General features: G+C 34.7%; 60 protein-coding genes and 1 tRNA gene (1 of these 61 running past the window's edge). 15 read left to right on the forward strand and 46 right to left on the reverse strand.

Annotated elements, in window-relative coordinates:
• Positions 1 to 72 precede the first annotated feature (72 nt).
• The 4 genes from BVF91_RS08145 to ptb are packed head-to-tail and all read right to left on the reverse strand — an operon-like array spanning position 73 to position 3,407.
• The gene (locus tag BVF91_RS08145) at positions 73 to 285 is read right to left on the reverse strand and encodes a 4Fe-4S binding protein (protein ID WP_038070181.1); all 213 of its coding nucleotides are present in this window, start codon (positions 283 to 285) and stop codon (positions 73 to 75) included.
• A gap of 30 nt (positions 286 to 315) precedes the next feature.
• Positions 316 to 1,383 (reverse strand): butyrate kinase, encoded by a 1,068-nt coding sequence (gene buk, locus BVF91_RS08150; RefSeq protein WP_085112932.1) that lies wholly within the window; start codon positions 1,381 to 1,383, stop codon positions 316 to 318.
• 19 nt (positions 1,384 to 1,402) lie between these two features.
• Positions 1,403 to 2,473 (reverse strand): Glu/Leu/Phe/Val family dehydrogenase, encoded by a 1,071-nt coding sequence (locus BVF91_RS08155; RefSeq protein ID WP_085112933.1) that lies wholly within the window; start codon positions 2,471 to 2,473, stop codon positions 1,403 to 1,405.
• Positions 2,474 to 2,501: 28 nt separating this feature from the next.
• Positions 2,502 to 3,407 carry a phosphate butyryltransferase gene (ptb, locus tag BVF91_RS08160; protein ID WP_085112934.1) on the reverse strand — a complete coding sequence of 302 codons (906 nt, stop codon included), beginning with the start codon at positions 3,405 to 3,407 and terminating at the stop codon, positions 2,502 to 2,504.
• A gap of 626 nt (positions 3,408 to 4,033) precedes the next feature.
• Here ptb and BVF91_RS08165 point away from each other — a divergent pair.
• Positions 4,034 to 4,441, forward strand: a complete 408-nt coding sequence (locus BVF91_RS08165) for a putative zinc-binding protein (RefSeq protein WP_085112935.1) — start codon at positions 4,034 to 4,036, stop codon at positions 4,439 to 4,441.
• A 150-nt stretch (positions 4,442 to 4,591) separates the two neighbouring features.
• A complete protein-coding gene (locus BVF91_RS08170; protein ID WP_274892585.1) occupies positions 4,592 to 5,737 on the forward strand; it encodes an amidase domain-containing protein in 1,146 nt (381 codons plus the stop codon).
• 28 nt (positions 5,738 to 5,765) lie between these two features.
• Here the strand turns inward: BVF91_RS08170 and BVF91_RS08175 are convergent, their stop codons facing one another.
• The 4 genes from BVF91_RS08175 to BVF91_RS08190 all read right to left on the reverse strand — a co-directional run bounded on the left by BVF91_RS08175 (position 5,766) and on the right by BVF91_RS08190 (position 7,741).
• On the reverse strand, positions 5,766 to 5,969 hold the full coding sequence (locus BVF91_RS08175; RefSeq protein ID WP_085112937.1) for a hypothetical protein: 204 nt from the start codon (positions 5,967 to 5,969) through the stop codon (positions 5,766 to 5,768).
• Complete coding sequence (locus BVF91_RS08180) at positions 5,962 to 6,237, reverse strand: YkuS family protein (RefSeq protein ID WP_085112938.1); 276 nt, start codon at positions 6,235 to 6,237, stop codon at positions 5,962 to 5,964. The genes BVF91_RS08175 and BVF91_RS08180 overlap by 8 nt, the downstream gene beginning before the upstream one ends.
• Positions 6,238 to 6,290: 53 nt before the next feature.
• Positions 6,291 to 6,611 (reverse strand): hypothetical protein, encoded by a 321-nt coding sequence (locus BVF91_RS08185; RefSeq protein WP_085112939.1) that lies wholly within the window; start codon positions 6,609 to 6,611, stop codon positions 6,291 to 6,293.
• Positions 6,612 to 6,730: 119 nt separating this feature from the next.
• Positions 6,731 to 7,741: a glycosyltransferase gene (locus BVF91_RS08190; protein ID WP_085112940.1), complete on the reverse strand. Its 1,011-nt coding sequence runs from the start codon at positions 7,739 to 7,741 to the stop codon at positions 6,731 to 6,733.
• A gap of 175 nt (positions 7,742 to 7,916) precedes the next feature.
• Between BVF91_RS08190 and BVF91_RS08195 the strand changes: the two genes are divergently transcribed.
• On the forward strand, positions 7,917 to 8,831 hold the full coding sequence (locus tag BVF91_RS08195; protein WP_085112941.1) for a M23 family metallopeptidase: 915 nt from the start codon (positions 7,917 to 7,919) through the stop codon (positions 8,829 to 8,831).
• Between the two features lie 36 nt (positions 8,832 to 8,867).
• Positions 8,868 to 9,275 carry a bactofilin family protein gene (locus BVF91_RS08200; RefSeq protein ID WP_085112942.1) on the forward strand — a complete coding sequence of 136 codons (408 nt, stop codon included), beginning with the start codon at positions 8,868 to 8,870 and terminating at the stop codon, positions 9,273 to 9,275.
• 14 nt (positions 9,276 to 9,289) lie between these two features.
• Here BVF91_RS08200 and BVF91_RS08205 read toward each other — a convergent pair whose 3' ends face one another.
• The 4 genes from BVF91_RS08205 to pdxR form a co-directional block, all read right to left on the reverse strand.
• On the reverse strand, positions 9,290 to 10,834 hold the full coding sequence (locus BVF91_RS08205) for an S-layer homology domain-containing protein (RefSeq protein ID WP_085112943.1): 1,545 nt from the start codon (positions 10,832 to 10,834) through the stop codon (positions 9,290 to 9,292).
• A 109-nt stretch (positions 10,835 to 10,943) separates the two neighbouring features.
• Positions 10,944 to 11,477 (reverse strand): spore coat protein, encoded by a 534-nt coding sequence (locus BVF91_RS08210; protein WP_085112944.1) that lies wholly within the window; start codon positions 11,475 to 11,477, stop codon positions 10,944 to 10,946.
• An 11-nt stretch (positions 11,478 to 11,488) separates the two neighbouring features.
• Positions 11,489 to 11,671 carry a spore coat protein gene (locus BVF91_RS08215; protein WP_013788410.1) on the reverse strand — a complete coding sequence of 61 codons (183 nt, stop codon included), beginning with the start codon at positions 11,669 to 11,671 and terminating at the stop codon, positions 11,489 to 11,491.
• 87 nt (positions 11,672 to 11,758) lie between these two features.
• The gene (gene pdxR / locus BVF91_RS08220; RefSeq protein ID WP_085112945.1) at positions 11,759 to 13,192 is read right to left on the reverse strand and encodes a MocR-like pyridoxine biosynthesis transcription factor PdxR; all 1,434 of its coding nucleotides are present in this window, start codon (positions 13,190 to 13,192) and stop codon (positions 11,759 to 11,761) included.
• A gap of 107 nt (positions 13,193 to 13,299) precedes the next feature.
• Here pdxR and iadA point away from each other — a divergent pair, with 107 nt between their 5' ends.
• On the forward strand, positions 13,300 to 14,469 hold the full coding sequence (gene iadA, locus BVF91_RS08225; protein ID WP_085112946.1) for a beta-aspartyl-peptidase: 1,170 nt from the start codon (positions 13,300 to 13,302) through the stop codon (positions 14,467 to 14,469).
• 45 nt (positions 14,470 to 14,514) lie between these two features.
• Here iadA and BVF91_RS08230 read toward each other — a convergent pair whose 3' ends face one another.
• The gene (locus BVF91_RS08230) at positions 14,515 to 15,474 is read right to left on the reverse strand and encodes a polyprenyl synthetase family protein (protein ID WP_085113032.1); all 960 of its coding nucleotides are present in this window, start codon (positions 15,472 to 15,474) and stop codon (positions 14,515 to 14,517) included.
• A 9-nt stretch (positions 15,475 to 15,483) separates the two neighbouring features.
• On the reverse strand, positions 15,484 to 16,011 hold the full coding sequence (locus tag BVF91_RS08235) for a Gx transporter family protein (protein ID WP_240495853.1): 528 nt from the start codon (positions 16,009 to 16,011) through the stop codon (positions 15,484 to 15,486).
• Positions 16,012 to 16,147: 136 nt separating this feature from the next.
• Between BVF91_RS08235 and BVF91_RS08240 the strand changes: the two genes are divergently transcribed.
• Positions 16,148 to 17,881: an FAD-dependent oxidoreductase gene (locus BVF91_RS08240; protein ID WP_085112948.1), complete on the forward strand. Its 1,734-nt coding sequence runs from the start codon at positions 16,148 to 16,150 to the stop codon at positions 17,879 to 17,881.
• 66 nt (positions 17,882 to 17,947) lie between these two features.
• Here BVF91_RS08240 and BVF91_RS08245 read toward each other — a convergent pair whose 3' ends face one another.
• The 3 genes from BVF91_RS08245 to BVF91_RS08255 all read right to left on the reverse strand — a co-directional run bounded on the left by BVF91_RS08245 (position 17,948) and on the right by BVF91_RS08255 (position 20,277).
• Positions 17,948 to 18,517, reverse strand: a complete 570-nt coding sequence (locus BVF91_RS08245; protein ID WP_085112949.1) for an ANTAR domain-containing response regulator — start codon at positions 18,515 to 18,517, stop codon at positions 17,948 to 17,950.
• A 13-nt stretch (positions 18,518 to 18,530) separates the two neighbouring features.
• The gene (gene glnA / locus BVF91_RS08250; RefSeq protein ID WP_085112950.1) at positions 18,531 to 19,865 is read right to left on the reverse strand and encodes a type I glutamate--ammonia ligase; all 1,335 of its coding nucleotides are present in this window, start codon (positions 19,863 to 19,865) and stop codon (positions 18,531 to 18,533) included.
• A gap of 130 nt (positions 19,866 to 19,995) precedes the next feature.
• The gene (locus BVF91_RS08255) at positions 19,996 to 20,277 is read right to left on the reverse strand and encodes a hypothetical protein (RefSeq protein ID WP_013788418.1); all 282 of its coding nucleotides are present in this window, start codon (positions 20,275 to 20,277) and stop codon (positions 19,996 to 19,998) included.
• Between the two features lie 162 nt (positions 20,278 to 20,439).
• Between BVF91_RS08255 and BVF91_RS08260 the strand changes: the two genes are divergently transcribed.
• From BVF91_RS08260 to dapD, 5 genes are all read left to right on the forward strand, one after another.
• Entirely contained in the window at positions 20,440 to 21,309 is an 870-nt protein-coding gene (locus BVF91_RS08260; protein WP_085112951.1) for a hypothetical protein, read from the forward strand.
• Between the two features lie 129 nt (positions 21,310 to 21,438).
• Complete coding sequence (locus BVF91_RS08265) at positions 21,439 to 22,422, forward strand: aspartate-semialdehyde dehydrogenase (protein ID WP_085112952.1); 984 nt, start codon at positions 21,439 to 21,441, stop codon at positions 22,420 to 22,422.
• A 32-nt stretch (positions 22,423 to 22,454) separates the two neighbouring features.
• The gene (dapA, locus tag BVF91_RS08270) at positions 22,455 to 23,336 is read left to right on the forward strand and encodes a 4-hydroxy-tetrahydrodipicolinate synthase (RefSeq protein WP_013788421.1); all 882 of its coding nucleotides are present in this window, start codon (positions 22,455 to 22,457) and stop codon (positions 23,334 to 23,336) included.
• 13 nt (positions 23,337 to 23,349) lie between these two features.
• Positions 23,350 to 24,105, forward strand: coding sequence for a 4-hydroxy-tetrahydrodipicolinate reductase (dapB, locus tag BVF91_RS08275; protein ID WP_085112953.1), 756 nt, complete (start codon positions 23,350 to 23,352; stop codon positions 24,103 to 24,105).
• A 6-nt stretch (positions 24,106 to 24,111) separates the two neighbouring features.
• Positions 24,112 to 24,825, forward strand: a complete 714-nt coding sequence (dapD, locus tag BVF91_RS08280; protein ID WP_085112954.1) for a 2,3,4,5-tetrahydropyridine-2,6-dicarboxylate N-acetyltransferase — start codon at positions 24,112 to 24,114, stop codon at positions 24,823 to 24,825.
• A 22-nt stretch (positions 24,826 to 24,847) separates the two neighbouring features.
• Here the strand turns inward: dapD and BVF91_RS08285 are convergent, their stop codons facing one another.
• From BVF91_RS08285 to BVF91_RS08360, 16 genes are all read right to left on the reverse strand, one after another.
• Positions 24,848 to 25,375 (reverse strand): cob(I)yrinic acid a,c-diamide adenosyltransferase, encoded by a 528-nt coding sequence (locus BVF91_RS08285; protein ID WP_013788424.1) that lies wholly within the window; start codon positions 25,373 to 25,375, stop codon positions 24,848 to 24,850.
• A 30-nt stretch (positions 25,376 to 25,405) separates the two neighbouring features.
• A complete protein-coding gene (locus BVF91_RS08290; RefSeq protein WP_085112955.1) occupies positions 25,406 to 26,065 on the reverse strand; it encodes a single-stranded DNA-binding protein in 660 nt (219 codons plus the stop codon).
• Positions 26,066 to 26,302: 237 nt separating this feature from the next.
• Positions 26,303 to 27,073: a polysaccharide deacetylase family protein gene (locus BVF91_RS08295; RefSeq protein ID WP_085112956.1), complete on the reverse strand. Its 771-nt coding sequence runs from the start codon at positions 27,071 to 27,073 to the stop codon at positions 26,303 to 26,305.
• 66 nt (positions 27,074 to 27,139) lie between these two features.
• The gene (pgmB, locus tag BVF91_RS08300) at positions 27,140 to 27,799 is read right to left on the reverse strand and encodes a beta-phosphoglucomutase (RefSeq protein WP_085112957.1); all 660 of its coding nucleotides are present in this window, start codon (positions 27,797 to 27,799) and stop codon (positions 27,140 to 27,142) included.
• The gene (locus tag BVF91_RS08305) at positions 27,780 to 30,125 is read right to left on the reverse strand and encodes a glycoside hydrolase family 65 protein (RefSeq protein WP_085112958.1); all 2,346 of its coding nucleotides are present in this window, start codon (positions 30,123 to 30,125) and stop codon (positions 27,780 to 27,782) included. Before BVF91_RS08305 ends, pgmB begins: the two co-directional genes overlap by 20 nt.
• A 36-nt stretch (positions 30,126 to 30,161) precedes the next feature.
• Entirely contained in the window at positions 30,162 to 31,007 is an 846-nt protein-coding gene (locus BVF91_RS08310) for a carbohydrate ABC transporter permease (RefSeq protein WP_085112959.1), read from the reverse strand.
• The gene (locus BVF91_RS08315; RefSeq protein ID WP_085112960.1) at positions 31,007 to 31,882 is read right to left on the reverse strand and encodes a carbohydrate ABC transporter permease; all 876 of its coding nucleotides are present in this window, start codon (positions 31,880 to 31,882) and stop codon (positions 31,007 to 31,009) included. The genes BVF91_RS08310 and BVF91_RS08315 overlap by 1 nt, the downstream gene beginning before the upstream one ends.
• An 85-nt stretch (positions 31,883 to 31,967) precedes the next feature.
• Positions 31,968 to 33,251 (reverse strand): ABC transporter substrate-binding protein, encoded by a 1,284-nt coding sequence (locus tag BVF91_RS08320; protein WP_085112961.1) that lies wholly within the window; start codon positions 33,249 to 33,251, stop codon positions 31,968 to 31,970.
• Between the two features lie 410 nt (positions 33,252 to 33,661).
• Entirely contained in the window at positions 33,662 to 34,663 is a 1,002-nt protein-coding gene (locus tag BVF91_RS08325) for a LacI family DNA-binding transcriptional regulator (protein ID WP_085112962.1), read from the reverse strand.
• A 102-nt stretch (positions 34,664 to 34,765) separates the two neighbouring features.
• Entirely contained in the window at positions 34,766 to 35,575 is an 810-nt protein-coding gene (locus BVF91_RS08330; RefSeq protein ID WP_085112963.1) for a carbohydrate ABC transporter permease, read from the reverse strand.
• A 14-nt stretch (positions 35,576 to 35,589) separates the two neighbouring features.
• Positions 35,590 to 36,489, reverse strand: coding sequence for a carbohydrate ABC transporter permease (locus BVF91_RS08335; protein ID WP_085112964.1), 900 nt, complete (start codon positions 36,487 to 36,489; stop codon positions 35,590 to 35,592).
• 85 nt (positions 36,490 to 36,574) lie between these two features.
• Complete coding sequence (locus BVF91_RS08340; RefSeq protein WP_085112965.1) at positions 36,575 to 37,846, reverse strand: ABC transporter substrate-binding protein; 1,272 nt, start codon at positions 37,844 to 37,846, stop codon at positions 36,575 to 36,577.
• A gap of 142 nt (positions 37,847 to 37,988) precedes the next feature.
• Positions 37,989 to 40,313 (reverse strand): kojibiose phosphorylase, encoded by a 2,325-nt coding sequence (locus tag BVF91_RS08345; protein WP_085112966.1) that lies wholly within the window; start codon positions 40,311 to 40,313, stop codon positions 37,989 to 37,991.
• Positions 40,314 to 40,370: 57 nt separating this feature from the next.
• Positions 40,371 to 41,381 carry a LacI family DNA-binding transcriptional regulator gene (locus tag BVF91_RS08350; protein WP_085112967.1) on the reverse strand — a complete coding sequence of 337 codons (1,011 nt, stop codon included), beginning with the start codon at positions 41,379 to 41,381 and terminating at the stop codon, positions 40,371 to 40,373.
• A 151-nt stretch (positions 41,382 to 41,532) separates the two neighbouring features.
• Positions 41,533 to 43,350, reverse strand: a complete 1,818-nt coding sequence (locus tag BVF91_RS08355) for a beta propeller repeat protein (protein ID WP_085112968.1) — start codon at positions 43,348 to 43,350, stop codon at positions 41,533 to 41,535.
• A 72-nt stretch (positions 43,351 to 43,422) separates the two neighbouring features.
• A complete protein-coding gene (locus tag BVF91_RS08360) occupies positions 43,423 to 44,100 on the reverse strand; it encodes a 4Fe-4S double cluster binding domain-containing protein (protein WP_085112969.1) in 678 nt (225 codons plus the stop codon).
• Between the two features lie 123 nt (positions 44,101 to 44,223).
• Here BVF91_RS08360 and BVF91_RS08365 point away from each other — a divergent pair, with 123 nt between their 5' ends.
• Together BVF91_RS08365 and BVF91_RS08370 are read left to right on the forward strand one after the other, a co-directional pair.
• Positions 44,224 to 44,520 carry an alpha/beta-type small acid-soluble spore protein gene (locus tag BVF91_RS08365; RefSeq protein WP_085112970.1) on the forward strand — a complete coding sequence of 99 codons (297 nt, stop codon included), beginning with the start codon at positions 44,224 to 44,226 and terminating at the stop codon, positions 44,518 to 44,520.
• A 94-nt stretch (positions 44,521 to 44,614) separates the two neighbouring features.
• Complete coding sequence (locus BVF91_RS08370) at positions 44,615 to 45,133, forward strand: DUF4364 family protein (RefSeq protein WP_085112971.1); 519 nt, start codon at positions 44,615 to 44,617, stop codon at positions 45,131 to 45,133.
• On the opposite strand, the gene BVF91_RS08375 is transcribed toward BVF91_RS08370, so the two are convergent.
• The 6 genes from BVF91_RS08375 to BVF91_RS08400 all read right to left on the reverse strand — a co-directional run bounded on the left by BVF91_RS08375 (position 45,117) and on the right by BVF91_RS08400 (position 51,058).
• On the reverse strand, positions 45,117 to 46,028 hold the full coding sequence (locus tag BVF91_RS08375) for a YncE family protein (protein ID WP_085112972.1): 912 nt from the start codon (positions 46,026 to 46,028) through the stop codon (positions 45,117 to 45,119). The two genes, BVF91_RS08370 and BVF91_RS08375, sit on opposite strands and share 17 nt — an antisense overlap.
• 63 nt (positions 46,029 to 46,091) lie before the next feature.
• Positions 46,092 to 46,166, reverse strand: a tRNA-Pro gene (locus BVF91_RS08380).
• A 71-nt stretch (positions 46,167 to 46,237) separates the two neighbouring features.
• On the reverse strand, positions 46,238 to 46,471 hold the full coding sequence (locus tag BVF91_RS08385; RefSeq protein WP_013788445.1) for a hypothetical protein: 234 nt from the start codon (positions 46,469 to 46,471) through the stop codon (positions 46,238 to 46,240).
• A gap of 50 nt (positions 46,472 to 46,521) precedes the next feature.
• Positions 46,522 to 47,799: a bifunctional folylpolyglutamate synthase/dihydrofolate synthase gene (locus tag BVF91_RS08390; protein ID WP_085112973.1), complete on the reverse strand. Its 1,278-nt coding sequence runs from the start codon at positions 47,797 to 47,799 to the stop codon at positions 46,522 to 46,524.
• Between the two features lie 57 nt (positions 47,800 to 47,856).
• Complete coding sequence (locus BVF91_RS08395) at positions 47,857 to 48,393, reverse strand: GNAT family N-acetyltransferase (protein ID WP_085112974.1); 537 nt, start codon at positions 48,391 to 48,393, stop codon at positions 47,857 to 47,859.
• A 28-nt stretch (positions 48,394 to 48,421) separates the two neighbouring features.
• Entirely contained in the window at positions 48,422 to 51,058 is a 2,637-nt protein-coding gene (locus BVF91_RS08400; RefSeq protein WP_085112975.1) for a valine--tRNA ligase, read from the reverse strand.
• Between the two features lie 376 nt (positions 51,059 to 51,434).
• On the opposite strand from BVF91_RS08400, the gene BVF91_RS08405 reads away from it, so the two are divergent.
• Positions 51,435 to 51,989, forward strand: coding sequence for a biotin transporter BioY (locus tag BVF91_RS08405; protein WP_240495859.1), 555 nt, complete (start codon positions 51,435 to 51,437; stop codon positions 51,987 to 51,989).
• A 19-nt stretch (positions 51,990 to 52,008) separates the two neighbouring features.
• Here BVF91_RS08405 and larC2 read toward each other — a convergent pair whose 3' ends face one another.
• The 6 genes from larC2 to BVF91_RS08435 all read right to left on the reverse strand — a co-directional run bounded on the left by larC2 (position 52,009) and on the right by BVF91_RS08435 (position 55,883).
• Complete coding sequence (gene larC2, locus BVF91_RS13580) at positions 52,009 to 52,404, reverse strand: nickel pincer cofactor biosynthesis protein LarC2 (RefSeq protein WP_276204901.1); 396 nt, start codon at positions 52,402 to 52,404, stop codon at positions 52,009 to 52,011.
• A 35-nt stretch (positions 52,405 to 52,439) separates the two neighbouring features.
• Positions 52,440 to 53,171: a nickel pincer cofactor biosynthesis protein LarC gene (larC, locus tag BVF91_RS13585; RefSeq protein ID WP_085112977.1), complete on the reverse strand. Its 732-nt coding sequence runs from the start codon at positions 53,169 to 53,171 to the stop codon at positions 52,440 to 52,442.
• A 5-nt stretch (positions 53,172 to 53,176) separates the two neighbouring features.
• A complete protein-coding gene (gene larB / locus BVF91_RS08420) occupies positions 53,177 to 53,932 on the reverse strand; it encodes a nickel pincer cofactor biosynthesis protein LarB (RefSeq protein WP_085112978.1) in 756 nt (251 codons plus the stop codon).
• Positions 53,919 to 54,746: an ATP-dependent sacrificial sulfur transferase LarE gene (gene larE / locus BVF91_RS08425; protein WP_085112979.1), complete on the reverse strand. Its 828-nt coding sequence runs from the start codon at positions 54,744 to 54,746 to the stop codon at positions 53,919 to 53,921. Before larE ends, larB begins: the two co-directional genes overlap by 14 nt.
• Positions 54,747 to 54,814: 68 nt before the next feature.
• Positions 54,815 to 55,330 carry a CDP-alcohol phosphatidyltransferase family protein gene (locus BVF91_RS08430; RefSeq protein ID WP_085112980.1) on the reverse strand — a complete coding sequence of 172 codons (516 nt, stop codon included), beginning with the start codon at positions 55,328 to 55,330 and terminating at the stop codon, positions 54,815 to 54,817.
• Between the two features lie 82 nt (positions 55,331 to 55,412).
• A complete protein-coding gene (locus BVF91_RS08435) occupies positions 55,413 to 55,883 on the reverse strand; it encodes a hypothetical protein (RefSeq protein WP_085112981.1) in 471 nt (156 codons plus the stop codon).
• A gap of 165 nt (positions 55,884 to 56,048) precedes the next feature.
• On the opposite strand from BVF91_RS08435, the gene BVF91_RS08440 reads away from it, so the two are divergent.
• The gene (locus tag BVF91_RS08440) at positions 56,049 to 56,912 is read left to right on the forward strand and encodes a phosphatase PAP2 family protein (RefSeq protein ID WP_085112982.1); all 864 of its coding nucleotides are present in this window, start codon (positions 56,049 to 56,051) and stop codon (positions 56,910 to 56,912) included.
• Positions 56,913 to 56,930: 18 nt separating this feature from the next.
• Here BVF91_RS08440 and BVF91_RS08445 read toward each other — a convergent pair whose 3' ends face one another.
• Positions 56,931 to 57,671 carry the 3' portion of an NAD(P)/FAD-dependent oxidoreductase gene (locus tag BVF91_RS08445; protein ID WP_240495855.1) on the reverse strand. 450 nt of this gene lie beyond the right edge of the window, so 741 of the gene's 1,191 nt are visible here — the last part of the coding sequence; its start codon lies off the right edge, out of view; it ends in the stop codon at positions 56,931 to 56,933.

Below are 57,671 nucleotides of genomic sequence, written 5' to 3' on the forward strand. Positions count from 1 at the left end.
CCAGCTTGTATTGCAGCTTCAGCCAGCGCTTCGTTCCCTTTCATGAGTACTTTTGCCATATATATCCCCCTCTTATTTTATAACTGTTATGACTGTGTCTGGGCACATTATTGCGCAGAATCCGCAGCTTATGCATTTTTCCATATTTTCTTCTTTTATCATGGCTGGGTGGTACCCTTTTACGTTTAATTTGTCTTTGTCCATTTCTATTATGTGTTTTGGACATGCTTCAACGCATAGTTCGCAGCTTTTGCACAAGTTTTCGTTAAATATGACTTGCTTCAATCTCATCATCTCCATCATATTTATATTACCTCATTCATAGACTTTTGCTTCTTCTTCACCGTTTAAGACACGGTATGCACCTTCAGCAAGTGCTTGCATCTCATCTTCTCCTGGATAGACATACACAGGAGCGATAAAATTAACTCGACTTGAAATGCGCTTTACAAAATCTTCATTGTATGCTATGCCGCCTGTTATACCTATAGCATCCACTTCTCCATTTAAAGCTACAGCCATCGCTCCAATCTCTTTTGCTGTCTTATACGCCATTGCATCAAGTATTAATTCCGCACTCTTATTGCCATTTTCTATCATTCTGTATACTTCTTTCACGTCATTTGTGTTAAGATGTGCTACTAAACCGCCGCCACCTAATATCTTCTTTTTCATTTCTTCAAAAGTATATCTGCCACTGTAGCACAATCTCACAAGTTCCAATGATGGAAGTCCTCCTGCTCTCTCTGGTGAAAATGGCCCTTCTCCATTTAAAGCATCATTTACATCTATTACATAACCATGTCTATGAGCTCCAACCGAAATTCCTCCGCCTAAATGTGCAATTATAAGGTTGACATCCTCGTATTTCTTTTTTAAATCAGAAGATAAACGCCTTCCAATGGCTTTTTGATTTAATGCATGAAATATGCTGGATTTTTGGATTTCAGGCATTCCCGTTATTCTGGCGACATCGTCTAATTCATTTACGACAACTGGATCAACAATAAATGCAGGTATACCGTGATTTTTAGCTAATTCGTATGCAATAATTCCTCCAAGGTTTGAGGCATGTTCACCTCTTTTAGCTTCTTTTAAATCTGATATCATCCTTTCGTTTACAATGTAAGTACCACTTTTTATCGGCTTTAATAGACCGCCTCTTCCGACAATTGCATTAAACTTTTCCATGGAAAAATTCTTTCTATGAAGCATTTCTAAAATAGTGTTTTTTCTAAATTCCAACTGTTCAAATATAGTTTTATATTGACTAAGCTCAGGAACGCTATGTCTCAATATTTCTGTAAACAAAACTTTTTTATCTTCAAAAACTGAAATCTTTGTTGATGTAGAACCAGGATTTATTGCAAGAATTAAAAACAAAAGAATTCCCTCCATAAGCTTAAACTTTTTTTATGAAATTATCTCTAATTCCCGCTATAGTTTTAATTCTTTCTTCAGCTACCATATCGGCAGCAATACAAGTTGGAATATTTTCTTCCTTTGATTTTTGTATGACTTTTTTTACATTGTCATATACCATAGAAACTTTTCTCATTGCCCGTTCTTTGTTATAACCAGATGGATGTAATTCCTCAGCTACATTTATGACACCACCTGCATTGATAATAAAATCAGGTACATAGAGTATTCCTTTTTCTTGTAGGATTTCTCCATGTTTTTCTTCCTTCAATTGATTGTTTGAAGACCCTGCGACAATTTTACATTTTAGGTGCGGTATTGTCTCATCATTTATTACAGCACCAAGTGCACATGGTGCAAATATATCACAATCAACACCGTATATATCATCAGGTTTTACATACTCAGCATTAAATTCACTGACGGCTCTTTTTACATTATCTTCAAAAATATCTGTGATTATTAATCTCGCTCCAGCTTCATGTAAATATTTTGCTAAATTATATCCAACATTCCCAACACCTTGAATAGCAACTGTTTTACCGCTTAATTCAGTTGTTCCAAACACTTCTTCACAAGCTGCTTGAATGCCTCTAAACACCCCGTATGCTGTAAAAGGAGACGGATCACCACTTTTCTCAGCAAGTCCCGCAACATAATTTGTCTCCATACTTATATAATCCATGTCTTTCATATTTGTCCCAACATCTTCGGCGGTTATATACCTTCCATTAAGCCCATCTATAAACCTGCCTAAGCTTCTAAATAATGCTTCACTTTTATCCTTTCTTGGATTTCCAATTACAACAGTTTTTGCGCCACCAAGATTTAGACCAGCAGCCGCATTCTTGTAAGTCATGCCTCTTGCAAGCCTTAATGCATCATTTATCGCGTCTTCTTCTGTATCATAAGTCCACATCCTGCATCCACCTAATGCAGGATCCAATGTTGTATCATGTATTGCTATCACAGCTTTTAGATCAGATGTTTTATCATAGCACAATACAACGTTTTCATAATCAAACTCTCTCATTGTTCTGAATAATTCCATAAAAATCACTCCTTTTTAATGTTTAGAATTATATGTTTTTATCTGATGCCACAATTGAAGCAAGCAATATTGAATTAAATTTAGACTCTTTAGAGTCAGATCTTGATGTTAAAATAACCGGTTTTTTTGCTCCAACAATTATTCCCGCTATTCTTTTATTCGCAATAAATGTGATAGCCTTGTAAAGCATATTGCCAGCTTCTATATCAGGTGCGATGAGAATATCGGCATTACCTGCAACAGTGCTATTTATACCTTTGTGGTAAGCCGACTCAATAGAAAGCGCATTATCTAATGCCAACGGTCCATCTACTATCACGCCTTTAAACTGACCTCTATCGCTCATCTTTGCTAAAATTGCAGCATCAATTGTCGCCTGCATAGCTGGATTTACCATCTCTACAGCAGCAAGTACAGCTACCTTTGGATCGCTTATTCCTATCTTTTTCGCCACGTAAGCTGCATTGTATATTATGTCGATCTTTGCTTTTAAATCAGGTGATATATTCATTGCTGCATCACTTAAAAGCATTAATCTATTAAATGGAGATTCAAAAACAGCTACATGACTTAATAACCTATCTGATCTTAGATCAAATTCCTTGTCTAAAACGGCTTTTAATATTACCGATGTTGGCACTAATCCCTTCATAATCATGTCTGCTTGCCCATCACTTACAAGCTTTACTGCCGCTTCACACGCTTTTACATCATCTTTTACATCTATAATCTCATGATCTTTTAAAGGCATCGATATAGAAAGTGCAAGTTTCTCTATCTCTGACTTATCCCCTACTAAAACAGATTTTATTATTCCTTTTTCGTAAGCATCTTTCACAGCTAGAAGCACATCGACATCAGCCGCTTGTGCAACAGCCACGATTTTAGGATTCAAATCTTTAACTAATTCATACATTTCTTTAAAACTTTTCACCGAAAGCACCTTCCATATTTTCTTATCTTATATTTTGAAATAGTGAGAAAAATTATTATTTTATAAAAGTTTATTGCTTAAAATTTTTTAATGATTACAATTTATATTTAATATATTCTCCATTTATTTTAAAATTCCTTCTTAGTTTCACAAAATTTTTTTGACCTTTATAATGCAAAAATGGGATTCCATCTCATGGTACGTCACCACCATTCAACGTATCAATGTCATCATTTAAAGTAATGTATCTCACACCGTGGAAAAACTTTTTCCAAATACCTTATATTTCAATATAATCTCTCTAAAGACAAGAAAGGTCTTTAGTGCCTATGCATAATTTGCTTTAATAAATCATTTAAGCTTTTCCCTTTTTCATTAAAAATCCTTTAAACAACAAAATTATCATCATACATCTTATCTGATTTTTTTCTTTCTATCCAATTGAACTGCTTTCTTTAAATTTATCTTATACGATATATTAATCAATAATTTTTTAATTTCGGAAAGAGCTTCCGTAATTCTGTCTCTTTCATAATGTTGAAAAAAATCGTCAATCGTGTTATCATAATAAGCGGTATATACCCACCCGGGTATATAGGGTTTATTAGCAATAAGGAGGATACGTCATGAAAAGCAAAGATAAAATAGCAATAATGCCATGTGCAGGTATCGGGCAAATTTTTGGGCAAATAACAAGGGAAGTTGGATACAATCTTGTTGATGATTTATACCCTGAAAACACAGTTTTAGTGTGTCCACCAGCTTTAGCAGTAGATATTCAGGAAGATATAGATTTTATAAACGAATATCCTGTATTGGTTTTAAATGGATGTAAAGATCGATGCGCGACAAAATTGATTTTGCAAAAAGGCGGCCAAGTCGAAGCAGAAGTTTATCTTCCTGACATACTGAAGAAAGAAAAGATCTCGCTGAAAGATGAGAAAAGAGGAAGATTAGGTGAAAAATCTAAATTGGCCATTCAAAAAATGACTGAAGATGCCAGTAAGTTGGTAAGAAATCTTTTAATTAGGTAGATAAATAGGCATAGCAAACTAAGTTTATTCATTAGTTTCTATGCTTATTTTTTTATTTTCAAATTTTAAATACATTGAATGTTACATAGAATTATTTATTTTATTTGTACATATTATTTACTATAAATGATAGGCAGGGAGGGATATTTTTTGCTATTTAAAGGGTATCATAAAATAGCAATTCCTATTTTGTTGTTAATAGCCACAAGCATCTGGGGAATATTGTTTTTCAATAAAACATTATCTACTGTAGCAGACAACAAAGAAGAAATAAAGCCCTTTTTAGATGCTTTCTTTGAGTCAAGAGGAAGCGTACTTTTAAGCGGAAATATTAAAGACATAGAAAAATATTACGATGTTGCTAACACAAATGGCAAATGGGCTCTTGAACATGAAAAAAGAAGAATTGATTACGTAAAAGGATGGTCTGAAAAAAGAAATCTTAAATTCGTAGAAGCACAATCAATTTACAGAATCAAAAGTTTGAAAGTTGGCGAACAGTCTATATGGCTCTATTTGGTAGAGACGATGAAGATGGGCTACGAGTACAATGTAAAGCCTGGCTTGATAAATTACATGGGGCTGGGGATTCGGCATTCCATTCAGTTGGTTAAAATCAACGGCAACTGGGTGATACGCCGCGATTGGTACTACGATCCATTAGATGAAGATTCAGCATTTATAGATATTAGCCCTGCTGACGGAATAGCCACAGAAATATCGCCAACCAATACCACTCCTGCAGGTGATAGTCAAAATCAGAAAAAAGGAAATTACGATAGAGAAGGCGCTGTAAGGTATGCTGATACATACGCTGGTGCTGCATGGGGTAGCGGAAATAACTATGAATACAACAAAAAATACAGAGATTATAATGGCGTTGGTGGCGACTGCACAAATTTCGCTTCACAAGTCTTGCATGAAGGTGGTGGACTAAAGATGGACTACATCTGGAACTTTAATGGCCGTGACTCTAGTACAGCATGGGCACAAGCTCCTGCACTCTTTAACTACCTTATATACAATGGAAAAGGAAGGCTTATTGCACAAGGTACATACATAGACATGGTAAAACCATCGGATTCACACCCTGCAGGAGCGATACGGGAACTAAAAAAAGGTGATCTCATTTGCTATGAAGAAAAAGGCACAATTGTTCATTTTGGCGTTGTAACAGGTTTTGATTCTTACGGAATTCCTGTTGTAAACACACATACATCTGACAGATACCATGTTCCATTTGATTTAGGATGGGATAAAAAGGTTATTTATAGATTCATTCACATAAATGATTAAAGAGAGGCGAAATCCTCTCTTTAATCATTTATGTCTGATCAAGGCTCGTAAGAACATCATCAAAAACGTCTATCCTGCATTTTTGATTTTTTACATCCCAATGTGTACATATTTCGCAGCTTCTTGATGATGAGTTTGCCATGGATATCATTGAAGCCTTGCCTAAAGAATCATCATAGCTAAAATCAGGACACGCTTCACCCACCGCTTTTAACTGATCTTTATTAGCCATCTGTATCACCGCCTGTACTTCTTTTTATTGCATTTTCTATGTCTTCTGGTGTCATTCCAGTTGCATCAATTATTGGCGATTTTGTATACGTATTTTCAAATCCAACCATGTCTTTGTGCTGTCCTGTTATTACTATTGCATCATAATCATTGACGTTAATACCGCTTAAATTGCTATCTTGCTCAAGATTTACTACATCATATCCTTTACCAGTAAGGTATCTTTTTACATTTGAAAGCTCTCTTTCAACGGCTATCTTTTTCCCCATTAAAAACACCTCCAATAGCGAATACATAATTATTATTAGTTTAATGTACCTTTTTATTCGCATAGGAGGACTATTAAAAGCGATAAAAACATTAAAAACGCGGCTGCCATCAATAGCACTTTTCCCCATTGTGTCATATAAATAAAATCATATCTTTTTTCAGGAAGTTCAAGGTTTCTAAATATTCTACTGATAGTCCTCATATCGTTAAACCAATATGATACATACAAAAAACCTCCAATAAGCCCCACAACACATCCGACAATAAAAAAATAATTGCTGTAACTTACATACGTAGAATGTATTCCATTTAAGGCAATATTTATAACAACAGTAATAAAAGATAAAATTATACCAAGTAAAATACCTTTCAAGCTAACAACTCCTAAATATCTTAGTATCTACCTTTTTCTCTTTTGAATAATTATATCATATTTTTCTCGAAGATTATTACCTCATTTAATCTTTAACAAATGTATAAGTCAAATCGAATTTATTTATATACCAAATAATATCTTATGATTCTATCAGCGTATTCTGCTCTTTTATCCCATGAATTTTCTCGCGCTATTTCCATAAGCTTTTCCTTTTTCACGACGCTAACATTTTCGATGGCTTTTTTTATCAAATATGCAAATTCTTCCTTATTATTGGCAGCATAAATGCCATCGCATTTTATGATAGATGGCAATTTGGAAGAAACAATTTGTTTTCCGGCGCTTAAATATTCATACATTTTTATTGGATCGGCACCTTCAGTCATTGTTGTAACTTTAAAAGGAATTATAGTCACATCAAAATACTGTAAATAATTTGGTAGGACGTCATATTTTTTCTCTCCCAAATAAAAAATATTCTTTCTAATAGGCACTTTTTTTGTATTCAAATTAGGACCAATGTACACGAAATTATACTCAGGACATTTTAAAGCAATATAATCCACTAAATCCCAATCTATCCACGTCGCCAATGCTCCTATATATCCAACTATAGGTTTATCACCAGGTAAATCAATAGGTCTTTCTGAAAAAATTTTGCTTGCTTTCTTAAAATGTTCAAAATCCGCACCGTTTGGCAGCAAAAATGTCCTTTTATTGACTTTAATATTTATATTAAATAGTTTTTCAGATGAAGCAAATACTATGTTGGCAGCTTTCTGCACTTCTTCAAAATTAAGCTTCCATTCTGTAAATTCTTCTGAAGGATAATCTATAGAATCAAATATCACATATTTTTTCTTGAACATTTTTAGAAAATTGTAATTTGGAGGATATGATATCCATACTATAGGAATTTCTCTAAATTTTACACTACCAATATCTACACCATTTACAATGTATAAATTTTTCCTTACCTCTATTATCCCTCTATTGTAGCTGTCATCAAAAGATTTATTAACGTAGTAAACTGTATAATTCCTTTCAGCCATACGACTCAATAGCTGCTGTGGCCTCTGATAAAGCCAGTTAAAATTAATAGTAGGTGGGTATATAATCGTCGCCATGCAAATACCTCCTGTGAAATTTTTATTTTGTACTCATAATATTCAAAAAAACTATATTTCGCTAATTTTAAAAACCCTCAAATTGATTGTTAATTTATTATCATAGCAGGAATTTTGAACTTTATGTAGAATATATTTAATTGGCTATTTTATGAAGGAGGTGTTACTGGATTAAATGCATATAAAAAATAAAGATGAGTACATAAACATAATGGTTGTACCAAATTCTAAAAAAGACATAAAAAGCTTTAAAATAAAAAGATCTGCTTTAAAAGCTTATATATTTGCAGCGGCAGTGCTTTTGATAGGCTTGTTTTCAACCTTTTTTTATTTTGCAGGGAGATATGCATATCTTTACGCCGCAGTTCATGAAAAAGACAAGATAATTGCAGAAAAAAATCAAAAAATAGCAGAAATGCAGGACTTAAACCAATCTCAAGACAAAAAGATCGCCATGCTTAATGATAATGCTAAGAAGTTAAGTGACAAGATGAAAAGTCTTGACGAGTTAGAGCAAAAAGTCAGGCGAATGGTAGGACTAAGTTCACCAGAAACGAGCCGTGGCGGCATAACACGTGATTCAAGGGATTTAACTTTAGATGAAAAAACCACAAATGAGCTTTCAAGCGAAATAGATAATAAAACATATGAATACAAAACTCTGATAGATGATATAAGCAAAAGATTGGATTATCTCGCATCGCTGCCATCATCATATCCTGTTGTAGGACCTATAACATCACCATTCGGAAGTCGCACATCCCCTTATGGCGAAAGCTCGGAGTTTCACCCTGGAATAGACATTGCCGTAGGATACGGTACACCTGTTAAAGCGGCGGGCAAAGGCATTGTAACTTATGCAGGATGGCTTTCCGGATATGGAAATGTAGTCATGATAAATCACGGTTATGGAATCACTTCTGTCTACGGTCATAATTCTCAACTGTTAGTAAGAGTAGGACAAACTGTAAACAGGGGTGATGTCATAGCAAAATCAGGTAGCACAGGTCGCAGCACGGGGCCACACGTGCATTTTGAAATAAGGCTAAATGGCAATCCAGTCGATCCTTTAAAATATCTTAGCAAGTGACGTATGATAGTTGCCAAACCCAAAAGGAGGTGTACTATGTTTCAAAGAAAAGATGCTAATACATTTGATGTAAATACTGATAAGATCGATACAATAATTGGCAAAAACACAAAAATAGAAGGAAACATTTCTTCTCAGGGCACTATGCGAATCGACGGATTAGTTACTGGAAAAGTTGAAGTAGAAGGCAATTTAATTGTCGGTGAAAATTCAAAAATAGAAGCTGATATAAAAGCTGATAATATTTCAGTTTCTGGAGAGATAGTTGGAAATCTTACAATAAAAAATCAAGTGCAGATAACATCCACTGGAAAAGTATACGGTGACATAGAGGTTCAAAATCTCATTATTGACGAAGGCGCAATATTTGATGGAAAATGCAAAATGAATAAAAAAGCAGAAAAGAATGCCGAAACTCAACAAAAGAAAAAAGATGTAAAATAAGGAGCTAAAGCTCCTTATTTTTTTAGAAGTCTATGAAGTATCGCTGTAGCTTCTGCCCGCGTCGCAAAATTTTTCGGCATAAAGTGATATGTATCGTATCCAGATATAATCCCCCTATTTGACAAAGCGATGATATCGTATTTGGCAAAACTGTTGTTTATGTCAATAAATGAACTATTGGAATACGGTTTGTAACCGTAAGCTTTAGCAATTATAGCGGCGATTTCTTCTCTTGTTATGTAGTTATTAGGCCTAAAGCTGCCATCGTCGTAACCACTTACTATTCCAAGTTTTTTCACTGTCGCTATGGCATCTCTTGCAAAACTCTGCTGCGTATCCCAAAATCCTTCACCAGGCTCTTCACTAATTCCCATTACTCTTAAAAGCAATGTAACAAATTCTGCTCTTGTTATGTAATTATTAGGTCTATATGTACCATCACCATACCCGGAGACATATTTAAGCATCGCCATATCGTTGATATCATCCCTCGCCCAGCTTGCAAATATGTCTCCAAAATAATCAACTGTATTGCCTTCAATAGCTGCCCAAAAATCCTGGCTTTCGTAACCAAGCCTCCAGAAAGATATGCTGTTTATCCCCACTGATGAAAGATAATCTAATTTTAGCTTAAAACTATAAGAATTTTCAAACCATACTGTGTGCTTTACTCCATTTTTGTAGTATATATAATATGGTTCTTTATATACATTATCCCATAAGGCATTGCCACCATACATGCCAATCAAAATTTTTACATCGTCTTCCGTAACGGAAGTCGTTCCAGTTGAAGACCAGTCATATCCATATGCCGGAAGTCCCATAACTATTTTATCCTTATCAATCGTCGATAAAGCATAGTTAGTTACATTTTGAAGCCAATCAAACGAGCAAATTGGGCCGCTGCTTCCACCTGACCAATGTTGATCATAAGCCATTATGATAATTTTATCAGCTATTTTAGATATTGCCGCATAATCAAAACCTCCCGCCCAAAAACTCGATGGACTATCCGCAGTCATGGCAGGTATAGCAACAGTAAGCATCAAATTATCAGCGGCCAATTTTGATTTCAAATCCGATAAAAATTGATTGTAGTTTTGTCTGTCGTTGTATCCAACATTTTCAAAATCAATATTAACTCCTTTGTACCCTCCGCTTTTTACTGCACCTACAATGTTATCAATCAAATTATTTCTTGCAGATACATTATTTAAAACGGAATGTATCAGGCTATTGTCGAATGTACCTCCCCTCATGTTGTGAATAAGTAAAAGAGGTGTCACGTTGTCTTTTACTGCTTCATCTTTTATAACATCATTTTCAGTACCGTTTAGATTTCCACTTTCATCGATTCCGTAAGTAAACGTTATTACATAATTGATATTTGATTCATTTTGTATAAAAGAATCGTAAGAACTATTATCTGCATCGTAATCATGTGTCGCATAAGCATACACAATCCTCTCTGATGCGCTGGTTTTAGCGAAATTAAATAAAAACAAAGATAGAACTATAAAAGCTGCTATAAGCATAAAAAAAGCTTTTTTTATACGCATGCCAAAATCCCCCTTGTGCATTTTCAATATATATGATAACATTGGCAAGCATATATCTTCAACCGTATAAATTTCCCACAAAAGTAAATGAGGCCCATAAAGGCCTCATTTATCCTTGAAACATATTTCTGGTATTAACGATATCCTGTTGATTTGCATTGCTTACAGGATACCACCCTTTTTGTTTCATCAAATTGAATATCTCATAGTGGACATCATGTTCTTCATTTAGTATATTCTTAATGCTGGAATATACATTTTGATTTGCACTTTCTATACAAGCACTGTTGTAAGATTGTAGTAAGAGTATTTCTGACTTTAAACAGTCTGCAGTTATATCTTTATCCGTAAGAGTTGATGTTTGAGATGTGCTTGCTGTATAAGTTTGATTCTTACCGCTTGCACTGTTTAGATTCTGCATCGTTGTATTGTCGATCGCCCTGCTTATGCTACCTGCCGGCGAATAATCATTAGGCATACCTGTAGCATTTATGCCGCCAGTTGCAGTAGCATTTGTCGACACATTTTTTAAATTGGAATTTGTATATGAATCTATCTGTTTGCTAATACTGCCACCTGACATATCCGGCATAGCTGCTGAATTCATGGCAGTAGTATTTACCTTTGCACTTTTTCTACCCATCTATATCACTCCTATTTCAATAAATTTAATAAAGAGTTGTAATGATTTTGATGCACGTTTATATTTTTTTGAAACACATTTTTAAGCTGTGGATCTGTCACTTGATTCACAGCCGTCTGATACTTCTTTATTATCAATTGCTCTGATGCAAGTTCATCCGAAATATATCCAAGTTCTTTTTGAGTTAATGCCATATTTTTACCTCCTCCTCAGTTATTTTTGCATATTTATTATTTGTAGTTGCTTTTTTTTAATTCAAAAAAAAGCGCATTAAAGCGCTTTTAAACGATTGGAATATATTCACTATTTCCCGCCTCATCAATATCTTTAATGACTTCTTCAATAGTTAGTATGCCTTTTCTTATTTTATCTACTTCACATGATGCATAACTCAATCTTATATGTGAGTCATCTACCTTGTTAGAAAAAAATATACTTCCTGGAACTATAGAAACATTTCTTTCAATACATTTTAAATATACCATTTTTGAAGAAATACTCTCTTTCAATTTTATCCAAAAATAAAACCCTCCATCCGGAATATTGACCTCAAAATAGTCGTTATCAATCAAAAGGCGTTTCATCTCATCAAACCTATTCTTCATGGTATTTTTAAATACTTCTACATGTTTTTCCCACATTCCTTCTTTCAAATAGATCTCAAATGCTCTTTGCATCAAACCGGATGTTGATAAATCTGTAACATATTTTGCTTCAGCAAAAGAATTTATAAGATTTTTAGGAGATAATATAAACCCTAATCTCAATCCTGGCATATATATCTTAGAAAAACTTTTTATATATATTACCCTATCGTATTTGTCATAGGCTTTTAATGGCAAATGCTTATTATTGCTGAAATTTAACTCATTTGAAAAATCGTCTTCCACAATATAAGTATCATACTTGTATGCAATCTCGATGAGTTTTTTCATCTTTTCCACGCTGTACGAAATTCCAGTTGGATTTTGAAAAACCGGCATTGTGTAAATCAATTTTGGTTTGAAAATCTTCAGTTTCTCCTCCAACATATCTACATTAATTCCATCTTTATTAAGTTCTATATCTACAATTTCGGCTCCTCTTGATTTAAAAGATGCTATAGCCCATGAATACGTAGGTGACTCAACAAAAACACAATCACCAAAATTTATCAACGCTTTTGATACAACATCTATCCCCTGTTGTCCGCCTGAGATAATTTGTACATCTTCGTAATCGATGATTACCTCATCTTTCTTTATGAACTCTGCAATGACTTTTCTAAGTGGCATGTATCCTTTTGTATCTTGATATTCAAATGCGTATCCACCATCTCTCTCCAAAACTTTGTTTATAATTACTTTAAAATCTTCAACCGGAAACAGCTCAGGGTTTGGAGACGATGAAGAAAAATTTATCATGTTTTTATTTACAAGTATCTGTCCATGTTCCAAAGCTTTTATATCTTCGATAGGCATTTCTGATTGTCTAACAGTCTCAGATACATACGTTCCACTACCGACTCTTTTTTCTATATACCCATTTGCCTCAAGTAGCCTATATGCATTTATGACAGTAACATTGTTTACACCCAACTCTTTAGCTAATGAACGTATGGTTGGCAATTTGTAACCTGGTGGGATACTGCCATTTTCAATGTATTTTTTAAATTGATTAAAAATCTGTATATAAAGTGGAGTAGACTTATTTTTATCTACTGAAAAATTCACCATCTTCAACACCTCTTAACTTGTTTCGATACAATTTAATGATAACATAAATAATAACGATTTTGTACAAACTAATTTGCAAGAAAAAAACTGTAAAGAAGGTGAAAAAAATGTTCTTATTATTAAAAGGTGCAGAAGTTTATGCACCAAAATACATCGGCAAAATGGACTTACTTACATGTAACGAAAGGATTGTCAAAATAGCGAAAGACATCGATATAAGAGATCTTCCCGAACTTTCAACCATCGACTTAAGCGGGCATATAATTGTGCCTGGTTTTATTGATCAACATGTGCATATTGCAGGCGGCGGTGGCGAAGGAGGTCCTGTAACAAGAACCCCTGAGATAAAGCTAACAGAACTCACAAAAGCTGGAATCACAACAGTTGTGGGGCTTTTAGGTGCAGATGGCATAACAAGAAGCATGACAGAATTGCTGGCAAAAGCAAGGGCATTGGAGGAAGAAGGCCTTACCACGTATATATACACAGGTGCTTATGAGCTTCCTACGAGAACACTTACTAATAGCGTCAGATCTGACGTAGCGATAATTGATAAAGTGTTAGGCACTGGCGAAATTGCCATTTCTGATCACAGATCAGCTCAGCCAACAGTAGAAGATCTAACAAAACTTGCAGCAGAAGCCAGAGTCGGTGGGCTCTTAGGAAATAAACCAGGAATTGTACATTTGCACGTCGGCGATGGCATAAGAGGTCTTACACCTATTATAGACATCGTCAAAAATACTGAAATACCAATCACACAGTTTATTCCAACTCATGTAAATAGAAATGGTCATCTTTTTTCACAAGCAATGGAATTTTTAGAGATGGGAGGCCGTATCGACTTAACATCAGATATAAAACCTGATGAAAACTCCAAAACTGCACTTAAGCCAATAGATGCAGTAAGAAAGATTGTAGAAAACAATCTACCGTTAGATAACGTGACCATGAGCTCTGACAGCAATGGAAGCATACCTGTATTTGATGAAAACAAAAAACTTATTAAAGTAATGGTTGGCAGTACAATGACACTTTACAGAGATTTAAAAGAAATAATTGCAAATGGTGTCTTGCCACTTGAAGCTGCCATAAAAATAATAACCGAAAATGTGGCCAAAGTGCTTCTTTTATACCCTAAAAAGGGCTGCATAAAAGAAAATTCTGATGCCGATTTTGTAGTTCTGGACAGAAATTTAAACATTTCATCAGTCATAGCAAAAGGCAAATTTATGATTAAATTCAATGAAATCGTAAAAAAAGGTACATTCGAGTAAAAGGACATTTTTTTGAAAATGTCCTTTTATCATGCTTATCAAAAATCAATGATTCCTCTTCAATACATCATCAGCAATATCCATCATTAAGCTTTTCTGTTCACAATCTGGTATCACTTCCAAATACTTGATAGCTTTTTTTACATATTTGAGAGCAAGTTCTTTTGCATAGTCTATGCCACCACTCAACTTTACTTCTTTTATTATGCGGTTTACATCTCTTCTACTTAAATCTCTCTTCCTCAAAATCCCCTCAATTACCTTCTTGCGATCCGTTTTAAGCGCATAGATAAGAGGCAACGTGTATATTCCGTTTAATAGATCACTGCCTAAAGGCTTTCCTACAACTCTTTCTACACCTTCGTAATCAAGAATATCATCGACAATCTGAAATGCCGTACCTATTTCTAAACCAAAATGCCTCATGGCTCTTATCATTTCTTTTGGAAGTCCTGCCTGCGATGCACCAGATTCACAGCTAATTGCAAATAATAAAGCAGTTTTTCTATAAATTCTTTTTAGATATTTTTTAATGCTCAAATCCAGATTATATCTATTATCAAATTGTTCAATCTCTCCCTCACAAATAGCCTTAACGCCCTTCGCAATTAATTTTAAATTTTCTTTTGAAATAATATCAGCTATCAAATTAAATGCTTGGCTAAATAAAAAATCGCCAGTAAAAACCGCTGTTTCTTTACCATATTTGCTTTGAACCGATTTTTGTCCACGCCTCATCTTTGAATCATCAATGATATCGTCATGTATAAGCGTGGCCATGTGCATTATCTCTATAGAAGCTGCTATTGGAATGATTTTCTCCTCACTGTATTCGCCCATTCTGGCAATAGCGATTACAAGAAGTGGCCTTATCCTTTTGCCCCCAGACAAAACCAAATCGTCAATCGCTTTTTTTATAGTTGGAGAGTTAGTCTTGACATTTGCCAAAATAAATTCATCTATCTTTTTCATATCTTCTTTTATAAACTCATATTTGTCAAACAAAACAAACACCTACCACTTAGAATCGTATTTAAAATTTTTGATGTATTTTTTAAAATAATTAGCCACAAGTCCTGTAAAGACGCCCATTATGATTCCAGCAATCATAAGCACAGGTAAATAGGAGAATATAAGAAAATTGTTTATAATTAATGCCGCAACAAATAGCTGACCTACATTGTGGGCAACAGAACCAAAAACACTTACACCAACTAAGCTAAAGTATTTACTGTATCTCTTGTAAACAAAAAACATAATACATGCACTCAAAATACCACCGGATACACTGTACAAAAATGACGTTAAATTTCCAACAAGCAATTGTGCCAACAATGTCCTCAGAATGACCACAATGAGGGATTCTTTAAATCCAAACATCAATATCGTTACTAAAGTAACTATATTAGCAAGCCCGATCTTTATCCCTGGAACAGGGATAGGGACGGGAATAAAGCTTTCAACTATATTCAGCACCAATGCCTGTGAAATCAATATAGAAACATATACAATTTTCTTAGCAGACAGTTTTATGCCCTCCAATCCTATAAAACACATCATAATTATTATATTTGTTTTTTAACATTTAATCAACTGATATCATTTACTAAAAATTTTTGTTTGTTAAATAATTATGCTATAATCAAGATGGAGATAAATTATAACAGGAGGTTTTTATATGGGTACTAAAGTAATAGTGTTAGGCGGAGGATTCGGAGGAGCTACTGCTGCACAAAAACTTGATAAATATTTGCTTAACAACGATGTGGAAATAATGCTTATCGAAAAAAATGATAGTCAGACATACCTTACAGAGCTACATGAAGTAGCTGGAAATAGGATAAAACCTGAAGGTGTAAAAGTTTCATTAAAAGAGGCGTTGGAGTACACACGCGTTAAGATTGTACAAGATGAAATAACCAAAGTTGACATAGAAAACAAGAAGTTGTACTCAGAAACATCTGAATACGATTATGATTACCTTATAATAGCTTGTGGAAGTGAACCAGCCTATTTTGGAATTCCTGGCATGAAAGAGCACGCTTTCACGTTGTGGTCTTTAAAAGACGCTGAAAAAATAAACAAGCACATTCGCGAAATGTTTAAAAAGGCACAATATGAAACTGACAAGCAAAAGAGAGCAAAAATGCTTACATTCATAGTCGGTGGCGGCGGTTTTACCGGAGTTGAAATGATAGGTGAACTCATGGAATGGGTAGATAGGCTGTGTAAAGAATACAAAATCCCAAGAAATGAAGTTAAACTATCTCTTGTGGAAGCATTGCCTAAAATATTACCTACAGTCAGCAGAGAAAATCTAGTTCAAAAAGTAGTAAATTTCCTCAACAAAAACGGAGTAGAAGTCAAGACAAATTCCATGATCACCAGCGTTACACCAGATGGCATCACATTAAAAACAGGAGAAGAAATTCCTACAAAAACGCTAATTTGGACAGGCGGCATTCAAGGAAATAGCTTCGTTGCAAATATTGGGCTTAATACAGATAAAAAAGGAAGAATCGTAGTAAATAAATACATGGAATCATCTAATCCGTACGTATATGCCATCGGCGACAGCGCCTCATATGTAGGAGAAGATGGAAAACCTATGCCTGCCTTGGTGGAATCTGCTTTGCAGTCTGCAGATGCCGCCGCATACAATATTGCCGCTTCCATTAAAAATACGCCAAAGAAAGAACTTAAACTAAATCTTCACGGAAATATGGTATCCGTAGGAAGAAGGTTTGCGATTGCCGAACTATCTGGCATAGGTGGACTCTCCGGATACCCAGCTACATTTATGAAGCACATTGTAAATATGCATTATCTATTTGGCTTAAGTGGTCTCGGCATGTGTGCTCAATATATAAGAGATCAGTTTATAGATGTGCCTGATAAAGGCAAATTAAGCATAATTGAAAACCATGTAGCTGTTACTACAAACATGTTTTGGCTATCACTTATGAGGGTTTTCTTAGGTTTAATGTGGATCATCAGTGGTATCCAACATATACAAGAAGGATGGCTGTCATCAGTTAAATTATCTGCTGGTGCGTCTTCAGCTCCGATGCAAAATGTACCTGCCTGGTATGGCTGGTTTATGGAAAAATTCATATTTCCTCATGCTATATTCTTCCAGTCACTAATAACATTGTCTGAAATAGGCATTGGTCTTTTGCTTGTTGCAGGACTATTTACGTTTATTGCTGCACTTGGAACCATATTCCTTCATATTAATTTCTACCTATCAGGTATGGCGACATTCAACAACTGGTGGTACGTCATAACTGCCATAGCCATAATGGGCGGCGCTGGAAGAGCATTTGGTCTCGACTACTATGTAATGCCTTGGCTTTCAAAAGTATTAAAGCACTGGGTTAGAAGGAAAAAACTAAAACTTAATGTATTTTAATAAAGGCTGTAGGATTTCTCCTATAGCCTTTTTGCTATTAAAAACATATTTGTGCTTAAGCTTTTTTTACGAGTATTTAGTTAATATCCTCTCTGCTATGACTTCCATAGGAAGAGTTGAGTCCATGCTCATCTTCCTCATCAGTGTGTAAGCTTCATCTTCATCTAATTTTTTTACTTTCATTAAAAGACCTTTAGCTTTCTCTATTTTCTTGCGGGCTTCTATTTGCTTTTTTAAGCTTTCTATCTCATTTTTTAAAGATAAATATTTTTTGTGATTTTCTATAACAAATTCAGTCAAACTTAATAACACTGCTTTATCGATTGGTTTTAGCAAATAAGCAAATACCGAATAGTTTTTTACTTCCTCGATAAAGCCCCTTTGAATGGTCTGCGTCATCAATATGACAGGTGCCACATTGTCGCTATCTATAATATGCGCTACTTCATAAGCATTCATTCCCACAATACCCATATCTACCAAAACAAGATCAGGCATCAAGGAGCGAGACAGCCTAATTGCGCTTCCACCATCTCTCGCTTCATAGACTAGATGTCCACTGGACAAAAGCATTCCTTTAAGTGTGCTTCTGCTGTAGTCATTGCTATCAGCTATTATGATGCGCCACTGACTCATGAAAACACCTACCTTAAAACTTAGTAAGGTATTGGTCTATCTCCCACCTTGTGACGTAAGTCCTGTAGGAATCCCACTCAGACCATTTTGCCTCAACATATTTATTGTATATATGCTCACCCAATGCATTTTTTATAACCTCATCTTCTTCTAAGATGACTAAGGCTTCTTCTAAAGATTCAGGTAATTTTTCTATATTCAATTCGCTTAATTCACTTTCACTCATTTCGTAAATATTTTTATCAACTGGCAACGGCGGCATTATCTTATTTTTTATGCCATCAAGTCCTGCAGCTAACGAACAAGCTAATGCTAAGTACGGATTATTGGAAGGATCAGGTGATCTAAGCTCTATCCTTGTTGAATTTCCTCTTTTAGCAGGTATCCGTATGAGGGGACTTCTATTTCTTCCAGACCACGCAATGTATACAGGAGCTTCAAAGCCTGATACAAGCCTTTTGTATGAATTTACTGTAGGATTTGTTATGGACGTTAGCGCTTTTGCATGTTTCAAAAGGCCTCCAATGTAGTAATAGCAATCTTTGCTAAGGCCCATCTGGTCGCTTGGATCGTAAAATGCATTTTCACCGTTTTTCATGAGTGACTGATTCAAATGCATACCAGAACCTGCAATGCCGTACACAGGTTTAGGCATGAACGTCGCATGAAGTCCGTGCTTTTGCGCTATTATCCTTACTACCATTTTAAATGTCATGACATTATCTGCCGTTGCAAGCGCATCATCATATTTAAAATCTATTTCATGCTGCCCCGGTCCTACTTCATGGTGTGATGCCTCTATTGCAAATCCCATTTCTTTTAGTGTAGAAACCATTTCCTTTCGAGCGCTTTCTCCTAAATCAACTGGTGCCATATCAAAATATCCTGCTGCATCCTGAGTGATTGTAGTAGGATTTCCTTTTTCATCTGTCAAAAACAGATAAAATTCACATTCTGGTCCCACATTCATAGTGTAGCCTAATTTTTTTGCTTCTTCTAAATTTTTCTTAAGAATATACCTTGGATCACCTTCAAAAGGCGTACCATCAGGATTGTATATATCACAAATAAGCCTTGCCTCCACACCACTTGTTGTCCTCCATGGAAATATTACAAATGTATCGGTATCTGGCCTTAAATACATATCAGATTCTTCGATTCTGACGAATCCGTCTATTGATGATCCGTCAAACATTATTTCGTTATTTAAAGCCTTATCAAGCTCTTCAATAGGAATCGAGACATTTTTCATGACGCCAAAGATGTCGCTAAACTGCAAATGAATGAACTCAACACCACGTTCTTTAGAAATCCTCAATACGTCTTCTGCACTGTATTTGTTTCCCATAGCAATCCTCCTTAAATTAAAAATAGGTGTACTCAATTAAGGACTCTATCTTCCTTCATTGAGGACACCATTGCCCATCTAAAAGTATGACTTTACAAAATTATAACACATGAAATTCAACATAACAATATCATTCGTCCTTTTTTTCAAGCTCAATATCTATTCCATCTATAACACCAGATATGAGATTGAAAATCCATGTCCCAAAAGCGCTAATTAGCGCCAGCATCACCCCATAAATTATGCCAAATATGAGTCCTCCAAATACACCTAAACCAAAGAATCTAGCATCTCCTATACTCCCGAATAGCCCCCCAATTAAACCTAAAACAGCTCCAATTATAACACCGTATAACAATGTGAACTTAAAGACAGAAAAAACAGACACTTTTTTGATTTTATAATTCCACATACGCACTCTCCTTTCATGTAGCCTTTAGCTACTACGTTATAATTATATTATACCATAATTTTCTTATGCAAGTACAAAAATTTATAACCTTACAAATTTTAAAAAAATTATCTGTTCATTAAATTAAAACATCCTGGCAATACTATCTATTGAGGTGATTCTATGAAAAAATATCGTAAAATTGTCTGTCTATTATTGATATTTATTTCAGTATTTCAGCTTTCTGCTTGCAAGAATAAGCAAAAAAAGCCCATTCCGCAGAAAAAACCCAGCACGACTCAAAAAATGTCTACACCGAAAGAGCTTACTAAAATCGAAAGCGACATCGACACAATAATAAAAGAGGCTAAGAAACTTAAAGAATCTCAAAGTGGCAAAAGCGCTCAACAATCAACTACAACATTAGCACCTCAGAATAAAAAGCAAAGTTCATCAAAAAGCCAAGGAGGCGGAAAATCTAATGAAAAAGGTGCTAATAAAAAACAGCAAAAACAGTCACCAGAGGAAAAATCGTGGAGCACGATAGATAAAACTGTAAAAGATATACATACAAATTGGAATGTTTTAAGCCCTATTGCTACAAAAGCTGGAGCCAGTACCGATTTGCTAAATAATGTAAGCACAGCGATAAATATTCTAACGACAAAGTCTTCCAGTAAATCATTAGATGATACAATGATCGCTGCAAATAATGTCTACAAATTTGTGCCTGAAATCGAAAATTACTTTAAGACGACATCACCACCAGATATTAAAAAGCTCAGATTTTACAGCAGAGACATCGAGTTTAATTCAACTTTAGGCAAGTGGGATATTGCACTAAAAGATATAAATGAGATAAAAGCGATTTGGAAAAACATAAGGATAAAATTGCCTAAAGACGCTAAAAACGCATCAGATAAATTTGATGCAGGTCTTAGTGAATTGGAAAAAGCTGTACAGTCAAAAGACAGCACCATCACCAAAATCAAAACAAGCGTTCTAGAGACAGATATTAAATCGCTTGAAAAAGCATCAAAGTCACAAAAATAACCTCTTTTAGGGGTTATTTTTGTATAACCTTATTTTATTGACTTCATATAATAATAATGATATATTTTAAATAACAAAATTACTTTATTGCACTATATCATTGAATTTTTATTTTTAAGGAGGATAATAATGGGAGTCAATGTAGCAATCGTAGGTGCAACAGGCCTCGTAGGAAGAACGTTCATTAAAGTTTTAGAAGAGAGAAATTTCCCGGTGGACAATTTATATTTGTTTGCCTCAAAAAGAACTGCCGGCCAAAAGCTTACATTTAAAGGAAATGAATACACTGTAGAAGAATTGACAGAAAAAAGCTTTGATAGAGATATAAAGATAGCATTATTTTCAGCAGGCGCTACAGTAAGTAAAATGTACGCTCCTATAGCAGCAGAAAAAGGAGTAACAGTCGTTGACAACTCCAGCGCATGGCGAATGGATGATAATGTACCACTGGTAGTTCCTGAAGTAAATCCACAAGATATTAAATGGAATAAAGGCATAATAGCAAATCCTAATTGTTCAACGATTCAAATGGTAGTCCCGCTAAAGCCCCTTCATGACAGATACAAAATAAAGAGAATTGTCGTCTCAACATATCAAGCAGTATCTGGTGCAGGCAAAAAAGGCGTTGATGACCTTGAAAGAACATTAAATGGCGAAAAAAATCAATGTTTCCCTTACCCTATAGCAAATAACTGTATTCCTCATATAGATGTATTTTTACCTGATGGATATACAAAAGAGGAGCTTAAAATGATCAATGAGACAAAAAAGATAATGGGTGACAATTCTATAAAGGTATCACCTACGACGGTTAGAGTGCCCGTTAAGAATTCCCACAGTGAAAGCGTCAATATTGAATTTGAAAAACCTTATCAAATGGAAGACTTAAAGAACATTTTAAAAAATGCTCCTGGAGTAGTTTTAATGGATGATCCAGAAAACAACATATACCCAGTTGCTACAATCGCAACAGGTCACGATGAAGTATTTGTGGGTAGATTAAGACGTGATGAAACAGTATACAGCGGATTAAATATGTGGATTGTTGCAGATAATATCAGAAAAGGCGCCGCATCTAATGCTGTGCAAATTGCTGAGCTTTTGATTAAATGATGTCTTTATGATCTGAGAAAGGATGGTTAATAATGCCAGTATTTAAGGGTTCAGGTGTTGCCCTCGTTACCCCATTCACTGAAGATGGAGTTAATTTTAATAAGTTAGAGGAACTTTTAGAATGGCATATAAAAGAAGGTACAGATGCCATAATAATATGTGGCACAACTGGTGAATCGTCAACGATGACAGATAAAGAAAGAATGGATACAATTAAATTTGCAGTTGATAAAGTAAATGGTCGCATCCCGGTCATAGCTGGGACTGGCAGCAATGATACGCGTCACAGCATTGAACTAAGTAAATATGCTTCATCTGTCGGTGCTGATGCTCTGCTTGTCATAACACCATACTACAATAAGACTACTCAAGCAGGACTTGTCAAACATTTTACGGAAATCGCCAAAAATGTCGATAAGCCAATAATAATATACAATGTTCCAAGTAGAACAGGAATGAACGTGAAACCAGAAACATACTTAGAAATATGCAAATACGTTGACAATGTTGTTGGTGTAAAAGAGGCCAGTAGCGATATAGTTCAGATAGCTGAGATAGCCAGGATAATGGGCGATAAATTTGAAATATATTCAGGAAACGACGATCAAGTCGTGCCGATACTTTCATTAGGAGGCATAGGTGTAATTTCTGTCACCGCAAATATCGTGCCTCAAAAAATACACGAAATGGTAATGCTATTTTTGAATGGAGATATAGAAGCCGCAAGAAAGTTGCAATTGGAATTAAATCCTTTAAATAGCGTCATGTTCATAGAAACTAATCCAATTCCAGTCAAGACGGCAATGAATTTAATGGGTTTCAATGTCGGACCATTGAGGCTTCCTTTAGTCGATATGTCCGAAAAGAATTTAAATGCACTGAAAACTACGTTAAAAGAATTTGGACTGATATGAGGAGGCTGTATTAATGATAAGAGTGATAATAAATGGCTGCTGTGGAAAAATGGGCAAAGTAATCGCAAGCAGGGCTTCACAAAACCCAGACTTTGAAGTTGTTGCTGGAATCGATCAAAATCAGTGTCAATGCGGATTTCCCGTCTACAAAAGCCTTGATGAAGTAGATGTGGATGCCGATGTGGTGATAGATTTTTCATATCACACTGCTGTGCCGCAATTGTTAAAAGCCGCTGTAAGCAAAAATTTACCTGTTGTCGTTGCAACAACAGGGCTTGACGAAGAAGAAATTAACTCTTTAAAAGAAGCATCTAACCATATTCCTGTGTTTAGGTCTGCTAACATGTCGTTAGGCATCAATGTACTTATAAGTTTAGTCAAAGAAGCCGCAAGAGTTTTAAGTGATAATTTTGACATAGAAATACTTGAAATGCACCACAATATGAAAAAAGATTCGCCAAGCGGAACAGCTTTGCTTATTGCGGATGCCATCAACAGCGTTTTAGGTGATAGAATGGAATATGTGTATGGAAGACACTCAAATGTAGATAAGCGAGATAAAAATGAAATAGGAATCCATGCTTTAAGGGGTGGCACCGTAGTAGGCGAACATGAAGTGATTTTCGCTGGTCACGACGAAATCATTAAAATCAGCCATTCTGCAAGATCAAGAGAAATATTTGGGAATGGCGCGCTTTTAGCAGCTAAGTTTTTAATAAATCAAAAACCTGGACTTTACGACATGGAATCACTTGTCAAGAAAGGATGATGACTTTTGAATTCAAAAGATGAATTGACAAATCCTTATGAAATAGCAAAATTCATAAAGGAATCTAAAAAATCAACACCAGTAAAAGCCTATATAAACGGAAACATAGATGTAGACGAAAAGATATTTAAAGTTTTTGGCACTGACAATTTTAAAATAATTTTTGGAGAATTAGAAGATGTTAAAAAACTTTTAGATGAAAACAAAGACAAGATTAAGGATTATCACCTTGAATACGATAGGCGAAATTCAGCGATACCATTACTAGATATAAAAGACTTAAATGCCCGTATCGAACCAGGCGCCATCATAAGAGATAGAGTAAAAATAGGAAAAAATGCAGTAATCATGATGGGTGCTATCATAAATATAGGTGCTGAAATTGGTGAAAATACAATGATAGACATGAATGCCGTTATCGGTGCAAGAGGAATAATCGGGAAAAATGTCCATGTTGGCGCTGGTGCAGTCATAGCAGGCGTGCTGGAGCCACCAAGCAGTATACCTGTTATAGTTGAAGATAATGTGCTTATAGGAGCTAATGCCGTCCTTCTAGAAGGTGTCAGAGTTGGTCACGATGCTGTTGTGGCAGCAGGGTCTGTCGTCACAGAAGACGTACCGCCAAACACTGTCGTAGCTGGCGTCCCTGCTAAAATTGTCAAAATCAAAGACGAAAAGACCAGAGAAAAAACTAAACTATTGGACGATTTAAGAGGTTAAAAAAACCCGGCTTAGCCGGGTTTTAAAATTCTATTCCATATCTAGCGGAAATACCTTTTTCAAAAGGATGTTTAACTAACTTCATCTCTGTCACAAGATCTGCATTATCAATAAGCTCTTTAGGAGCATTTCTTCCTGTTAAAATCATCTCCATTGTATCTGGCTTTTCCTTCATGAGTTTAAGCACATCTTCCACAGAAAAAATATTGTTCTGTATTACCCCCATTATTTCATCTAATATAAGCATATCGCACTCTTCATTTTTAATGACATTTTCTATAAATTTATAAGCCTCATGCATCTCATCTCTAAGTACATTTTTTTCGTTCTCATCCATCTGAAAGAAGAATTTTTCACTTGACTGAAATCTAAAAACCTTGAAATTATCTATGTTTTTTAAAACATAAAGCTCTCCCGTATCTCTCCCTTTTAAAAATTGAACCATATATACCTTAAAGTCTCTGCCTAAAGCTCTTATGCCAAGGCCTATAGCAGCAGTCGTCTTGCCTTTTCCATCGCCTGTGTATATTTGGATCAAACCGTTTTTCAACGACAATCTCTCCTTTTGTATGTAAAATATCTATTGCTGTGTCAAAATCAAATCCTCTTTATTGACTTTTTCCATTTTTGTTATGGATACTTCATAGGCTGTTCTCGTTATAATCTCGTTATTATCTCCTTTTTTTTGATATTCTCTGCTTTGTACCCTTCCCCACAATTTTATGCGATCGCCTACTTTCAGCTTTTCGCAAAATCTGGCATTTCTCCCCCATGCGATTACTGGAATATAGTCTGACTTGCTGTATGGTCTATTGACAGCCACAAGCAAATCTGATATTTCTCTCCCAAATGGTGTTGTTCTATAAACAGGCTCTTTACATATAAATCCGTCCAAAAAAATCTCATTAGGATTTTTAATGCTTTCATCATCACTTACGACTATAATATCCCTTGCAAAAATAGTCAATATCAGCCTATTTTTACCACCATTTGGCGATTGCCTATTATAAGATCTAAGCTGTCCTTCTATTTTCACTTTAGTGCCTGGAGTTAAGTTTATGCCTTCAAATAGTCTATTTGAAATAGTAATCGGAAGCATATCTTTTGCGTCACTTAGTCTTGGCACTTCAAGCGTAAAATTATAAAACTGCTCCCCATAAAGCTCGTGACTAAACTCCAATTCGCTTACAATTTTACCAGATACATTAACCATATTATTCCCCAATATATTACCTGCCATCTGTTTACTCTCCCTTCCATCATGTGTATCTTCTTAAAATATAGATATTAACAAAGAAGAGCATTTATGACAGGTTTATTAAAATATTTAATCGTTTTACATAAATAAACTTCATTGAACCACCCAACCTCAATACGAAGTATTGCAAAAAATTTGATATTATTTTTCTCAACATTATCAAAATAATATCATTAATTTTATTTTTTTGCAATTATTATTGCATAACTTAATAAAATTTTATTGTTCTTTATGTTGCCTGCCCTCATGATCAATATAGTAATTTTCTTTATATATCAACTGACTTATAGGAACTATTTGATATCCATTTTCTTTCAGTTTATCAATGATGTACGGTATCGCCTCAGGTGTAAATTGACCATTATTGTGAAATAGAATAATGGAACCTTTTTTAACGTTCGGCAATACCCTGTTTATTATCGCTTCCGTATCAAGACCTCTCCAGTCAAGCGAATCTACATCCCATTGTATAGTATAATATCCTAAACTCTTTGCTGTCTCAATGACTCTATCGTTGTAGTCACCGTATGGAGGTCTAAATAAATAAGGCTTTTGTCCAGTGATCTTTACAAGTTTCTCCTCACAAGCTTTTATCTCATTTGCCATTTCCGAATCGCTTAACTGCGTCATGTGTGGATGTGTATTGCTATGGTTTTCCACATCATGACCTTCTTCATAAATTTTTTTTACAAGTTCAGGATATTTATCAATCCAAAGCCCCGTCAAAAAAAATGTGGCCTTTACATTTTTATCTTTTAATATCTGCAGAAGTCTTTCTGTCTTATCACTGCCCCATGATGCGTCAAACGATATGGCAACCCTTTTATCAGGAATATCAACACTGTAAATCGGAAGCTGTCTGTTTATATTAAATAGCGTACTTATAACAGGTGGAACACCGTAATTTGTGTATAAAATAGATATAAATGCTAGTACGAAAACCGCTAACAAGTTTATGATGACGCTTTTTTTGATATAATATATCTTCACAAAAAATAACCTCCCAACTACGAATCTATAATAAATTTATTCCTTTGGGAGGTTATTATTACTATTTTATAGTAAGTTTAATATTGGCAATGGATCGCTTAAGTCCTTTAAGACAATATCTGCCCCTTTCACTGTTTCATAATTGCCAACTCCAATAGACACCATTCCTGCTCTATTTATGGCTTCAATACCAGCTTTAGAATCCTCTATTCCTATACATAATTTAGGTTCAACGTCAATTCCTGCGGCAGCGTTTAAGAAAATTTCCGGATCTGGTTTGCCATTTTTTATTTTTTCTGCATCCACAATGTAGTCAAATGTCTCAATGAGGCCAAGGTTTGAAAGAACGGTTTTTGCATTCTTGCTTACAGAAGCCACAGCTATTTTTATTCCTCTATCTTTTAATTCTCTTATTAAGTCTACTACACCAGGAAGTAAATCCTTAGATGTCATTCTCTTTATCATCTCTTTGTAGTATTCATTTTTTTTATCTGGCAGATAATACTTTTCTTCTTCACTAAAGAATTTATCGCTTTTCTTCAAAATTATCTCCAATGACTCAATTCTGCTAATACCTTTCAAATTTTCATTTATTTCTCTGTCAAAATATACATTTAATTCATCAGCCAACTTTTTCCATGCCAAATAGTGGTATTCAGCAGTATCCGTAATCACACCATCTAAATCAAATATCACGCCTTTATGTTTAACACTTTTGTTTATCAACTTTTTTCACCTCTTTTTCAACTTTATTGCCATTCAAAAGCGTTATTTCTTCATCGTAAACATGAATTTTCAACATCTCACCTTCAAGCAATAAAAATGACGCTTTTTCTTGGGTAATGCTCACATGTATTTTACAATTTTTATATCTAATGTTGTACGATAAAGACTTCCAACTTTTAGGTATATTAGGCATAAAATGAAGTCCATCAGGATATGTCATCATTCCACCAAATCCACTTATGATTGCGCTCCAAGCACCAGCCATGCAAGCAGTGTGTATCCCATCTTTCACATTCCCATTGTAATCATCAAGATCCATTCTCGCCGTCATCATAAAATATTCGTAGGCTTTATCATAATATCCGATCTCATTTGCAAGAATACTGAATATGGCTGGTGAAAGCGATGAATCATGAGTCGTTATTGGCTCATAGTAATCGTAATTTCGTTTAATTTCATCAATGCTAAATAATTCTCTTCTTAGGTACATAAGCAATAAGACATCAGGTTGTTTGCATATCTGATATCTGTATATATTTAGATAATGTCTGTGAAGCAACAAGGGTTTTTCGCTTTCTAAATCTTTGGCATTTAATCTCTCTTTATAAAGAAAGCTATCGTCCTGTGGAATAATTCCAAAATCATCTGAATAAGGCAAATACATGTTCTGTGCTGCGTAATTCCATTCATTTAGCTCTTCATCAGCAAGTCCAATCTTTTCTTTAATGTTAGCATAATATTCCGGAGCTTTTTTAGCCATTTCCTTGGCAACAAAGTATGCATACTCTAAGTTCATTTGTGCCATATAGTTTGTATACGCATTGTTGTCAACCAATGCCGTATATTCATCAGGTCCTGTTACGCAATTCAAGCAAAATTTATTATTTTTCAAAGGAATATATGCACCTATGCTTATCCATAGCCTTGCAGTTTCAAAAACAATCTCCGCACCGTACTTGTACAAAAATTCGTAATCTAAAGTTGCTTCAACGTATTTTTTTATAGCCAAAACTATATCAGAGTTTATGTGATATTGAGCTGTTCCAGCTGGAAAATAAGATGAACATTCCGGTCCATCTATCGTCCTCCAGGGATAAAGGGCACCTTTATATCCCAATTCCTTCGCCCTTTTTCTGGCCGCATCTAACAATTTGTATCGAAACATTACAAAGTTTTTGGCGATCTCTGGTTTTGTGTAGAGAAAAAATGGCATGATATAGACATCAGAGTCCCAAAAATAGTGTCCTTCATATCCTTCACCAGTAAGACCTTTGGCACATATATTCGCGATATCATTTTTGGCTACAGACTGCAACAATTGAAATTCGTTGTACCTTATGCCTTGTTGCATAGAAATATCGCCGTCTATTTCCACATCTGCATCCGTCCAAAATTCATTTAAATAATCAAACTGCTCCTTAAAGATGATATTTACTCCATCCGATTTGGCATTTATGACCTCATGTACCGAACTATCAATAAGCTTATCCTCTAAACATTCTCTTGATGTGTAGTACGAAATAAACTTATCAAGCTGAAAAATTTTATCTTTTTCAGCATCAATAGAGAATTCAAAACCTATTTTATCATCTGAGTTGTAATTTTTAAGTTCATAATGGCAATCAGTTTTTACATCATGGTTTACAGAACAAATGTATTTTAGCTTACTTCTTTTTGTAGTTTGCATTAACCATCCCATATATCCGTCAATGTGACTGTCAATGGTATTTACGACTTTTCCTCTCATGTTATTTCCTACGCGCATGTCATCTGTCTCATTCCCGTAATATACATTTCCATCAATTTCGGAAATCAATTTTATCTTCCCACTAAAATTTAACGGTCTAAAGCTAAAAACTATAACACCTAAATGTTGCCTTTTAAAAGAGATCAATCTTTTTACAGTTATATCCAGCTTTTTCCCTTTTTCAGTCTCCCAAACAATCTTTCGCTCTGTAAAACCTTCCTTCATATTCAGTGTTCTTTCGTATTGAATTAGATTGCCTTTCAACAAGTCAAATGGCTCATCATCTACTAACAATTTTACAATTTTGCTATCAGCAACATTTACCATTGCTTCACCGTAAGTTGGAAAACCATATCCGCCTTCTGCATAATTGATATCATAGATTTCATAAAATCCGTTAATGTATGTTGCATTAAATGATGTACCATTAGGACCTGAATAACCTTCTTCAAATGTGCCTCTCATACCAAAATACCCATTTCCTAAAGAAAAAATAGTTTCATTGCGATAATTTGTTTCTATATGGAATTTGCTTTCTATTATCTTCCATTCATCATAAGGATATATTGATTTTTTCATCTGAACCTCCACGCTTTCTAAATAAAGTCGACAAACCTATTTTATTGCACCAGCCATGACACCTTTAATGATGTATTTTTGTGAGAACAGGTAAAATATAATTACCGGTATTATCGTCAGCACTAAACCTGCTAATGCCAAATTCCACTCTATAGTAAATTCTCCAAAGAAGAAAAACGTCGACAGCGGAATAGTCCTAAGGTTAGGACTGCGCAATACCAACGACGGAAGCAAATAGTCATTCCAAAGTGATATAACATTCAATATAGCTACAGTCACAATAATAGGCTTAAGATTAGGAAAAACTATTCTCCAAAACAATTGAAACTTATTGCATCCATCAATCGTAGCAGCTTCCTCCATTTCAAGCGGAACATTTTTAATAAATCCATGAAACAAAAATGTAGACATGCCTATGCCAAAACCTATATTCATAAAGATAAGCCCATATCTCGTATCAATCAGCGAAAAATTCGTCCCCGAAATCTGCCATTTACTTAAATACTGCACTAATGGTATCATGACAGATTGAAATGGTATCAGCATTGTTGCAACAAATGTATAAAATATAATATTGGAAATAGTCGTTTTATTCCTTTCGAGAACCCATGCCGCCATCGATGACAGCACGATTATAAACACAACACTTGTAACTGTTATAAACAAAGAATTGCCCAAAGCAGTCAAAAAATCCATCTTTTGTATTGCCTGAATATAATATGTGAAATTTAAGGCCTTAGGTAGACTTAATTCACTTGTAAATATTTCTTTTCTATCTTTAAAAGAATTAATAATCATAATATAAACAGGAAATATAACAAATAGTGTCAATACCCAACCGAATATTTCTAAAATAGTCATATTCTTCTTGGCTTTTTCCATCACATCTCAACCTCTCTTTTCTTTGTTAAATACACCTGAACAAGTGTAATAGCCATGATTACGACAAAAAATACAACAGCTTTTGATTGAGCTATGGCATATTGATTGTGCTTATATGCCGTTTGCACAATATTCATCGTCAATAATTCTGTCGTACCATAAGGTCCGCCGTTTGTAAGCGATAAATTTGTATCATATTGCTTAAATGAATTTGACAAAGTTATAAAAAGGCTTATGGTAAAAGAAGGAACAGTAAGTGGTAGTATGATGTTAAATAGCCTTCTCACAGGTCCTGCACCATCAATAAGAGATGCTTCGATTATGTCTGGATTAATGCTTTCCAATCCTGCAATATATATGATCATTACGTATCCTGACATTTGCCATGCTGATACAATCACAATGCTCCAAAAGGCCATATTAGGATCATTTATCCAATTAAAGAATATATTTGAGGCGTGTAACACAGTCCCTAACTGAACAAACAGTTTTGTAAATATAAATTGCCATATAAATCCTAATATCAAGCCACCTATTAAATTAGGCATAAAGAAAATCGATCTTAAAATATTTCTAGTCTTCATTTTTCTTGTCACAAGAAGCGCTAAAGAGAAACCAATTATATTAGAAACTATTACCATAATAATCGCATATTTAAAAGTCAATAAAAATGCACTTAAAAAATTCTGATCTCTAAACACCTTTAAATAGTTGCTAAATGCTACAAATTTTGAACCAAAAAACGAAAAACCATCCCAATCTGTAAAAGAATAAATTATGCCTAATATAAAAGGAATTATTACTACATTTATAAAGATAAATAGTGATGGTATTAAAAATAGCCAAAACGTCAATGTATTGCTATTTTTTTTCATATTTTCACTCCTATCGTATACACATTGATTTAAATTAGGACATACTTCTCGACCATGTGCAAAAGAAGTATGTCCTATAAGCTAATTACTTGCCAGCATCTTGAACCCAAACATTTGTCAATTCTGATAAGAATTGATCGTCATTTTTTATAAGTCCAGCATAATACTTTTGAATGACATTAGAACCATCAACATCTATTCCGTTAGGGAAGTAATTGTTGTACACCCATGGAATGATTTGACCTTTATCAACATACTGAGCAACTTCCGCTGCCAGTGGAGCCTTTGGAGCCTTTACTCCTTTATATGCTGGAATAAACTTTAAAGTATCTGCAGAATATTCTTGTCCTTTATCGCTTGTAATCAACCAATCCAAAAATTCAATTGCAGCTTTTTGTTGTTCTGGCGTTGCATATTTATTTACACGCCATGCAGTAGCAGTACCAACAGCTAATTTTGTATTTCCACCTGTCGGGAATGGAATAATTCCATATTCAAAATTTGGTTTATCTTGATCCAAGACTGATTGTACCCAGTCACCTTGGTGTATCATAGCATATTTGCCACTTGCAAATCCCGCCACTTGATCATCGTATGAATCAAGTGCATTGTTTGTATATGGTTTTATCTTATCCATATCTTTTATCCATTGCACTACACTCGGTATGTCTTTCATAGTAATTTGCCCTTTGTCAAGTTTCTCTATATCTGTCTTGTAATTTGGATCAACTGCAAAAGCCCAGTTAAAAGGATGTATAAATGAGAAATATGTCTCTTTCGCAAAAGCAATAGGTTTAACAACTCCATTTAATTTTGACAATTTTTCACATGCATTAACTAAAGCATCGATGCTTGTTATTGATGCTGGATCTATGTTTGCTTCTTTAAACAAATTTTTATTGTAAATCAAACCATAGCCTTCAACTGCTGAAGGAAGACCATATAACTTGCCATCAACAGTAACATCGTCTTTTACTCCATCTGCCAACATTTCAGCCGCTTTTGAATTTTTTATTTCAGCCATATATGGTTGAAATTTAGGAGTATCTGGTCCTGCAATAGTAAATATCGTAGGTGCTTTTTCTGGTGATGCAGAAAACTGCGATTGTAATACAGTAGCAAAATTATCTCCTGAAGTACCTAAAAGTTTCACTTCTACTTTATCCTGTGATTTGTTGTAGTCATCAATTATAGTTTGGAGATCAGACTGTATTTCGGTTTTGCTTTGCATCACTGTTATGGTTATCTTGCTATTTTGGCTGGAAGCTGTTCCATTTTGACTAGTTTTGCTATTATTGCTTGATGAACATCCTGTCACTAAGGCAATTATTAAGATCGTCGAAATTAATAAACTTAATATTTTTTTCATACAAACGCTCCTCCTATTTTTTAATTTTTATGATGATTGTAAAATCACAATTGAAGTTTTTTTAGCACCTCCTTTTAGTTTTTCCAAGATGAGCAATATCGACTTATTATACATAAAGTAAAAATTTGACTTAAATTCAGCAAGCATTGATACAACAAATATTCTATTAAAAAATATATTTAACAATTTTAATGTTTTACTTGATTGCTTGCCAAATTTAAGCTTAATAAAGCATAACTGTAACCGCTTACAGTTTCTTGACAAATAAAAGCTACAGTTTTTATATCATCCAATCTAAAATAGACTGTCAATAAACACAATCTGTAACCGCTTACAGTTATATTGTAACATCTTTTTTAAAAATAATCAATAGTTTTTAAATTATTTTTTTAATTTTTTTGTGCATTTCTTTAAATGCAGGACTGGCGAATAATCAATCTGTGCTTTAAAATAACTCTCTTTTCAGATATTTTTTTATTGTCTATTATCTTTATCAACATGCGAGCTGCAACAGCGCCAATATCGTACATAGGCTGCGCAACAGTAGTTAAAGCTGGCCTCGTCACCTCTGCCAAGTCGAGATTATCAAATCCTATTATAGAAACATCTTCCGGACATCTTAGACCAGCGTCATAAATGGCATTAATAGCACCCATAGCCATTACATCACTGAAGGCAAAGATAGCATCTGGTTTAACACTGCCTTTTAGCATTTCTTTTGCAGCTATATAGCCACCTTTTGCTTTAAAATTACTTTCTTTTATCAACTCATCATATACTTTAAGACCAGCTTCTTTCATAGCATCGAGAAATCCGTAAAGCCTATCAACACTATCAACAGTTTCTTTCATACCGTTCAAATCGCCATGGATGACACCTATTTTTTTGTGACCTTGCGATATCAAATATTTTGTAGCGTCATAAGCAGCTTTTTTATTGTCTATTACTACATACGGCACATCATAATTCGTCGCTCTTCCAGCTAATACTAACGGTATTTTTCTGTCTTTGAAAATATCATATATTTCATCCGAAAAATAATCGCTATGGAATATTATGCCATCCACCCATCTGCTTTTCAACATATCAATGTACTGTATTTCTTTATCTCTGGAGTTATCGGCATTGCAAAGAATTATATTGTACTTATATATATTGCATACATCTTCTATTCCGCGAACAACTTCACTATAATACGGGTTAGATATGTCAGGAACTATTAAACCTATAGTGTTTGTCTTCTTCATGGCCAAACTGCGAGCCAATATGCTTGGCTCATAGCCAAGCTCTTTTGCCGCTTTCAATACACTTTCCCTTGCCTTTTCGCTGACGTATGGACTATTATTAAAAACTCTTGAAACAGTTGCTGTTGAAACGTTCGCCAGTTTTGCTACATCATCTATATTTGCCATACAGACCACACATTCCCTTCGCAATTAACTTAGAGTCATAATGCATATAAAATAGTAACCGCTTACAATTATATCACATTCATTTTAATACATCAACACAAATCATTTAAGACCTGTTGTAGAAATCCCTTTGACAAATTGTTTTTGGAATACGAGAAATATAAGTATCATCGGCAACGTCAAAAGTATAGCGCCTGCCATTACTTGATTCCAAAATTGATAATACTGTCCGTAGAATGAATTTAATCCAACTGGCAGTGTGTACATATTATCGCTGGACGTCAAAAGACTTGGCCACAAAAAACTATTCCAATTGCCTGTAAACATGAATATAAACTGTGTTGTAAGAGCAGGCTTCGACAATGGTAAAACTATTTGCAGAAAAATCCTAAATCTAGACAATCCATCTATCGTTGCAGCTTCTTCCATCTCTTTCGGAATAGATAAAAAGAATTGTCTCATTAAAAATATTCCAAAACTGCTGGTTAAAAACGGTATAGTAAGCCCCCAATAAGTATTCACCCATCCTAATTTGCTTAATAAAATATACGTTGGCACCATTACAACCTGTCCAGGCACCATCATAAGCGCCAACACAATAATGAATAGGAAATTACGTCCTGCAAAATTAATTCTGGCAAGAGCGTATCCAGCCATTGAATTAAACAATAAATTTCCAAATGTAACTGCGATAGCAACAATCAAACTATTAAAGAACCACTTCAGAAATGGAAACTGACTTATAATCATGTTATAGTTACCAAACGTTAAATTCCTCAAATTAACGCTTAAACTATCTATTTCGCTTGTAGGTTTAAGCGAAGTTATTATAGACCAAATGAAAGGCCCTAATGTGATTGCAGCATAGACTATGGCTATCAAATAGAGAATAAATCTGAATGCTTTAGACATAATATATTTACCTCCTAATACATTTCTTCTTTAAATAATATTCTTTGCAATAGTGTTAAAAGCAAAATAATTAGAAATAGTACAAAAGCCATAGCTGATGCGTAACCCATGTTAAAATCTTTAAACCCTGTTTTATATATGTCAAGAACCACCGTCATCGTCGCATCAAGAGGTCCTCCACTTCCTCCTGACACAACGTACGCCTGATCAAAAATTTGAAAAGTGCCTATCAATGAGACTACAAGGTTAAAGAATACAACGTGTCTCAACAATGGAAGAGTTATATTTACAAATCTTTGAAATTTATTTGCGCCATCTACTTCTGCCGCCTCATACAATTCTGCAGGAATGTCTTGAAGCCCTGCCAAGAATATTACCATATAGTTTCCAACTGATGACCAAATAGCCATCATCATGATTGACGGCAAGGCAAAATTGACATTGTTAAACCATGCTTGACCATGTATACCGATTTTTGACAAGATTATATTGACCAATCCATCTGCTTTAAATAAATACAAAAAAATAACTGACACAGCAACTGTCGATGTCACAGTAGGTATATAATACGCAACTCTAAAAAAGGTTTTTCCTTTAATGTCTGAATCAACGACTAATGCAAGGATTAATGCTATAAATAATTGCGTAGGTACCACAAACAATGAATATATCGTTGTATTAAGCAATGCCCTTTTAAATGTTTGATCATTTAACAATCCTATATAATTTTTAAACCCTACCCAGTGGCTTGATAAAGGATTTAAGTATGAAAAATCTTTAAAGCTTATTATAAATGCATAAATTAATGGTCCAATAATAAATACAGAAATAGAAATAACAAAAGGCATCATAAAGGCATATCCCGAAATAGCTTCGTTTATATATCTTTTCTTTGAAATTGAATGAGCTTTCATACTGAGACTCTTCCTTTCAATCCATTAATTGCAAAAAATCAAACATCAAAATCTTTATGCAGCACCATTAAGGTGCTGCATAGCATCATTGTCCAAGCTGCTTCTGTGCATTATCAAGTGCTTCTTGAGCATTATTTGCCTGCTTCATTATAAGCGAATCTGAAGCTTTATTTGCTGCATCAGATACTTTTGTACCAAGAAGTCCAAACTGCCATGGGTATGAATAAGCTGCGCCATCGATAAATGCCACTCTATCTGGATATTTTGCTCTAAATCCTTCTTCCATAGACTTCCTTGATGGAAGGGCAAGACCTGAATCAACCACAAATTGTTGCCCTTCTTTTCCAGTTAAAAACTCCAATAATTTAAATGCATCATCTTTATTTTTGCTGTTTTTATTCATTACATAAGCAACAGTAAAAGCTAATGTTGCCTTTTGTTTGCCTCCAGGAAGCTCAGCTATTCCGTAATTGAGGTTTGGATCTTTATCCTTTAAAAATGGTATCATCCATCCTCCTTCAATGGCCATTGCAGCTTTTTTAGCAGCAAATACATCGCCATTCCACCCTCCACCTAAATTCTGTGGTGTATCCGCCACTTTATCTTTAGTAATAAGCCCTGTGTAAAAGTCAAGTGCTTGAGCATTTTCTGGAAGATTTAAAGTTACCTTTCCATCTTTATATACTGAGCCACCATTTTGAAGCATAAAAGCTTCTAACCTTGCAAGATCTGACGACAAAACCAAGCCTTTTACCCCATTCTTGGTCAATTTTTGAGCATCTGCTTTTAATTCATCCCATGTCTTTGGAGGTTCACTTATACCTGCAGCATTAAACATGTCTTTATTATAGAAAAGCGCTAATGTGTTATAATCCTTTGGAAGACCATATGTTTTTCCTTCCCACTGAAATGCTGAAAGCAACGATGGTTCGAAATCATTTACATCTACGTTGTACTTTTTGATATAATCATCTAATGGTTCTAAAACACCTGACGACATAAGCTGCGGCGCCGGCATGCTATCAAGATAGAAAATGTCCGGAGCTACATTCGCAGCAATTTCTGTTTGTAATTTTTGCATGTAATCGCCTACTATTGTTTCAATTTGCACATTAATATTAGGATATTTTTGCTTAAACGCAGCTAACTGATCATTTACAATTTTTGTTTCAGCAGGTGAAGAAGACCACATGCCAAGTTTTAAAGTTACAGGTTTTGCAGTGTCTTGTTTTTGAACAGAGCTAGTTTCATTATTGTTGCTATTGGAAGCAGTGTTTTGTTTTGCCGAGCATCCGGAAAGCAATGCGGCTATCAAAAGTATTGTAACGACAAAAATGCTTATAAATTTTTTACCCATTTTATTTTCTCCTCTCTTGATAAATTATGATTTTAAGCAAACTAAATATTCACCAATTTAAAGTAATCCTGAATCCCCCCTTATTCACAGTTATTTATCTTTATAGGCAAAGCAGCAATTTCTGCTTATGCCTATTGCACATCTAATTAACTTCAATATCTTTTCCTTTTATTTTTACTTTTACCTTTCTTCCGTTGCCTTCAAGAAGTTTTACATCTACATTATCTTTATAAATATTGATTTGAAGCAGATTGCCTTTCCAATAAATTTGATACGACAACTTTCGCCATTTCTCTGGCAACCATGGATTGATATTCAAAACGCCCTCTTTATCAATGTTCAAACCGCCAAATCCAAATACAGCAACCTGCCATGTGCCTCCGGCAGAAGCGGCATGGAGACCCTCTTTTGTGTTGCCTTGATTATCTACAAGGTCCACATTAGCACTCCTTATAAATGAATAATACGCGTTCTTATAATCACCAACTTTTAAACCCATGATAGAATACATACTTGGACCTAACGAAGATTTATGCATCGTCCTCTTTTGATAGTATTCATAGTTTATCTTTTTAGTCTCATAGTCAAATTCTTCACCTAATAAGAGCATAAGCATCACTACATCAGCCTGTTTTACAAGTTGCGTGTCATTTAATTTTGTGACATCTACGTCATCAGGCCATATCGGCATATTATTCTCATCAAACTTATCTATTACGTAATCTTTTCTCTTGAAATAGCCTTCAAACTGCTCTAAGATCTTTTTTTCTCTATCAAACGGTATATAAATTTTAGAAATAATACCTTTCCAGTTTTTCAGTTCATCTTCTGTTAAACAAATCTTAGATGACAACATTTCATATGTTGATGGATAGTCCTTTTTCAAAATTTCAACGAATTCAATTGCTTTTTGAATATTCCACCTCGCAAGATAATTAGTATATGAATTATTATTTACATGCTCGTGAAACTCATCAGGGCCAATCACATCATTTATTTCATACCTATCTAACGAATCATTGTACTCGCATCTTGATACCCAAAACCTGGCAGTTTCTAATATCATTTCTATCCCGTATTCAAGCATAAAATCTATATCATCTGTGGCTCTGTAGTACTCAAAAACAGCGAAAGCAATATCGGCAGTTATGTGGTATTCTATATCTCCAGTCCATATCCTTACAGGATTGCCTTTATAATCAACACCCCATTGTGGTGTCTCTTCATTTCCTGTGTCAGCAGATTCCCATGGATATTGAGCCCCTTTATATCCATTTCGTATGGCATTTTGTCTTGCCGCATCCAAAAGATTGTATCTATACATAAGAAGTGTTTTAGCTGCTTTTGGATACACGTATATAAAAAATGGAAGCATAAATATTTCTGTATCCCAAAAAACATGGCCTTTGTATCCTTCCCCGTGGAGAGCTTTTGCTGCAATGCTTACCCTATGGTCACTTTCGTTAACAGAGCTCATCAGATGAAATACATTGAACCTCAAAGCCTTATCTGCCTCATTATCACCATCTATCTTAATGTCCGCAACATTCCAAAGCTTTTCGTATATTTCAATGTGCTTTAGAAGTTCATTATCTATACCCTCTGAAGCAAAATTGTAAACATCTTTCTCAACTTTGCTTTTAATCTTTTCCTTTGCTATATCCCTTGATGTGTAAATTGAAACAAATTTGTCTACTTCGACAGTTTTATTTTCAGCCACATCAAACTCATAGTATTCTGAAGATATTTCACCTAACGGAGCAAATCTTTTATGCTTTACAATATTATCTCCATCATCGCTGCGATAAATTTTTACATAGAAGCCTGTTCCAATTCTTGCATCATCATCTCTTGTGGCTGTTTCAAGATAACAACCACCATTGACAAAGTCAGTATTTTCAACAACACGTAAATGTTTTGTTTTATGTGCTGGATTTTCTTTTGAATTTAACACAGATCCATCAATTATGCTTTCTACAGCAATGGTACCACTATAATTCACAGGTGTTATAAATAGCTTTATAGCAGCACGATGAACGTTATGTTTGCTTAAAAATCTGTACCCTTCTATATGGGTAATCATTCCAGAATCATCTTTTAATGTAATGCCTCTAAACAGGATTCCATGTTTCATATCTAAAATTCTGATAAAATCTAAGATTTCACATTTATCAGGATTTAAATTTTTTCCATTAACATATATCTTTATGCCAACCCAATTTTGTACATTGACCAATTCCCTTACTTGAGCTTCTGACTTATCAAAAATTCCAGCAATAAAGTTACCTGGGCACTCATCATCAGCGCCTTCTTCAAAACTTCCTCTTACTCCCATATATCCATTTGCAAGAGTAAAATTTGTTTCATACCTTTGATTTAATTTTTTGTCATATCGGTCCTGCGAAATAAGCCATTTATCATCGCTTAACAACTTATTTATATCGTCAACAAATGTGTATCTAGTCACACGTATACCTCCTGCCAAATAATGTATCCGAAACGTTTTGGTGACTTACTAAAAAAATTATATTTTTTTTGCAGATTGCCGAATAACAAGCCTATGGGGTACTACGATATGTTTTGGTTTTTCACCTTTTATTATCGATACAAGATGTCTGGCCGCCATATAACCTATTTTATAATTTTCCTGCCTTATTGTTGTCAAACCTGGAGTTATCAGTGATGATAATTCAATGTCGTCAAAACCAACTATAGATATATCGTCAGGAACACGCATGCCAAGATCTTGTGCAGCCTTTAATGAACCTATAGCCATCAAATCTGAAGCGTGAAAAACTGCAGTGATTTCTGGATTTTCAAAAATCATCTTTCTGAAACAATTATATCCTCCATCTTGAGTAAAATCATCAAAAACAACATATTCGTCTTTATAAGGAATATTGTTTTTGTAAAGCGCTTTTTTATATCCTTCCAATCTTTCAAAACTCACTGCAGCATCATTATGCCCGTTTATAAAACCGATATTCTTATGCCCCAATTTTACTAAATAGCTTGTTGCCTCAAAAGCAGCTTGCACATTATCTGAACTGACATAGCCTACTTTATCATTTAATATAGGAATATCTATCAACACAGTTGGAATATCTGTGTTTTTTATCTCCTCTATATACGGATCGCTTAATTTTAAACCCTCCACAATAGCGCCATCAACTTTCCTGTCATTGCATAATTTTTCATAAGGCGTCACATCTTGTGAAGCCGGATCAACCGTATACAATATAAGGTCGTATTTATCTTTTCTTAAACCCGCCTTTATACCTGCCAATATCTCCAGAAAAAATGGATGGTACGCACCTGGTTTAATAAGTTCTGAAACAACCAGACCTACTGTGTGAGTCTTATTGGTCACTAATCCTCTTGCAATAGAATTAGGAGAATAGTTTAACTCCTCAGCTATTTTCTTGATTTTTTCTCTTGTTTCTTCACTTACATCCGGATATCCGTTTAAAGCTCTGGAAACCGTAGTTACAGAAACACCTGCGTATTTTGCAATATCTTTTATAGTAACTGCCATTACATATCCACCTTTTCCAAAACGTTTTGGTTTAATTTTATTGTATACCATTTCTTTTTATATGTCAAGTGAACGTGACTTAAATTTTTTAATAAAATTCCAATTGTCAAAAGCAATTATTTACCTTTCGACAATTGGAATACTTATTTTTTCAATTCTCCTTCATCGATACTGCCATCTGCAATGCGTCAACAGGTTTAAAATTGTAATTTATATAGTATACACTTGATTCCTTTGTCCAGTAAATGTTAGTTGTAGTTTTATTTTTAGATACATTTACAACAATCAAGCCTTTGTTTAGCGGAACAGGCAAATTGTAATTTTGTAAATATTTTACCATCTGCTTTGCCAAATCGATCTGAGGCTTGTCAGGTGAATTAACTTCAACAGTCCATCTGCCCTCTCTCCATTGTACGCTGTACTTACCTTTCCCTTGATAAACCTCTCCCCATATAAAATCTTTATAATCAAGCTTTTGACTCTGTTTATCGACTATAAAACCATTATTCTGCCGAATCGCATTTACATAATTTTCCGCATCAATATCTGAGGCGAAAAGAAAACCTCCAAAATCGCCCAAAATATCGTTAGCATCAATATTGGCCGAATCTATCTTAGTATTTTTTAAATCATATGTTTTATCAGATATAATCAAATCAACATTGTAGCTATCGTTAAACTTCCCCATTTCAGGCACAGCAGTTACATACATATTTTTTTTATCCTCTGGCAAAGGCACAACCGTAGGAGCATAAATCTTAATTATTGCATTACTTTCAATGTCTTTTAAAGCATCTATGATAATCGGATTTACATATTCAATATTTTTTTGATTATTGTCCTTTCTTATAGGATACTGCTGCTGCCACGTTTGCCCCCCATCAAGTGTGTTTAATATTAGTCCATTGCCATTTTTCGTCGATGCAATCCAACCATTGTAAGTATCTACGAACGTCATCGGAATAGGCCCTTCAATTATGCTTTCTAAGTCAAATTGCGGAACAGGATAACTGCTCCACGTATTTCCGCCATCGGTAGTTCTCGATATCAAAAACTTGTCACTGTCATTTTTCGGATTTAGCCCAATGGCAAAAGCAGTTTCTTTATCAACAATATCTATCGAGCTTAAATATGAACCTAAAAAATTATTGGTTTTATGACTACCGTAAAAACTACTAAAATTTTTTTCTTCAGCCAAAGCAGTCCAATTTTTCCCACCATCTGAAGTTTTTAAGACTAAATATGGCTGTTCCTCTGCCGATGTCCATTTTCCTCTATAAACGGCCCATATATTGTTTACATCTAATGCATAGATCTCTACAGTCCATTGTCCTTGCAAATATGGATTGTAAACAAAATTCCACGAAATTCCACCATCTCTTGTATAATATATACTATTATTGTACGATGCAAATCCATGGTATTGATCGACAAAATCATAGGAATCAATTTTTATTTTAGTGTTTATACTTTCCCACGTCTGTCCTCCGTCGTTAGTAATATAAAGTTTACCTTCGTGGGTACCATAGCCTCTATCCACCGTTACAAACTTTATGTTTTCAATATTCACATTCATTTTAGGCAATTCAATCCACGTCTTACCACCATCTGTCGTCTTCAAAATAGATCTGTCAGATGATATGGCCCAACCATAAATAGAATTGGCAAAATCAAATCCTATTATATTAAAAGAGCCCGTATGTTCAACTGTCCAGTTTTTACCTCCATCATTTGTAGACAAAATAATTCCTTGTCCACCAGCCCATCCATCTTTTCCATTTATAAAGTAAATCGCCTGAAGACCAAATTTGGGCGCATTGTTTAGATTATAGCTAAATTCAACATTTCTATTGATTTTATACGTAGTATCGTTAATGCCATTTTCCTGATTTTTGTTTATGCCACAACCAGTCAAGAAAAATATTAATATTACAAATAGCACTGCAAATCTATACGATAATCGCCACATAGTCGTGACTCCCCTTTTTATCTTTCTAAATAAATTTTAGCAGACATTTAAAAGGATTTTATAAAAAAATTATTAAATTTTGATGCCGTACGGGCATACCCTGATACATATTCCGCAAACAGACCCTCGTCCTATGTGTTTAAAATTTTTGTTCATGTACTCACTGCATGCATGTGCATCAACAATTTCCTTTCTATCCATTCCAACTTTCCACAATCTGCCGTGCAGTGCCATTGCTGGACAACTTGTTACGCACAAATTGCAATCACCGCATCTGCTTTCAGTAACAGGAATACCTGGATTTAAATTAAAATCAGTCAATACCGTGCCTAGCCTTACTCTTGGCCCATATTTTTCAGTGACCAAAAGTCCATTTTTCCCAATCCATCCTAATCCAGCCATTGTTGCAGCAGTTTTATGCTGAAATAACCCTCTGTACTCTCCAAGTTCTTTTATGGACTGAGATGCAGGCACAGCCAATGCATTGTAGCCCCATTCCTCCAGCAAAAGCACAGTTTTTAATGTGATTTGGTCTATCAATGTATTCACAGAACGGTAGTGATGAAAATACGTATAAGTTGGTTTATCATCAATTTCATTAATTATCCTATCCGACAATTTTATTAAAACAGTTATACCATATTTTAAATCTTGCAAACTTTCAGGAAGCACATCACCAAGATAAGAGAATCCAACATCCGATGCACCCCAATCTTTAATTTTTTCTAAAATAATCATTTGTTTGTCCATTCACATCACCTTTTTAGTTTTATTCCAAAATAATTTTAACATATTGTTGTTAAGTAAAAAAAGAATAAATCATATATTTTTACGCAAAATTAGATATGGGAATAATTTTGAGGAGGTAAAAACATGGCAAGAGGAAGTTGGAATGATAAACCAAAAGTAGTGCCTGAAGCACATCAAGCACTGGATAATTTAAAATACGAAGTAGCAAAAGAATTAGGTTTGCCCGTAAAACAAGGATCTGAAGATTATTGGGGCACACTTACATCTCGCGATTGCGGTGCTGTCGGAGGACATATGCTAAAAAGAATGGTACACTACGCTGAATCCGCCATGTCAAATGGTGTTAGCATAAGCGGCGAAAAGACGACAAAAATTGGAAATGGTGCAGCAGGCAGTGAAGCAGAATACATGAACAAATGATGCTTTGGAGAGTATTTAAAATACTCTCTTTTTTTAATATATATTTTGTGGTAGAATATAAATAGCATACAACATGTTGTGAGAGGTGTGAAAGTTGAGTTATGAGATTCAAGAATTAGCAGAAAACAAATTGATAATTTTGTACATTTTAAATAGAATAGATATGCCTATTACAGGTGAACAGATAAACAGAATAATTTCTGATAACAACCTTATGAATTATTTCTATCTTCAGCAATACCTAAACGAATTAGAAGAAAGCAATTTTGTAGATCTTAGGGAAAATAAATACGTATTAACTGAGTTTGGTTTAAATGCATTAAAGTTATTCTTTAAGCACATTCAGGAAGAAACAAGAAAAAAAATAGATGAATACATAGTTATAAATAAGGAAAAATTCAGACAAGAATCACAGTATATAGCCACATATTATAAGAAGTCTGACAGAGAATACATCGCAAATTTACAAGTTGTAGAAAACGACATTGTCCTTATAGAGATAAATCTAAATTTAGTCAATGCACAACAAGCAAAGATCGTTTGTGATAACTGGAAGCAAAAATCAAATGACGTATATAATTATATTGTAAAAGCCCTTACGCCTCAAAAATGAGACCATCGGGCTCTTTTCCAACTTCTATCTTTCTTTCAATTTTGAGATTTTCTATATCCACTAAAATCAACTTATTTTCACCAGAAACTGTTATTAATGCATGATTCTTAAATACCCTTACATAAACCGGCATATAACCGCAAAAAAGTTCTGTACGTTTTTTTGTGTACAAATCAATTTTCATCAAGGTATTAGAGCATGAATTTACAACAAGTATATACTTTTTGAAAAATGCAACAGATATTGGTAATTTCCCACATTTAATATCATCGGCAAATGTATCATTAATTATGTCATATACGGATATTGAACCATCAAGTCCCGTCTCTAAATATGAGTTTGCCACGAATAAAAATTTTTCATCGTCTGATAAGCACATTCCAAATGGCTTTGATTTAACAGACAATGTTTTTTCTACATGTAGATCAATTGGATCTATCAATGAAATTGAATCAGAATTTGTATTTGATACAAAAATTTTATTATGCTTTTCGCTATATACTATAGATTGTGGCTGAAATCCCACATTAACCTGCTCTACTATCTTACCTGCCATTATGTCAAATACGCTCAGGCAATCTGCATCACCATTTAAAACATATATACGATTATTTAAAATCATACCATCGTTGGGAGAAGGTCCAATATATACAGTATCATGCAATCGAAAGTCATCAATGCCAATAATACTCATCGAATCATCAAACACATTTAGAGAATAAAGTTCTTTTCTTCTGCTATCAATAAGCAATCTATGGGGTCCTTTTTGCGGTATGTGGAATTTATCACTCTTATAAATAAAATCATCATTAATCAATTTAAGAAATGACTTTGTGTGATTGTCGCTTATATAGCTTATGGTGTCATCGCCTTTGTTGGCAACGAATATTTTCAATGTTCATCCCCCCATGCATATGCTAATTTATAATATGCACAGAAGGCATTAATGTCACAAAAATGGTCGGGGCAACAGGATTTGAACCTGCGACCTCACGGTCCCGAACCGCGCGCGCTACCTCTGCGCCATGCCCCGACGCATCTACAATTTTATCATAAACAAATTATTATATCAAGTACAATTTAAGAATTCGAATTCTCATCTTATCAAATATCTATGATCTTTTTATATAAGTCCTTTATATCGTACTTTATATGTTCGTCTCTGGCAATTCTCAAAAGTCTTAAGTATTCTTCCCTTGCAAAATCATATTTTAATTGTGCAAGCTTTGTTTTAAGGTAGTTGTCTTTCTCCACCCTTTCAAGGTATAATTCGCTCTCTTTAAGCCTCTTTAGTGCATTGTCTATCTCCTGTAAAAGATCTGCACTGTTATATTCCATACAACCACCTTCTAGAGACTGTAGTTTTTTATATTATATTATAGTCTTTATTATTTTATTACCTTTTTTAAATATGTTCTGACATGCCCTATCATATAAAGTGAACCGCAAAAAAGTATCAAATCTTTTTCACCGGCTTTTTTCAATGCTTCATTAATAGCATCATCTATGCTTTCAAAATATAATGGATTCACGTCTTTGATTTTTTCAGCTAATTCTTCTGCCGTATAAGCTCTGTCGCTTACAGGTTTTGTCGTTATCACAATATCTGCCAGAGGCACTATTAACTTAAGCATTTTGTCTGTGTCTTTGTCCTTCAACATGCCAATGACAAGCAACAATCTTTCATAAGAAAACAGATTTAAAGCTTCTTTTAATACCGACATTCCTTGAGGATTGTGGGCACCGTCTATCACGATAAATGGGCATCTGCTTAATACTTCGATTCTGCCAGGCCATCTTGCATCAGCAAGCCCTACTCTTATAGCATCTTCATTTATAGTTATACCTTGAGATCTAAGTTTTTCTACAGCCATTAAAGCCAATGAAGCATTGTAAATCTGGTGTTTGCCAATTATACATATCTTAAGATTTTTATAATCTCTGTAATTAAAAATCTGATATTCGCTGTTGGACTCTATTATTTCGACATCATTGATATCTAAAATATCCAAAGACGCTTTTTTAAGTTTTGCCACTCTTTCAATCACTTGCAACGCTTCATCTTTTTGGTAAAAACTTACTACAATTCCATTTTCTTTTATTATTCCAGCTTTCTCATAGGCTATCTTTTCTAAAGTATCTCCTAATTTGTCCATATGGTCATAATCTATTGTCGAAATCACAGAAACCAAAGAATTGTCAATGACATTAGTCGCATCAAAGCGTCCACCTAATCCTACTTCCAGCACCACAAAATCGACATTTTCATCGCGAAAATACTTAAATGCAATTGCAGTAATCAATTCAAATTCTGTCGGATGATGATACCCGTCAGCCAACAGCCTGTCAACAACATCTTTTACATATTCAACGTAATCTGTCAATTTATCCTTTGGAATATTTTCATTGTTTATCCTCATTCTTTCTTCAAATTCTTCCAAATATGGAGAGGTGTAAAGTCCTACTTTATATCCAGCATTGATTAAGATGCTATTTATAAAGGCACATGTAGAACCCTTTCCATTTGTACCTGCTACATGAATAAATTTAAGATTTTTTTGAGGATTTCCCATATATTCAAGAAGACGCCTTATGTTATCAAGCCCTAATTTTATGCCAAATTTATTAGTGTTGTGAATGTATTCTATTGCATCACTGTATTTCACATTATCATCCTCCGAAATTCAAAACCCCAGACAAGACATCAATTGTCTGGGGATGTTTTATAAAAATAATCCCATCATTATTTCATCTACGTATTCATTCCCGATTTTAAATTGTTTCTTTCTGCGTCCTTCTTCTTCAAAGCCGTATTTTTGATATAGATGGATGGCATTGGCATTAGAGCTAAATACACTTAAACACAGCTTTGAATAACTTCTCTTTTTGGCCCAATCAATAGCGTATTCAAATAGCTTAGAACCAATGCCTATATTCCTGTATTTAGCATCTACGCTTATGCCAATCTCACCTACGTGTTGAACTTTAGAAGATCTGCCGCCATAATATCTAAAAAGCGTAAGGCAACCAACTATTTGTCCACCATAATCAGCAACCAAAATCAAGTCTTTCCCACGATCAAGCCGCTTTATCATCTGTCTTTCCTCTTCTTCCGTCCATCCCGGCTCTTCTGAGACCATGTATATCTTCTCTTTTCCAACACTCTCGATTAGTTTCACTATTCCTTTAGCATCTTTGATATTTGCTTCTCGTATTGTTAAAGTCGGACTTTTTTCTATCCTTTTGAATAGTGTAAACACCATATTACCTCCTTTAGAGGCATCAAAATCATTTCATCAAATACTCAATACGCTCATCAAGATTTTTAAGCATTTCACTGTATTTTTCGTACTTTTCTCTTTCTGCGTCTACAACATGCTTTGGTGCCTTACCTATAAACTTTTCATTTTTAAGCATACCTTCAGCTCTCTTTATCTCGCTTAAAACTCTCTCTCTTTCAGATCTAAGCCTTTCTATCTCGTCTTTTATATCGATTAAATCTTCAAGAGGCATTACGACTAATGCACCTTCAATTGACCCTGACATGGCTTTTTGAGGCAACATATCTTTATCTTTAATATACATCACTTCGCTGGCACCAGCAAGTTTAGTAATATAATTCTCTCCATCTTTAAATATTTTTATAACATCCTCTTTGTCTGTATTGATTATAACCCTCGCCTTTTTTGACGGTGTTACAGAAGCCTCTGCCCTTAGATTTCTTATTGTCTTTATTGCGTCCATTATTAATATAACATCTTTTGCCTCTTTTTCAAAGATCAAATCTTCTCTGTATTCAGGCCATTTGCTAAGCATAATCGTATCGCCTTCATGTGGTATATTTTTAAATATCTCTTCTGTTATAAACGGCATAAAAGGATGCAACAATCTCAATGTATTATCAAGCACATATCTTAATACAGACTTCGTTATCTTCTTTGCTTCCAAATCATCGCCATAAAGGACAGGTTTGCTAAGCTCTATATACCAATCGCAGAACTCACTCCAGAGAAAATCGTACAATTTTCCGGCGGCTATCCCTAATTCGTACTTCTCCAAGTTTTCTGTTACTTCTTTTATTACATCATTCAGCCTTGTTAAAATCCATTTGTCAGCAATGTTGAGATTTTCCAAGTAAAGCGTCGTATCGTCACTTGTAAGGTTAAGCATCACATACCTTGATGCATTCCAAAGCTTGTTGGCAAAATTTCTACTGGCTTCCACTTTATCATCGCTAAATCTCATATCGTTTCCTGGAGCATTGCCAGTTATAAGCGTAAATCTCAACGTATCAGCACCGTACTTGTCTATTATTTCCAGAGGATCAATGCCATTACCTAAAGATTTGCTCATTTTCCTTCCTTGCGAATCCCTTACAAGGCCGTGTATCAAAACTCGTCTGAAAGGCACCTCTTTCATGAATTCTAAGCTCATGAAAATCATCCTGGCCACCCAGAAGAATATTATGTCATATCCAGTCACCAGCACATCGGTTGGGAAGAAGTATTTTAAGTCTTCAGTATCATCAGGCCAACCCATAGTTGAGAAAGGCCATAATGCTGAACTAAACCATGTATCAAGCACGTCTTCATCTTGATGTATGTTTTTGCTACCGCATTTTTCGCAACATACAGGATCGTTTTTAGAAACATTCACATGCCCACAATCATCGCAATACCATGCAGGTATCCTATGACCCCACCATAACTGCCTTGATATGCACCAATCTTTGATGTTTTCCAGCCAATTAAAATATATCTTTTCAAATCTTTCAGGTATGAATTCTATTTTACCTGTCCTTACAGCTTCAAGTGCTGGCTTTGCAAGTGGTTCCATCTTGACAAACCACTGCTTCGATAAAAATGGTTCAACCGTTGTGTGGCATCTATAACAATGGCCTACGCTATGATTTAGATCTTCTATCTTTACCAAAAGTCCCATATCTTTTAGCTTTTCGACTATCTTCTTTCGCGCCTCATATCTATCCAGTCCAGAGTATTCTCCACCATTTTCATTTATCGATGCGTCTTCATTCATTATATTTATGAAATCAAGGCCATGTCTCATTCCTATTTCAAAATCATTTGGATCATGCGCAGGAGTAACTTTTACAGCTCCTGTTCCAAATGTAGGATCTACGTAATCATCCCCTACGACCGGAATTTCCCTCTCGACAATTGGCAGTATAAGAACTTTGCCTATAAACTGTTTGTACCTTTCATCATTCGGATTGACAGCTACCGCCACATCTCCTAACATTGTCTCAGGCCTTGTAGTAGCTATTGTTATGTATCCCTCTTCACCTTTTACAGGATACTTTATGTACCAAAGATGTCCTGACTCATCTTCATGCTCTACTTCCGCATCTGACAATGCAGTTTTGCAACTGGGGCACCAGTTTATTATTCTGTCGCCACGATAAATAAGACCTTTCTCGTAAAGGGAAACAAAGACTTCTCTTACGGCTTTCGACAGCGCTTCATCCATTGTGAACCTCTTTCTCGTCCAATCACATGAAGAGCCTAATTTTTTAAGCTGATCTAAAATCCTGTTTTCATACTTTTCCTTCCATTGCCATGCTCTCTCTAAAAATTTTTCTCTCCCTATATCTCTTTTGGTAAGCCCTGTTTCTTCTCTGATTTGGTCGAGAACTTTAACTTCTGTAGCAATGCTGGCATGGTCTGAGCCTGGTATCCATAAAGTGACAAAGCCCTGCATTCTTTTCCACCTAATTATTATGTCCTGCATCGTATTGTCTAAAGCGTGACCCATGTGCAATTGCCCTGTGATATTTGGAGGTGGTATTACAATAGTAAATGGCTTCTTGTTGAAATCAATCTTTGGCGTAAAATAACCTTTTTCCATCCATTCTTTGTATATTCTATCCTCAAATTCTTTAGGATTGTACGTCTTAGAAATTTCCATCTTTATCTCCTTTCGATTTTATGTTTTGATAAAATAAAAAAACCTTTCCCAAAAGGGCGAAGGTTTTCCGCGGTACCACCTTATTTTATAACTTAAGCTGTATCGGGCATACCCGTTTAAGCCTACTTATGTTTCAGCTTACTTGCTCCAGTGCTACCTTCAATGTACTCAACAATAAGGAAACCTTTCAGCCTTGGGAATCCATCTCTTTTATCTGGTACACTTACTCCTCACTATCATAGCAAAATATTTTATTAATATTAATATATACATTAACTTACAAATTGTCAATATCACTTATTTGTCAACCATATCGAAATATTTAGTTGACAAATAAGTGCCGTATTTTGTATAATACAGATAAATTACGTTGGAGGTGAATCTTTTGAACTACCATTTAAAAAAACTGACATTATCATCTATGTTTGCATCAATCACTGTAGTACTAAGCTTCATAAGCATACCACTTCCTTTTTCGCCTGTGCCAATAACAGGTCAAACACTGGCATTAATGTTGTCTGGAAGCCTTTTGGACCCAATAACAGCTTTTTTAAGCATGGCTATCTATCTTGCACTCGGTGCAATAGGAATACCTGTTTTTGCAGGATTTCACGGTGGTATAGGAATACTCTTAGGTCCGACAGGTGGATATTTATTGGCTATGCCAATCGCATCATTTGTCACATCTACAATATTAAAAACTGAAAAGATAAGCTTTTTAAAGCTGATTATTTCTAATATAATCGGTGGCATAGTGATAGTCTATCTTTTGGGAGTTCTGCAATTAAGCATTGTAGCACAATTAAATTTAAAAAAAGCAGTTCTATTAGGTGCACTGCCTTACATACCAGGTGATTTCATAAAAGTTTTACTATCTTCATACTTGGCGTTAAAATTGATGCCAATATTAAAAAAAACACATAAAAACTGAAAGGTAGCACTTTCAGTTTTTATGTGCCATCATATTGACGCAAAATCTTTAGAACAGCCTGCACAGAAAGGCCTGTTTTTTCAGCTATTTTTTTTACATCATCTGACTCGATGTGAGATTTTAAAAATTTGCCATTCAGATAACCCATTTTGACTCTTACATCTCCAAATGGAGTCATAACGACTTTAAAATCTCTATCAAGAGCATATCTATCAACTTTATACTGCCTTAAGCCAAATGTAGATGTTTCTTCGAAAATTACTTTTCTTAAGTTCTCTAAATTTTCTTCCTTGCAAAGCACAGAAAGCATATTAGCAGGTCTTTGTTTTTTCATAAATATTGGAGTAATATAAACATCCAACGCTCCGTTTTTTAGAAGTCTATCAAATATGTACTGATAATACTCCGGACTCATGTCATCGATATTTGTCTCAACGATATAAATGTTTTCTACTTTTTTTTTAGTTCTACAGTACCTACAATCGTCCTTAATACGTTTGGCACTTCAAAATCTTTGTGTCCTGCGCCGTATCCTATAGATTCAAATTCACATTCCGGTATCGCTCCAAACTCATGAGCCAATGTTTTAGCTATTGCCGCACCTGTAGGCGTCACAAGCTCACCACATACTCCGTTGTCGTAGACAGGTATGCCTTTTAACAATTCTGCCGTAGCTGGTGCCGGAACAGGTATTAAGCCATGCTGGCTTTTCACAAACCCAGACCCTAAAGGCAGCTTCGAAAAGATGATTTTATCAGGTCTTATCATGTCTACAAGCACAGATGTCCCAACTATATCAATGATGGAATCTACTGCTCCTACTTCATGAAAGTGAACTTCATGAGGCGGCAAGCCATGGATTTTTCCCTCAGCATCTGCTAAATTGCGAAATATTTTAAGGCTCATCCCTTTTACATCATCATTTAGCAAACTGCCATTTATTATGTCCTCAATATCCTTCATAGTCCTGTGATGGTGATGTCCTTCATCAAAGTCCACTTTAAAGGTATTTGCAGTTATCCCATTCTTCGTAGTTGTTCCAATTTTTAAGCTGTATCCGCTTAAAGGAAGCTTATTAAGCTCCTCTTTAAATTTATCTACATCTATGCCATGTCCTAAAAGAGAGGAAATTGTCATATCGCCTGAAATTCCCGCAAAACAATCAAAGTACAAAAGCTTCATAATAGCTACTCTCCTATCTTATTTATTAGACTTGCAGAATACGCTGCGCCAAACCCATTGTCAATGTTGACTACGCTGACACCACTGGAACATGAGTTAAGCATAGCGAGAAGCGCCGAAAGCCCGTGAAAATTAGCGCCATATCCAACACTTGTCGGCACTGCAATGATTGGACATGCAACAAGTCCGCCTACAACTGTAGGCAAAGCACCTTCCATACCTGCAATACATATTATGACTCTAAAGCTCCTTAGTTCATCAATTTTGCTTATCAATCTGTGTATTCCAGCCACACCTACATCATATATACGTTTTACGGAATTACCCATAAGTTCAGCAGTTACAGCCGCTTCTTCCGCCACAGGAAGATCTGATGTGCCTGCTGCAACAACTCCTATTACACCCTTTGTCTTTTTTACCTCATCTGTTCTAATTGATATTATCCTTGCTACATCGTAATAAACAGCTTTATCACATACTTGTCTTACTGCCTCAAAATGATCTAAAGATGCTCTTGTACCTAATACATCGCTGCCTTTTTCATACATTCTTACTGCTATTTCTCTCACTTGTTCAGGAGTTTTTCCTTCACAGTATATAACTTCAGGGTATCCACGCCTTACTTCTCTATTGTAATCTATTTTTGCAAAACCCAAATCCTCGTAAGGAAGTTTTTTTAATGCCTCAACGGCATCTTCCAGCTTAATCAAACCATTATCATATTTCTCAAGTACATCTTTTATGTAATTATCGTACATCATTTATCAGCTCCGCCACAGCTTCATTCATGCTTCCAGTTCTATATCCTTCAAGATCCAGTGCTACATATTTAAAGCCTATCTCTTTCAATTTTGAAACTACATTTTTTCTCATAGACTCATCCAACATCATGTCAATCTGTCTTGGATCAAGCTCTATTCTGGCAATATCCCCATGATGTCTTACTCTAAAACCAATAAAGCCTAATTTTAAAAGATATTCTTCTGCTTTATCCACCATTGACAATTTTTCATCTGTTATTTCTTCTCCATAAGGAAAACGAGATGAAAGGCATGCATAAACAGGTTTGTTCCATGTTGGAAGCCCTAAAATTTTAGACATCTCTCTTATATCGTTTTTTGTAAATCCACACTCTAATAAAGGGCTTTTCACGCCTAATTCCCTTGCAGCTCGTCTTCCTGGCCTGAAATCTCCTGTGTCATCATAATTTGTACCATCCAAAACATGCTCAATACCTTCTTCTTCTGCCACATTCTTTAACTTTGAAAATAGTTCACTTTTACAATAATAGCACCTGTCTATAGGATTTTTTGAAAATCCCTCTATCTCCAGCTCCTCAGACCTTATGACTCTATGCCTTATACCAATTTCTTTTGCCAATTCCTGCGCTTCTTTAAATTCTCTTTGCGGATATGTAGAAGATGTAGCAGTAACAGCTACACATCTATCCTTAAGCACATCATAACAGACTTTTGCAAGAAAAGTGCTATCAACTCCCCCTGAAAAAGCTACGACAGCACTTCCAAGTTTCTCTATGTACTTCTTTAAATTTTCGTATTTTTCTTCCAGTTTCATAGCCATACCCCCTCAAAAAAATATAACACAAAAAACTCGAAAAACAAAACTTTCGAGTTAGATTTGTCTCATTGCTTTTTATTGTAAAGCCTAAATTCTATTGAATAAATAAAAAAGGCTACAAGTGCCAATAGCAAGGCTATTATCATAAGTGTAAGACCATAAGGCCAATCAAATATTGAAAAAATTATAGCTACATAAAAAAGAAGTGTTGCAGTTTTTCCAAATCTATTAGCAGGTATTGTAATATCTTTTCTTTTATACAAAATAAATGCACCTATTATCATTGTCACTTCTTTTATAATTACAATCAAAATAATGAAGAATGGTATTATTCCCTTGATCCAAAGGCTAAACAGAACAGTTATAATCATCAACTTATCCGCCAATGGATCCATCAATATACCTACTTTCGTTATCTGGTTGTAATGGCGAGCAATATACCCATCAAGCACATCAGTAAGTCCAGATATCAAGAATACTGCTGCGGCATAAATATTTCCATTGTATATGTAAAAAAAACTGTAAACAAAAACAGGTATAAGTACAAATCTAATCAACGTCAATGTATTCGGTATGTTCATAAAAGCACCTCTTAAATAAATATCGCTTGTATTGTATTATATTATTTATTTGACAAAAAGTAAATAAAGGCCTTCAAGGCCTTCACACAATTTTACCGTTTAATCCTATTTCAAAAACAAACTCATTATCGCACTTTTTACCATCGTTCATTTTTTCTATATATTTTTTCAAGATATCAGCTTTAGCGTGAACTTCTAATATCCTGAATTTCTTCAAAAGAGCTATGCTTTTTACTATAGAATTCATAGCATCGCTAATAACATCATCGCTTACATTTTCACAATCGTCGATGTAAACATACATGCTGCATCTTTTAAGCTGCCAATTGATATTGTAAAGTCCACAAAAACCTATATTTTCTCCTTCATTTGTTTGCAGTATAAATATTTTTCTGTTTTTCCCGAAGGGAATATTCAATACATTTTCACTTTTTCTTGACACCTTAAACATGTCTATCAAAAATTTCACTACATCAACATCTTTAAGCCATATAGAAAATGACTTTTTGTCCCTCTTTTCCACATCTCTCAAAAATATCTTTTCAGCTTTCACTTTAACACCACCTATATATTATTATTCTTTATAAATTTTAAAAATCCTTCTTTCTAAAAGAAAATAATTTTCGACAAAGATGATTTTAAAAAATTTTATAAACTACTCACTTGATGTTGAAGGAAGATTTACAAACTTGTAGAATATATATATCGAGGTGATAAAATGCAAGCAGCCATAATAAAGGATATTCAGCTTATATCAAATCCAATTTTAGATTATTTTTTTATATGTATAACAATGATGGGAAGCTCATTATTTTATTTTTTAGCACTGCCTTTATTTTATTGGTGCATTGATAAAAGATTTGGGCTTAAATTAGGGTTAGTGCTTTTGTCATCTATATACGTCAATACAGTAATAAAAAACGTAACAATGGTTCAAAGGCCAATTGGATACCCTGGTATCAGATCGATTTTCACACAATCCGCTGGCGGATATTCATTTCCCAGTGGCCATGCACAAGGTACAACTACGTTTTGGGGCACAATGATGTTTAAATACAATAAGAAAATCACAAAAATTTTAGGCGTAGCTGCAATAATATTAGTCTCCATATCGCGGTTGTACCTTGGCGTTCACTGGCCTGTCGATATAGTTGGTGGAATTTTAATCGCTTTGTTAGTGATAATAGTCGCGGAACTTGTAGACAGTATAATAATCGAAGGCAAGTATGATATAAAGCTTATATATAAGATAATTCTTTCGCTAATTGTGCCTTTAGGATTGATAATTTTGTTTCCATACAATGAAAACTTCGAATACATGGCATTGGCATCTGGTACAATGATAGGATATTTTATTGACCAACATTACTTTAAATTCACCGTAAATAATACGGTTAAAGGTCAAATAGCAAAGTTGATAATTGGTTTGTCATTTTTTGCTGTGATATTAAGCACTTTAAAATATTTGCTGCCTTATACAGAAATTTTCAATGCATTTAGATATTTCATTGGAGGGTTATGGATTTCAATTGGAGCACCACTTCTATTCAATAAACTCAAGCTTAACAAAAAAATCTTATAATACTTGGATTTCCAAGTATTATATTTTTTCTAATATCTCCTTGGCATCTTTTGATGAAATTAAAAATTCTTTTAAATCAAGCCCAGAATCAATAGCTTTCTTTACTTTTGTAGAATAGCTTATATCGCCTATGAGAATTGCTCCTATTAATTTATTTTCTTTTGCAAACAATTTATAATAAGTATTTCCATCTTTATATCTGTAGGATACAGCAGCTTCATCAAAAATATCTCCCGATGAAAAAACATCCACACCAGTTACCTTCAAAGTGCTTGACGGAGGTACTTCTTTGTATACCGTCTTAATACCAACAGCGTTTAAGCCTGCCGTCCTTCCTTGAGCCAAAGCGACAGTCCAGAGGCCATATATTTTGCCGTTGTGCTCAGCGACATCACCCGCTGCATATACATCGTCAACATTTGTCTTCATAAAATCATCAACTACAATTCCTTTATTGATTTTAATACCTGAATCCTTAATCGCATCCAAGTTCGGCCTTACGCCTGCTGAAAATATCACAAAATCGGCATCAATTTTAATCCCATTTTTAAGCATAACACCGTCAACTGGATCACCAATTATCTCCTCTACTTCTGCACCTAATACAAGATTTATACCGCTATTCTCAATGATCTTTTCAATAATCCTCGCTCCTTCTTCGTCAGACTGTTTAGGTAGCAGCCTTGGAAAAAATTCTATAACTGTCATGTCGTAACCAGTTTGCCTTAATGACCAGGCCGCTTCAAGTCCTAACAATCC

Source organism: Thermoanaerobacterium sp. PSU-2 (assembly GCF_002102475.1).
GTDB lineage: Bacteria > Bacillota > Thermoanaerobacteria > Thermoanaerobacterales > Thermoanaerobacteraceae > Thermoanaerobacterium.

Coding starts and splice junctions, on each gene's coding strand:
- BVF91_RS08190 (WP_085112940.1), bottom strand. CDS start 7,741: ATGGCGACGATTATATACCCACCTACTATTAATTTTAACTGGCTTTAT.
- larB (WP_085112978.1), bottom strand. CDS start 53,932: ATGATGTACGATAATTACATAAAAGATGTACTTGAGAAATATGATAAT.
- BVF91_RS08255 (WP_013788418.1), bottom strand. CDS start 20,277: ATGTGGAATTATAAAATCAAAAAAGTGTCTGTTTTTTCTGTCTTTAAG.
- BVF91_RS08240 (WP_085112948.1), top strand. CDS start 16,148: ATGGGTACTAAAGTAATAGTGTTAGGCGGAGGATTCGGAGGAGCTACT.
- BVF91_RS08360 (WP_085112969.1), bottom strand. CDS start 44,100: ATGGACAAACAAATGATTATTTTAGAAAAAATTAAAGATTGGGGTGCA.
- larE (WP_085112979.1), bottom strand. CDS start 54,746: ATGAAACTGGAAGAAAAATACGAAAATTTAAAGAAGTACATAGAGAAA.
- dapA (WP_013788421.1), top strand. CDS start 22,455: ATGCCAGTATTTAAGGGTTCAGGTGTTGCCCTCGTTACCCCATTCACT.
- BVF91_RS08335 (WP_085112964.1), bottom strand. CDS start 36,489: ATGAAAGCTCATTCAATTTCAAAGAAAAGATATATAAACGAAGCTATT.
- BVF91_RS08260 (WP_085112951.1), top strand. CDS start 20,440: ATGAAAAAATATCGTAAAATTGTCTGTCTATTATTGATATTTATTTCA.
- BVF91_RS08305 (WP_085112958.1), bottom strand. CDS start 30,125: ATGAAAAAATCAATATATCCTTATGATGAATGGAAGATAATAGAAAGC.
- BVF91_RS08290 (WP_085112955.1), bottom strand. CDS start 26,065: ATGGCAGGTAATATATTGGGGAATAATATGGTTAATGTATCTGGTAAA.
- larC (WP_085112977.1), bottom strand. CDS start 53,171: ATGAAGCTTTTGTACTTTGATTGTTTTGCGGGAATTTCAGGCGATATG.
- BVF91_RS08325 (WP_085112962.1), bottom strand. CDS start 34,663: ATGGCAAATATAGATGATGTAGCAAAACTGGCGAACGTTTCAACAGCA.
- BVF91_RS08320 (WP_085112961.1), bottom strand. CDS start 33,251: ATGAAAAAAATATTAAGTTTATTAATTTCGACGATCTTAATAATTGCC.
- dapB (WP_085112953.1), top strand. CDS start 23,350: ATGATAAGAGTGATAATAAATGGCTGCTGTGGAAAAATGGGCAAAGTA.
- BVF91_RS08315 (WP_085112960.1), bottom strand. CDS start 31,882: ATGAAAAAAAATAGCAATACATTGACGTTTTGGCTATTTTTAATACCA.
- pdxR (WP_085112945.1), bottom strand. CDS start 13,192: ATGGTGAATTTTTCAGTAGATAAAAATAAGTCTACTCCACTTTATATA.
- BVF91_RS08430 (WP_085112980.1), bottom strand. CDS start 55,330: ATGAACATACCGAATACATTGACGTTGATTAGATTTGTACTTATACCT.
- BVF91_RS08400 (WP_085112975.1), bottom strand. CDS start 51,058: ATGGAAATTTCTAAGACGTACAATCCTAAAGAATTTGAGGATAGAATA.
- BVF91_RS08210 (WP_085112944.1), bottom strand. CDS start 11,477: ATGGGTAGAAAAAGTGCAAAGGTAAATACTACTGCCATGAATTCAGCA.
- BVF91_RS08265 (WP_085112952.1), top strand. CDS start 21,439: ATGGGAGTCAATGTAGCAATCGTAGGTGCAACAGGCCTCGTAGGAAGA.
- BVF91_RS08165 (WP_085112935.1), top strand. CDS start 4,034: ATGAAAAGCAAAGATAAAATAGCAATAATGCCATGTGCAGGTATCGGG.
- BVF91_RS08355 (WP_085112968.1), bottom strand. CDS start 43,350: ATGTGGCGATTATCGTATAGATTTGCAGTGCTATTTGTAATATTAATA.
- glnA (WP_085112950.1), bottom strand. CDS start 19,865: ATGGGAAACAAATACAGTGCAGAAGACGTATTGAGGATTTCTAAAGAA.
- BVF91_RS08365 (WP_085112970.1), top strand. CDS start 44,224: ATGGCAAGAGGAAGTTGGAATGATAAACCAAAAGTAGTGCCTGAAGCA.
- BVF91_RS08350 (WP_085112967.1), bottom strand. CDS start 41,381: ATGGCAGTTACTATAAAAGATATTGCAAAATACGCAGGTGTTTCTGTA.
- larC2 (WP_276204901.1), bottom strand. CDS start 52,404: ATGAGTCCGGAGTATTATCAGTACATATTTGATAGACTTCTAAAAAAC.
- BVF91_RS08310 (WP_085112959.1), bottom strand. CDS start 31,007: ATGGAAAAAGCCAAGAAGAATATGACTATTTTAGAAATATTCGGTTGG.
- BVF91_RS08215 (WP_013788410.1), bottom strand. CDS start 11,671: ATGGCATTAACTCAAAAAGAACTTGGATATATTTCGGATGAACTTGCA.
- BVF91_RS08330 (WP_085112963.1), bottom strand. CDS start 35,575: ATGTCTAAAGCATTCAGATTTATTCTCTATTTGATAGCCATAGTCTAT.
- BVF91_RS08195 (WP_085112941.1), top strand. CDS start 7,917: ATGCATATAAAAAATAAAGATGAGTACATAAACATAATGGTTGTACCA.
- BVF91_RS08180 (WP_085112938.1), bottom strand. CDS start 6,237: ATGGGGAAAAAGATAGCCGTTGAAAGAGAGCTTTCAAATGTAAAAAGA.
- iadA (WP_085112946.1), top strand. CDS start 13,300: ATGTTCTTATTATTAAAAGGTGCAGAAGTTTATGCACCAAAATACATC.
- BVF91_RS08385 (WP_013788445.1), bottom strand. CDS start 46,471: ATGGAATATAACAGTGCAGATCTTTTACAGGAGATAGACAATGCACTA.
- BVF91_RS08155 (WP_085112933.1), bottom strand. CDS start 2,473: ATGGAATTATTCAGAACAATGAGAGAGTTTGATTATGAAAACGTTGTA.
- BVF91_RS08205 (WP_085112943.1), bottom strand. CDS start 10,834: ATGCGTATAAAAAAAGCTTTTTTTATGCTTATAGCAGCTTTTATAGTT.
- BVF91_RS08440 (WP_085112982.1), top strand. CDS start 56,049: ATGCAAGCAGCCATAATAAAGGATATTCAGCTTATATCAAATCCAATT.
- BVF91_RS08175 (WP_085112937.1), bottom strand. CDS start 5,969: ATGGCTAATAAAGATCAGTTAAAAGCGGTGGGTGAAGCGTGTCCTGAT.
- BVF91_RS08245 (WP_085112949.1), bottom strand. CDS start 18,517: ATGAGTCAGTGGCGCATCATAATAGCTGATAGCAATGACTACAGCAGA.
- BVF91_RS08340 (WP_085112965.1), bottom strand. CDS start 37,846: ATGGGTAAAAAATTTATAAGCATTTTTGTCGTTACAATACTTTTGATA.
- BVF91_RS08200 (WP_085112942.1), top strand. CDS start 8,868: ATGTTTCAAAGAAAAGATGCTAATACATTTGATGTAAATACTGATAAG.